The organism is Agrobacterium sp. CG160-95 (assembly GCF_053521725.1).
The window spans coordinates 455,109-511,734 of the sequence record NZ_JBNWDU010000004.1 but is presented as its reverse complement, the minus strand read 5'-3'; the positions used below and the strand labels follow the sequence as shown (position 1 = coordinate 511,734).

Here is a 56,626-nt window from a genome sequence, read left to right as displayed (position 1 = left end):
CAGCCGCCGAAACTCTGGGCTAGCGCACTCGGCATTCTGCTGATTCTCGCCGGCATGGTGCTGACCCAGCGACGCGGCCGCTAGGGCATTTCTCCGGTAAAAATGTGCAGCGGTTTTAAGTCCCGAAAAGCGTAAATCAGGTATCGCTATCGCGTGAGAACATGCTGAGCAGGGTCTTGCCGCCACTCTTGCCACCGCTGCTTGCGAGCGTCGGGCGACCACCATTCAGCTTCGGCACCACGACCATGCGTTTGACTTCACCGCGTTTGAAGGCCGCAAGGAACCGGGAGTAATCCCGGAACACAACGCAGCCATTCGATTCACCGCGTTTCGCCAGCATGTAGGTGTGGGCGAGAAGACCGTCGCGGCCATGCGGATTGACGCCATTTTCCGGCGTCAGACGGATTGCTTCGACGCCATGGAACCGCGCCTCGCGCATCGTCAGACGATAGCTGGAGGGCGGCGTCGAGCCGCGCATTCTCACATGAACATAGTCGGGGTTGTCGCGCATCTTGCCGATGCCCGAATGTGCCTCGAGCTTTTCGCCGTTCGGCATATGAACCAGGCCGGAGGAAATATCGTAGATCGCCGTGCCGTTGCCGCGATCCGGCCACGGAACCGCATCCATCTTGCTCGGCTCGCGCACCGGATTATCAGGTTTTGCAAAGGCGAGCATGCCGGCCGTGCCCTGCCGCGGCTGCTGGGGTGCACGCGCAGGCACCGGCGCATCGAAAGCAGGTGCGGAAGCAACGGCTGCCGGGTGTTCATCGGTCTTCGCTAGAACGGCGGGGCGGGGTGATGGCTCCACCGTTTCGGCAGCCGCAACCTCGGGCCGGAAGCTTGGCAAAGGGACGTCGTCCGGAAGCAGGCTGCTCGCCTCTTCCTCGATCTGCGGGCGCCCTAATGCCACTTCAAATGCCGGATGTTGCGATGCGGCGCTCTGATAGGCGACTTCTGTGGTGCGTCCAAGCGCTGAATCGACGATGGCGGAGGGCCGCAGCGCTGCAAGTTCCTTGACTGTCGCCTGCCCCTTCGCGTTCGCAGCCGCGCCAAAACGCTCGCGGAACTCCTTCTCGCCGATTTCGGGCATGATGCCGGCAAGGCGAACCGCCTTCTGCGGGCCATGGCTGTGGTCGCTCAGACGGGAAAATTTGCGGACGTGAATATCGCGTGCGGCTGCGCCGGAAATCGCAGCCTCGCCAGACTCCAGCCTCGCCACCAGCGTCTTCTCAAACTGCCCGACACCATGCGATGCGGCCGCCATCGTGTGAAGCGAGGCAAAGGCAGCGAAGGCGAACAGACCGGCAAAGGCACCGCCGCCAAGCAGAGCGGACATTCGGCCAAGAGAAAAGGATTTGCCTCTCTTGAGGCAAGACGAACCGGCAAGACCGGCGCCATTATAAGCCGCAGCAGAATACGCCATGATACTCGTTACTCGAACCGTTCACGCACACCCGGGCAAAGCCGGAGGGATTTTGGGGCATCCGAACAGCGGGTGGACACCCGGCCGATTTCGGAACTGACTGGTTCGAAGCATGACGAATTATGGTAACCAAAGTGTTTACGAGTCCCTGCAAAAATAATTCGTTAAGGTCTGCGCATTGTCGGGCGAAGGCAAAACAATGACTTGCGCGGGCTGGCCATGCGTCTGCATCGCCTTTTCCCGGAAAATGCCCCGCAGGGCGTCATCGGCCTTTAAAGTTTACGTCGCCGCATCGTCAGGTAAATTCCGACTTTGCCGGAAATTTGCTGTAAATGCGGCAGGACTGCGACGGAGCAAATCTATGCCATCAGCCGTCAAGCACATACAAAGCTGGTAAGGGCACTTGATCCGTTGCTGCCGGCTTGGCATCCTGCCGGAAATAAGGGAGGCAAATCATGAAGGCGCTGCTGCTCATCGATATCCAGAACGGCTTTTGTCCGGGCGGCAATCTGGCTGTCGCCGATGGCGACCGGATCGTGCCCGTCGCCAATGCCCTGATCGACAATGGCGGTTACGATCTGATCGTCGCCTCGCAGGATTGGCACCCGGAAAATCACGGCAGCTTTGCCTCGCAGCATGTCGGCAAGAAGCCGTTCGATATGGGTGAACTCTCCGGCAAACCGCAGATGATGTGGCCCGACCATTGCGTGCAGGGCACGCCGGATGCGGAATTCCATCCCGACCTCAAGACGGAGGCTTTCGACTATATCCAGCAGAAAGGCGAAAATCCCGCCGTCGACAGCTATTCCGCCTTTCGCGACAATGATCAGGGGGCAACGACAGGTCTTGCCGATTATCTGACGCGCCAAGGCGTAACCCAGCTCGACATATGCGGGCTCGCCACCGATTATTGCGTCAGTTTCTCGGTGCTCGATGCCCTCGACATGCTGCCTGGCGTCAAGGTTCGTTTCATCGAGGATGCCAGCCGCGGCATCGATCCCCAAGGTATACAGGCGTCGATTGCGGCCATGCGGGAAAAAGGCGCCACCATCCTCAGAAGCCGCGACATTTTGCGCGACTGAGGGCCGGTCATCGCAGCCTCGGCTTCTCCAGCACGTCGATATCGCCTGCTGCATCCTCCAAACGCCGCAGGATAGCGGCATGCGCATCCTTGAGCCCCTGATTGTAGAAGACATATCCGACTTCTTCGGCCAGAAAGTCGACGAAGATTTCCGCCTGAAGCAAGCCGATCTCGGTTTCGGTCTCCCGGGCCAGATACTCCCGAACACGCGCGGCCAGCACGGCCCTGTCCTGCTTCTCCAGCATTGATCCTCCATTATTCAATCGTTTGGGCGGGGAGCAAAAACCGGGTGAGGCCTTCCGTCCGACGTTGCGTATCGGCGTTACCGTAACGGAAGCTTCAAGGGAATCAATCGATCCATTCATGCAATTTGTTTGCCAGCCGGCCGGGACGGCGATAGAGCGGCCGGCAAGGAGTTCCTGAACAATGTCCAATGCAGATTTCCGCGAAGGCCTCAAAAGCGGCTTTCCGATCGCCCTTTCCGCCGCTCCCTTCGGCGCGCTGTTCGGCGCGGTCGCGGTCGATAACGGGCTGAGCGTCGCCGAAGCGACGATCATGAGCGGCACCGTCTATGCCGGTGCCAGCCAGCTGGTCGGCATCGAATTATTCGGCCAGAAAGTAGCCCCCTGGCTGATCGTTCTATCGGTCTTTGCCGTCAATTTTCGCCATATTCTCTATTCGGCCGCCATTGCCAGAATGATCACCAACTGGACTTTCCTGCAAAAGGCCATCGGGTTCTTCGTGCTGGTGGATCCACAATTCGCCGAGTCGGTCAGGAAATACGAAAACACTGGCGTGGTCGGTTTTGCCTGGTACATGGGCTTCGCCACGCCGATCTATATTCTGTGGCTGATGATGACCATTGTCGGCGCATCGCTCGGCAATCTCGTCGGCGACCCGAAAGCCATCGGCCTTGATGTCCTTTTGCCGATCTATTTCATGGGCATGGTTTTGAGCTTCCGCCAGCGGGAGAATTTTTACCCGGTGATGCTGGCAAGCGCTCTTGGCGCAACTGTTGCCTATCACATCGTCGGCTCGCCCTGGCATGTCAGCCTCGGCGCGCTTGCCGGCATTCTCGTCGCAGTCGTCTATCCGCCGAAACCAACCGGCGAGGCCAATTCTGAAAGCAAGGTGGAAACGCCATGAGCGATCTGCTGCACGCCGACACGCTGATCCTGATCGCGCTCGCTACCGTCGCCACCTATCTTACCCGCATCGGCGGTTATGTTCTGATGACGCGGATGAAATCCATCCCGCCGCGCATGGAGGCGGGATTGAACGCCGTTCCCGTGGCGGTTTTGACGACCCTTGTCGCACCCGCCTTTTTTGAAGGCGGATACGAGGTGAAGATCGCCATGGTGGCCGCTCTTCTGGTCTGCCTGCGTTTCCCCGGCCTGACGATGCTGGCCATTGGCTGGGCCATCGTCGTCGCCATCAGGCACTTTTCTATCCTTTAAGCGTTCCGCGCCAGAGGCTGCGTGGCCGCAACAAGCCACACCTTCACCTCTTCATCCGCGATCAAAGGCGAGAGCTTTTCCAGAACGCCGGCGTGATAGGCATTCAGCCAGTCCAGTTCGTCGTCGGTCAAAAGTGCCGTGACGACCAGCCTGCGATCGATAGGGCACCAGGTCAGGGTCTCGAAGGACAACATCGGCTGATCGCCGCCCGCGACTTCCGCCGCCTCGCGCACATAGATCAGGTTTTCGATGCGGATGCCAAAAGCGCCGGGGCGGTAATAACCGGGCTCATTCGACAGAATCATGCCCGGCAGAAGTTCCTGCGTCGAAAGCCGAGAGATACGCTGCGGCCCCTCATGCACCGAAAGATAGGAGCCGACGCCGTGGCCGGTGCCATGAGCATAATCCGCACCGGCCTTCCACAGCGCGATACGTGCCAGGGGATCGAGATCGCAACCGCGCGTTCCCTTGGGAAACCGTGCGTCGCTGATGGCGATCACGCCCTTCAGCACCAGCGTGAAGAAACGCCGCTGATCTTCCGGGACATTGCCGATTGCCACGGTGCGGGTGATGTCAGTGGTGCCGTTGACATATTGCGCGCCGGAATCGACGAGGAACATCTCACCATCGCCAAGTGTCCGGTCCGTATCGGTGGTGACGCGATAATGGATGATGGCGGCATGTTCGCCCGCGCCTGAAATCGTATCGAAAGACACGTCCTTCAGAGGATTCTGGAGAGACTGCCCCACTTTGGCGCGCGCAGCCTCCAGCGCCTTCACGGCCGCGATTTCGGTAACGCTGCCCGGTTGCTGACGATCCAGCCAGCACAGATATTCAACCATAGCCGCGCCGTCCTGCACATGTGCCGCTGCCGAGCCGGCAAGCTCCGCCGCGTTCTTGCACGCGCGCGGCAAGCGGACGGGATCGGCCTCCTCGATCAAGGTGCCACCCGCCGCCGTAATCGCCCCTGTCAGCGCCACAGGCGTCAGATCGGCGTCCACCATGACGCGGCCCTTGGCGCTGGCAATGGCGTGCAGACGATCAGCGATATTCGATGGCGGCAATTGCGTCGCCAGCTGTGCCAGATAGGCCTCGGCCTCGATACCGGTCTTGCGTTTGTCGAGAAAAATATCAGCCTTGCCATCCGCATAGATGATGGCGCGGGCAAGCGGATGCGGCGTGTGCGGCACATCGTTGCCGCGAATATTGAAAATCCAGGCAATGGAAGACGGATCTGTCACCAGCAGGGCATCGGCTCCCTTGGCCGACACCGTCTCTGCCAGCGAGGCGATCTTTTCCTTCGCCAGCTTGCCGGTGAAGGCTTCCGGCTGGATGACGACAGGCTCCAGCGGTTCGGACGGGCGGTCGTGCCACAGGGCATCGAGTGGGTTGTTTTCGAGCAGGACGACGGAACCGCCCTTCCCGGCAAGCGCCTTTTCCAGCCGCTTCAATTCAGCGCCGGTATGCAGCCATGGATCGATCCCGAGCCGAAAGCCCACAGCCCCGTGCTCCGACAACCAGACGGAAGGCGGGGCACCGACCAGATCACCACCGCTGAACACCGATTGATCGACCTGCGACTTCAACTGCGTGGTATAGCGACCATCGACAAACACCACCGCCTCTGCGCGCATTACCAGCGCAATGCCGGCAGAGCCGGTAAATCCGGTCAGCCATGACAGACGCTCAGATGATTCAGGTACATATTCGCCCTGATATTCATCGGCACGCGGCACCAGGAAACCATCGATACCAAGGGCGTCGAAACTGGCACGCAGCGCCTCGACGCGGGCCTTGCCGAATTGCGGCGCGGATTTGTTTTCGAAGGTCTGGAACATGGGCATCTTTCGGGAACTGTCATGAGGAAAGCGGTCGGTAACGCCGTCAAATCATTGGCGCGCAACGACAATGCCATGCCGGCAAACCCGGTTTCAAGCCATATGTGCCATCAACCATTACGACAGGCACGTGCGCTGCCATTTACCCCAAAGGCCGAGAAAAGACGCCGCTAAATTGAGCAATTTTCCCTAAATAAGTAATATTGAAAAGCCGAAGACATGTGAAAAACGCATACCTACCTTGAAGCAAGACCCCTAACCAAACAAAAACACATCGCTTATCTTCAAGCCAACACAGCGAGAGACACACTCTCCTGGCAAACAAGGATTTGAAGCAATGGCAAAATCTTTCCTCCGCACCGCTTTCGATCGCGTCATTGAAGCACGCGAGCGTCAGGTCAGCCGTCATGTCAACGCAGCCCTGCTTAACCTCGACGACAAGTCGCTCGAAGCGCTCGGCATGAACCGCGCCGAACTTCGCCGCACCGCAAAGTCCAGCTACGTATTCTGATCACTTCGGGCGCGGCGATCCTCCCTCCACCGCGCAGGAACAGGAATACGTCGACCCGCTTGAGCGATTCTCCTCCAATATGCTCGCGGGTTTTCAGGCGGCGCGAAAGCGCCGCCTTTTCTTTGTCCGGAAACGGATGCTGCTAAAGCGTCAGTCCTTGCGCAGATGCAGCGTGACCCAGCCATTGCGCCATATGGTGCGGACGTGGGAGAGCCGCGCGCCATTATAGGCCGCAAGCACCTTCCAGCGCTGCGATGCGAGAATTCCCGACAGGATGACGGTGCCGCCGGGCGCCAGATGCGTGACAAGCTGCGGCGCCATCTTGATGAGCGGCCGCGCCAGAATATTGGCGATGATGAGATCGAACGGGCCGTATTTGCGGAAAGCGTCGGAGTGGAAACCCGGAGCGGTTTCAAGCGCCAGCCCGGAGACGATGCCGTTCAGCCGCACATTCTCCCTGGCCACGCGCACCGCGATGGGATCAATGTCCGTTGCGAGTACCGGAATATGGCGCATCTTGCGCACGGCAATTGCCAATACACCGCTGCCGGTGCCGAGATCGAGCGCATTGCGCACGGTCCGCGCCCGCAGAACATCCTCGATCATCTCAAGGCAGCCCGCTGTCGTGCCATGATGGCCGGTGCCGAAAGCCTGACCGGCCTCGATCTCGATGGCCAGATCGTTGGGCTTGATCTTATCGCGATCATGCGCGCCGTGAACGATGAAGCGCCCTGCCCGTACCGGTTTCAGCCCCTCGAGCGACTTGGCGATCCAGTCGATGTCGGGAACGATCTCCTTTTCGATGGCGAGGCCGGGAAAGGCCGGTGCCAGCAAGGTGTCGATGCGCTCGCGGAATTCGTCTTCCTGCTCGGCCATCAGGTAAACCGAAGCTTCCCAGATGTCGCGTTTCTCATCCACCTCGGTGGTGGCGATCGCGACATCCTCCTCGCCGAAATAGTCCGACATGAGATCGAGGATTTCACCGGCCTTGATTTCGGTCGTGGTGACGTAAAGTCGGATTTCGCTCACGGCAGGCTGCTTTCTCTAGCTAAGGTTCTTAAGGCTTGCATTTGCCACAAAACCTCCGCCAGTCCAATAAGCCAGGCACAATTATGCCGTCTCGTTCACCCCTTCAGCAGATTCTGGAGCTTCTGCTCGGCAACATCCGGGTTTTCGCCATAGGCGATGGTGCCGGAAAAACGACCATTGGCGTCAAGCAGGATCACGGAAGCCGTGTGATCCATGGTGTAGTCACCATTCGGATCCTTGTCATCGACCGGCACCTTCTTGGCATAGATGCGATAGCCTTTCAGCGTTTCGGCAATCTTGTCGGCCGGACCGGTGATGCCGGTGATCCGCTTCGAGACGTTGGAGACATATTGCTGCATGAGCTCAGGCGTATCGCGCTCGGGGTCTACGGATACGAAATAGGCCTGCAGCTTGTCGCCGGCCGGGTCTACCTTCTCCATCCAGCCGTTCAGCTCGAACAACGTCGTTGGGCAGACTTCCGGGCAATGGGTGAAACCGAAAAAGAGCGCTGTGGGCTTGCCCTGAAACGCCTTTTCGGTGATCGGCTGACCGTTCTGCGCCGTGAGTTCGAACGGCACGCCATAGGCCGTTTCCACCATTTCCTCACGGGTCTTGGTCATTTCGAGCGTCAACCAGCTGACGACACCGACAAGAACGACAACCACGGCCCACAATACGATGCGAATATTTCTCATTGTCCTAATCCTACCCCCGAAGCCCGGCCGCATGACGTGGGCCTCCATCGTCTGATAACGAACAGCGGTGGCGACGGCAAATCAACTGGGCGTATTTGCGTAAACCGCGCTGATTTGTCACAAAGCCGGGACGGGACGGCAGATTACAGACACCAGGCGATGCCGCTTTGCACGGCGGAGAGGAAAATATCCGTGCCGTGTCGCACCCAGCCATCAAAGGCAAGAAGCACGACGGCAAGCGAGGCCGCTACCGCAAGGCTTGCAAGAATAAACTTCAGCGGATTGGCAACGATTGCGTTCATGCGTCTGTTATAACCTGTTTGCACCGGCACGAAAACCGCCAAAATACTGGGTTTTGCGAGCGCGGCACCGCCAATTGTTAGGGAAAGTTTAAAATCTTGCTGTGCAATATGGCCATAGCGGTTTTTAAGTTCCGACATGATGTCTCCCGGTCCACTCCGGCCACCGCATAAAGCTCAATCATGCATGGGCCTGCCTAAGAGCCGCCAGAGGAAACCTGCCGTCATGTCCAACGCCATCAAGCAATCCGGCGCATATCTCGAAATCGTTTCCTTCCATCTCGGCGGTCAGGAATTCTGCATCGACATCATGGCGATCCGCGAAATCCGCGGCTGGGCGCCGGTTACCCCGATGCCGCACACGCCGCCTTATGTTCTCGGCCTCATCAACCTGCGCGGCGCCGTCATCCCCGTCATCGACATGGCAGGCCGCCTCGGCATGAAAATGACCGAACCCTCCGAGCGCTCCGCCATCATCGTCACCGATATCGGCGGCAAGCTGGTGGGACTTCTGGTGGAACAGGTCTCCGACATGATGACCATCCGCTCCGAAGACCTGCAGCCGGCGCCCGACATCATTCCCGAAGAACAGCGCAACTTCTGCCGCGGCATCGTGGCGCTGGAAAAGAGCATGGTGTGCTTCCTCAACCTCGACACCGTGATTGCCGACGAGCTGGCGCGCGAAGCGGCTTAATAGAGCCGGTGAGGTTTTGATAAAATAACGCGCAGGTTCCACAGCTTGCCCTGAGGGGTACGGCAGGGTCGGAAACCTCTCCTCCGTCATGCTCGGGCCTGTTCCGAGCATCTAAAACCTATCGATTTTACGATACGTGATTTAATCCTCGGGACAGGCCCGAGGATGACGTCGCGGGTGAATTATGGTGTCAGCAGTACCAAGGGCAAAGCCTCAAGGCTTGCCCTTTTCCCACGTCACCTGCTGGTTATAGAGAGGCACCGTCGAAATCGCCATCTTGGCCGAGCCATCCTTCAGCTCGCGCGCATGGACCAGATAGATCAGCGTGTCATTCGCCTTGTCGTAAACGCGACTGACGACCAGCTTCTTCCACACCAGCGACATGCCCTGCCGGAAAACCTCTTCACCGCCCTTCGACAGATCGATATCACCGATTTCGACCGGTCCCGTCTGGCTGCACGAAATGGCGTTGTTGGAAGGGTCCTCAAACCAATTGCCATTTTTCAGCCGGTCGATGACGCCACGATCGAAATAAGTGACATGGCAGGTCACGCCCTTGATCTTGGGATCGGCAATCGCCTCGATGACGATATCGTTGCCGATCCAATCGACACCGACCTTACCGACGACCTCCGAATGCGCAACCGTCACCGGAAACAACACCAGAAAGCCTGCAAACAAACCCGAGAGCGTTTTCATCGTCATCGCATGTTCTCCGTTATGCTACTTCAGACATAGGTGTGGGGAACGGTTACGCAACCCGCGAGACAACACGTTTTTTCATGCTGCAAGGCTGATAGCCCGTGGAAGTGAGACGGCCGGCAACCATGCCGATCTTTTCCGGCAGGTCACGGATATGGTCAACGCGCAACGCCCTGGCCGCCGCAATCGATGCCGCAGCGCAGACGACAGCATCTTCGGCGGCGTTATGGTGCACGAAACGCAGCTGGAGGTGATGGGCAATCACATTCAGCTTGTGCGACGCCAGCTGCGGCCAGACATGGCGGGCAATCTTGACGCTGCACAGATAGGAAAGATCAGGATAGGACTGCCGGTATTTGTCGAAGGATGCCCGCATGACGCTGAAATCGAAGGCGGCATTGTGGGCAATCATCGTGGCGCCGTGGAAATCGTCGATGAATTCTTCCATCACATCAGGGAATTCCGGCGCATCCTCTACATCGGCAGGGCGAATACCGTGCACGGCAATATTGAAGGGCGAGAACCGCATGTCCTTCGGCCGGATGAGCCGTTCCTCGACGCGAACGATCTCACCGTCTTCTATCCACGCAAGCCCGATGGAGCAGGCGCTACCCCGTTCCTCATTGGCGGTCTCGAAATCGATGGCAATGGTTTTCAAGAGTGATTCCCGTTGTTTCATTCCGGCATAGACCGGATTGGCGTCAAAGAGAACCGGCTTCGGTAGACCCCGCTTCCGCAAGCATCCAGTCAAGCAACCTCACAAGATCGGGATTATCAAGCATGCGCCGCGGATAAACCAGGAAATAGGCAAGCGTGCTGGCAATGTCCGTGCCGAAGGGAGCTATCAGCGCTCCCTCGGCAAGTTCGCGGGAAACAAGCGAGCGTCGCGTCAGCGCAACACCATGCCCGGCCTTGGCCGCGTCCAGCGCGCCGTTGCTGTCGATGAACACGGTGCCCCCGGAAGCATCGACCTCTGTAGCCCCCGCCGTTTCCAGCCAGCGCCGCCACTCGTTGCGGTTTTCATCGTGCAGAAGCGGCACGCATTTCAGATCACCGGCCACCCGAAGCGGGCCATATTTTTCAAAAAGTTGTGGTGAGCAGACCGGCAAGGTGCTGTCGTCTATGAATCGGATGCTTTCCAGCCCTTCATAGCGACCAAAACCGTGACGCACGGCCAGATCGACATCGTCCCTTGAGAAATCCACCAGCCGGTTCGTCACGCTGATACGAACATCGACTTGCGGATGTTGTTGCTGAAAGCCGGGCAATCTCGGCATCAGCCATTGCACCGCAAAAGTTGGCGTGCAGCTTAACGTCAAGACCGTAATCTCTGATCGCGCCGTCAGTTCCGCCGTCGCCTCGCGCATCATTCGGAATGCGGTGCGAAGGGAACCGTAATACCGCTCCCCTTCCCTCGTCAGCTGGATGCTGCGCGGCTTGCGGACAAACAGCTGCACGCCAAGGCGGGCTTCCAGCTCCCGGATTTGCAGGCTGACCGCGCCGGGGGTGACGTTCAACTCGTTGGAGGCAAGCGTGACACTGCGGTAGCGCGCCGCAGCCTCAAAGGCCTGCAATCCTTTCAAGGAAGGGAGTTCTGCAACCATGGTTTAGCTGAGCTCAATTATCCGACGAGAAACTATCGTTTGAAAACAGCATAATATGAGGAGTAAATAGATGCAACGGGCACGGACGGAACCAAGATTGCCAGACGACTGATTGAGCTAAACTCAACCGATATCGGGTGGCTGAACGTGGCGTTCTCTGTGACTATTTCAATTTTCCAGCGGTGGGAGAGACGAAGGTGGCAATACAAAAACAGATGGATGCCAGCGAATGGGGGATGCTTGTGGCGCTCTCGCTGCTGTGGGGCGGATCGTTCTTTTTCATCGGCATTGCCGTCAAGGAACTGCCGCCCGTCACCATCGTCACGCTGCGTGTCAGCCTCGCTGCCACGGCACTGCTGATCGTCTGCCGCATCATGGGCCTTCATCTGCCACGGCAATGGGCCGTATGGCGCGCCTTTTTCGGCATGGGCCTGCTCAACAACATCATTCCCTTCTGCCTGATCGTCTGGGGCCAGACCCATATTGCCAGCGGGTTGGCCTCGATCCTCAATGCGACGACGCCGCTCTTTACCGTCATCGTCGCCCATTTCCTCACAGCCGACGAGAAGATGACCGGCAACAAGCTGGCGGGTGTTCTCATCGGTTTTGCCGGCGTGGCGACGATGATCGGCCCGGCAGCCTTTGGCGGTGCGATCTCCGGCCTCTGGGGTCAGATTGCCATTCTCGGCGCAGCGATCTCCTATTCTTTCGCGGGCATATTCGGCCGCCGCTTCAAGGCCATGGGCGTGCCGCCACTGATGACCGCCACCGGCCAGATATCGTCTTCGACACTGATGCTGATCCCCGCCGCGCTCCTCATTGACAAGCCTTGGACGCTTGCCATGCCGAGCCTCGGCACCTGGGGCGCACTCATCGGTATCGCGCTCTTGTCCACGGCCCTGGCCTACCTCATCTTCTTTCGCATCCTTGCAACTGCCGGCGCCACCAATCTCGCGCTCGTCACCTTCCTCATTCCCGTCAGCGCCATCCTTCTCGGTTCGCTCATTCTCGGAGAACAGCTGGAAATCAAGCACTTCGCTGGAATGGCGATGATTGCCGCCGGCCTTGCCGCGATTGACGGCAGGCTGCCGGCGAAACTAAGAGATTTCCTGCGCAAGGCCCCCGCTTGACAGTGACAGTTCGTAAAAGCATTCTCGCCATCATGATCGCTATCAAAACGACGACCACCCGCCATATGACGATGACCGGTCAACCGGCAGGGAAAGGCATGTCCGCGCACTGAGCGATCAACATCCACCCCTGCCGATAAGAGCAGGGGTGTCACGCCTGCTCCGAACGCGCCACAAGGAGACAGGCATGAACATGAAACCAGCGGATATTACAAACAAGCCATTTGATCTAAAGGACGTTGTCCTGCGCGCCACCCGGCTTGAAGACGTCGAAGCCTTGACGGAAATGCTCAACCTTCCCGGCGTCCGGCACGGCACCCTTCGGCAGCCTTTCCAGACGATTGAAAAGACGAGGAAATCGATAGAAAACCGAGCCCCTACCGACATCGTCATCGTCGCGGAGTGGCACGGAAAACTCGTTGGTAACGCCGGATTATACCGCAGAGCGGGCAGACAGTACCATGTCGCCGATCTTGCGATGTCCGTTCACGACGATTTTGCCGGAAAGGGCGTCGGTTCAAGGCTTCTGACGGCGCTCATCGACGCGGCCGATAACTGGCATGATATCCGCCGCATCGAACTGAATGTCTTCACCGACAATCTCGCCGCCCTCCGGCTCTATGAGAAACTCGGTTTCGAACGCGAGGGCACCTTGCGCAACGACGCCTATCGCGACGGCAAATATGTCGACGCCTACGTCATGGCGCGTCTGCGCTGATGTTTCAGGCGGACAAATGATCGGCCATCACTTCCCGAATGGTCCGACGTGACCATTCGGCCAGTTTCTCATCACGTCCACGTTGAGCCTTAAGCGTGATCAACGCCTTCCACAGCGCCCAGCCGCGCCCGCGCTGCCATGTGGCATTGTCGAGATCCATCGCCAGGCGAAAGACGTTCCGGCTTTCGGCGTCGAGCACGTTCCATGCCAGAATGAGATCGGAAGATGGGTCTCCGACGCCGGAACTGCCGAAGTCTATGACGGCTGAGAGGCGGCCATCTCTCACCAGCAGATTGCCTTCGGCAATATCGCCATGCACCCAAACGCCCTGGCCCTGCCAGCTGCTCGAAAGAGCAAGCTGCCATATTTCCATGGCCAGCCTCTGATCGACCTCATCGGCAAGGCGCAACGTCGCCGCCCTCGCCTCGACGTCATAGACCGCAAGCGACCCACCGCGGTGGAAATTGTGCTCGCCCGCAAGCGGACCATCCGTCGCATCGATGCCCTGCAGGGATTTCAAAAACGCTGCTACGTCGACGGCTATTGTTGCGAGATCTATATGCCCAAGATGCCGGGCGAGAGGCTCGCCTTCAAGCCAGCCATAAACGGACCATGGAAACGGATAATCTTGTCCCGGCTCACCAATCGCCAATGGCTTTGGGATCGGAAAAGGCAAAAGAGGCGCAAGCTTCGGCAGCCAGCGATGCTCCTTCTCCACCTGTGCCACATAGCGGCCAGCGCTCGGCAGGCGAACGAGCATATCATCACCAAGGCGAAAGCTGCGATTATCCCAGCCGCTCAGTTCCACCGGCCTGACATCAAGCCCCGCCCATTGCGGAAACTGGCTTGCGATCAGCGTTCGAACCTGCTGCGTAGAGATGACGATGCGGTCATCCATGTCCCGTTCCCCGTTTAAGGATGAGACCCATAGCGGCGCAAAACAACGTGGCGATGACGGTGCTTCAGCCACCGATCAGCGCCAGCCACTCGTCCTCGTCCATGGTCTGAACGCCCAGCTCCGCCGCCTTGGCAAGCTTGGAACCTGCCCCCGGCCCGGCCACCAGAATATCCGTCTTCTTCGATACGGAACCGGCCACCTTCGCGCCCAGACTTTCCGCACGGGCCTTGGCCTCGTCGCGCGTGAATTTTTCCAGAGACCCCGTAAAGACCACCGTCTTGCCCGCTACCGGGCTGCCTTCGGTCGAGGGCTTCTCGGCCTCCTTCGGCCGCAGCTCTCGTATCAGCCGGTCGATGACATCGAGATTGCGCGGTTCCTTGTAGAATTCGATGATGGCGCGCGCCACGACCTCGCCGATGCCATCGATACTGTTGAGTTCGGCCCAGGCATCGCTCGCCGGGTCGGCTGCCGCCTTCATGGCTTCCTCGAAATGCTCATAGGTGCCATAGGAACGCGCCAGAAGCTTCGCCGTGGTTTCACCGACATGACGAATGCCGAGAGCGAAGATAAGCCGATGCAGATCGATCTCGCGGCGGGCATCGATGGCATCGAACAGTTTCTTGACGCTGACCTTGCCGAAGCCATCTATGTTTTCGAGCTTGGTAAGATGCGATGCCTCCTGACGCGCCTTCAGCGTGAAAATATCAGGCGCGGTCTTGATGGAGAGGGCCGGATCCTCGCTTTCGAAGAAGAAATCGATCTGCTTGGTACCCAACCCCTCGATATCGAAGGCATTGCGCGAAACGAAATGTTTCAGATGCTCGACCGCCTGCGCCCTGCAGACGAAACCGCCGGTGCAGCGCGTGACCGAATCGAGCTTACCGGTCTTTTCGTTGCGCTCCCGCACCGCATGGCTGCCGCACACAGGACATTTCTCTGGAAACGCATATTTCACCGCCTCAGCCGGGCGCTTCTCCAGAAGCACATCCAGCACCTGCGGAATGACATCGCCTGCACGCTGCACGATGACAGTATCGCCAACGCGGATATCATGATCCTCGGGCCGAATGCGCTCGCCGCTATTGCCGATACCCTCGATGTAATCGGCATTGTGTAGCGTCGCATTGGTGACGACGACGCCGCCGACGGTAATCGGGGTGAGACGCGCAACCGGTGTCAGCGCGCCGGTGCGCCCTACCTGGATTTCAATGTTCTCGACCGTGGTGAAGGCCTGTTCTGCCGGAAACTTGTGTGCGGTGGCCCAGCGCGGGCTGCGCGAACGGAAACCCAGCCGTTCCTGAAGGTCAAGCCGGTCGACCTTGTAGACCACGCCGTCGATATCATAATCGAGATCGGGTCGCGCGACGCCGATTTCATTATAATGTTCAAGCAATTGTTCGGCAGAGGTGAATCGCTTCATCAGCGGATTGACCGGGAAACCCCATTCCCGGAATTTCTCGACGATACCATATTGCGTGTCGGCAATCCGCGTCGGCTGGCCGCCATTGGAGACCTCGCCAAGCGCATAGGCAAAGAACCGCAGCTTGCGTTTCGCCGTCACATTGGCGTCAAGCTGGCGCAGCGAACCGGAGGCCGTGTTGCGCGGGTTCACATAGGTCTGCTTGCCATCGGCCTCCATCTGGGCATTGAGCGCCATGAAGTCGCTCTTGGCCATATAGACCTCGCCGCGCACCTCCACCACATCGGGTACATCGGCAGGCAGCTCGTTCGGAATTTCCTTGATGGTCTTGATATTGGCGGTGACGTTCTCGCCCGTCGTGCCGTCGCCGCGTGTTGCCGCCGTCTTCAGCTTGCCGTTCTCGTAGCGGATGGACATGGAAAGTCCGTCGATCTTCGGCTCGGCGGTAAAGGCAATCGAATCATCCGGCAGGTGCCCGAGGAAGCGGTAAACCGAACTGACGAAATCGCGCAGATCACCTTCAGAAAACGTATTGTCGAGTGAAAGCATCGGCCGCGCATGCACGATGGGCGCGAAGGTGGGAAGCGGCGTGAAGCCGACTTTCTTCGAAGGGCTGTCGGCCCGCACCAGCGCCGGGAAAGCCGCCTCTATGGCATCGTTGCGCCGCTTCAGCGCATCGTAGTCCGCGTCCGAAATTTCCGGCGCGTCCTTGCCATGATAAAGCGCATCGTGGCGGGAAAGCTCGGCTGCCAGAAATGCCAGCTCGGAAGAGGCCTCAAGCTCGGTCAGGGTTTCGACGGGAATCTGGTCTTTCGACATGGAAGAAGCCTCACGGATGAATCTGCAATGCTTTTAGCGAATTATTGGCAAACGCAAAACCATCCTCGCTTTTCAACAGGCGGGAATCCGCTATTCTGAGCATCCGGATGAAACGGAAGCCGGAGCCCCCATGGAACTCACCACCCTCATTGCCTTTGCAGCAGCCTTCTTCGTGTTCGCGGCCAGCCCCGGCCCGGACAATATGACGATCGTCGCCCGCACCATCACTCATGGTGCCGCCTCCGGCCTCGCCTATGGGGCCGGAACCGTGGCAGGAATATTGATATTCCTCACGCTTGCAGCCTTCGGCCTGTCGATCCTCGCCGCCGAAATGGGAACGGTGATGGCGGTGCTGCGCTATGGCGGCGCGGCCTATCTCATCTGGATGGGCTTCAAACTCTGGACAGCGGAACCTGTGGTTCCCGATCTGCAACCCATGAATGGCCGCCATAGCCTTCTTTCGATATTCGCCACGGGAACCGCGCTCAATCTCGGAAATCCGAAAATGCCGCTCTTTTACGTGGCATTGTTACCGAACGTTGTCGGCGCCTCGCTGACGGTCGATCACCTTCTGGCGCTGGCATCCGTCATCGTCGTGGTGGAGGCGGTTGTGATCGGCGCTCATGTGGTTCTGGCTGTGCGGGCAAGAAAGCTGCTGCGTGAGCCAAGAATCGTCCGCAGGGTGAACCGGGCGGCGGGCGGGGTCATGATCGGCTCCGGCGTGGCGGTGGCCGTCAGCCGTTAATCCTTGGCGGCAAGCAGGCGGGCGGCGGCAGCCCTCGCCTCATCGGTCACCGAGGCACCGGCAAGCATGCGGGCGATTTCTTCGGTGCGATGTTTCGGCTCCATGGTAGCGACACGCGTGGCGATGCGCTCGGTACCGTCGCCGGAGGGGCCTTTGGAAATGAGAAGATGTGTGGCCGCCCGCGCGGCCACTTGGGGCGCGTGGGTGACGGACAGAACCTGCACGGTTTTCGACAGACGACGCAGCCTCTGGCCAATCGCATCTGCCACAGCGCCGCCAACGCCCGTGTCGATTTCGTCGAACACCAGTGTCGGTGCCGAACCACGATCAGCCAGCGCGACTTTAAGCGCCAGCAGGAAACGGGACAATTCGCCGCCAGAAGCGACTTTCATGATCGGGCCGGGCCGCGTTCCAGGATTGGTCTGAACGTGGAATTCCACGATGTCGATACCGTCAGCCGTCGCTTGCTCTGGGTCGGAGCTGACTTCGACGGTAAAACGTGCCCGCTCCAGCTTGAGCGCTGGAAGCTCAGCCATGACAGCTTCGGAAAGCGCGTTCGCCGCATTGTGGCGTTTTTCGGAAAGCGATTTGGCCGCGTGGTCGAAATCGGCTTTCACAACGCCGAGATTGGCTTCAAGTTTGCCGAGCTTTTCTTCGCCCGCATCGAGGTCGGCGAGATCCGCGACCATTTTTTCCGCAAGCGCAGGCAGATCAGGCACCGCGACATTATATTTGCGTCCGGCGGCGCGTAGCGCAAACAGCCGTTCCTCCACCCGCTCCAGCTCGCGTGGATCGAACTCGGTGCGGCGAAGTGCGGCCTCCACTTCCATCTGCGCGTTGGAAAGGCTGTCGAGCGCGGCATCCAGCAATTGCACGGTGTCTTCCAGCAATCCCGGCGCCTCGTGGCTCTTGCGTTCCAGGCGCCGCATCATGGATGCGATCATGGGCACTGGCGAGGAGTTGCCGTTCAGGAACTCGCTCGCTTCGGCGATATCACCGGCAATACGTTCGGATTTCTGCATCACCGCCCGACGTTCGGCAAGCTCCTCCTCCTCGCCGTCGCGCGGCGAGAGCACCTCAAGCTCCTCGACGGAGGAACGCAGATAGTCCGCCTCTCGGGCAGCAGCCTCAACCTTGGCACGATGGGTTTTCAATGCCCGCTCGGCGTCCTTCCATGTGCGGTAGAAACCCTGAACGGCACGGGCATCTTCGCTCAGCCCGGCAAAAGCATCCAGCAGCGTGCGGTGGGCATCGGTATCAACAAGAGCGCGGTCGTCGTGCTGGCCGTGAATTTCGACCAGTAGCTGCCCCAGCTGACGCATCATCTGCACGCTGATGGCCTGATCGTTGATATAGGCCTTTGTGCGTCCGTCTGCGGATTGCACGCGGCGGAAAATCAGGTCGCCATCGTCATCGAGGCCGTTTTCGCGCAGGAGATGCCGTGTGGGGTGGCTATTCGGAACTTCGAAAGTGGCAGTGACCTGCCCCTTCTCTTCCCCGTGGCGCACCAGACCGCCATCGCCGCGGCCGCCGAGGGCCAGCGACAGGCTGTCAAGCAGAATGGATTTGCCCGCACCCGTCTCACCCGTCAACACGGAAAGGCCCGCCTCAAAGCCGAGGTCGAGCCTTTCAATCAGAACGATGTCACGAATCGAGAGCTGGACCAGCATGGCCTATGCCCTGTCTCAGGCGCCGATAAGCTTCTTGCCGGCGCGCGAAATCCAGGACCCCTTGTTTTCACGCGGCTCCAACCCACCGCCCTTCAGCAGCTTGTAGGAATCCGCATACCATTGGCTGTCGGGATAGTTGTTGCCGAGAACGGCGGCAGCAGTCTGCGCCTCGTCGGAAAGACCCATCGCATAATAGGATTCCGTCAGACGGGCCAGCGCTTCCTCGATCTGGTTGGTGTTCTGGTATTGCTCGACGACGATACGGAAACGCGAAACGGCGGCGAGATATTCCTTGCGCTCAAGGTAATAACGGCCGACCTGCATTTCGCGGCCAGCGAGCTGGTCGCGGGCGAAACGGATCTTGGCCTGCGCGTCAGCGACATATTCCGAATCAGGGTAGTCGTTGACCACCTTGCTCATCGCCTCGACCGTGCGCTGCGCGGCGCGCTGGTCCTGCGTCACGTCGGAAATCTGCTTCGAATAGGCAAGACCGATCATGTACTGAACGTAGGCGGCATCCTTGGAGCGCGGATATTGGCGCAGGAAGCGGCTGCCCGACGCGATGGCCACGTCGTTCTTGTTGGTGCGCGTGGCGATGAAGGTCTGCATCACAAGCGCCTTCTGGCCCCATTCGGTGAAGGGATATTGCTTGTCGATCGCCTCGAACTTGCGCGAGGCTTCCGTCATGTTGCCGGCGTTCATGTTGGCAAGCCCCTGCTTGTACAGAACGTCTGGCGGATCGGTCTCGACGCCGAGCTTGGTAATGTCGATATCCGGATCGGACTGGCAGGCCGTGACGGCAACACTCGCACCGACCAACATCAACGAAACGGCGATCCCCCGCATCGTACCCTTCATTGCACCAGACCCTACATGCTTCATTCGACAGTTCCCACTTCCCGCGCAAATACATAAGCATCGGCTTTGCACTGGCGTTTCTAGCCATAAAAGCATCTGCAGGGCAACGCAATGATGATGCATTAACGCATTTTTATGGCATCGGCCCATGCAATCGCATGAATATCAGGCGGTATGACGAAACATCCTGCCCCTCATCGTGAAAAAGCCGCCCCGAAACGGAGCGGCTTTTCCTGTCAATCAATAGCCTGCAACAAACTCAAGCGGACCAGGGTGCAAATTCCGGCATGTTGACCGGAACGAATTCGCGGGCACGTACCTGGTTGCGGGCGGCCGGAGCCTCCACGATCTCATAGGCCGAGCGGTCGCTCAGCAAAGCCTTCAGCGCGTTGGCATTGACCTTGTGGCCGCCGCGATAGGAGCGATAGCAACCGATGAACTGCGCACCGGCAAGTGCCAGGTCGCCCACGGCGTCCAGCGTCTTATGGCGAACGAATTCGTCCTTGGCATAACGCAGGCCTTCCATGTTGATGACGCTGTTGTCGTCGGAAATGACAACAGAGTTTTCAAGCGAGGAGCCGAGTGCGTAACCGGCAGCCCACAGGCGCTCCACGTCACGCATGAAGCCGAAGGTGCGGGCGCGCGAAAGCTCGTTCTTGAACGTATCCGCCGTCAGGTCGCCCTTCCAGGACTGCTTGCCGATTAGCGGCGTGTCGAAATCGATATCGACCTCGAACCGCGTGCCGTCGTAAGGGCGGAATTCCGCCCAGGACGCACCCGAATCGATGCGCACCGGCTTGATGACGCGGATATAGCGGCGCTTCACACCAAGGTTCTTGATGCCAACCGATTCGATCGCATCGATAAATGGCGCAGAGCTGCCGTCCATGATCGGCACTTCCGGACCGTCGACCTCAACGACGAGGTTATCGAGGCCCATGGCGTAGATGGCGGCCATGACGTGCTCGACCGTTGCCACTGACTGGGATAGCGAGCGGCCGAGCACGGTGCACAGATCGGTATTGCCGACATTGGAAGACACCGCCTTCAACTCGGTTACGCTGCCATTTTCATGAAGGCGCTGAAACACGATGCCCGTTCCTGCTTCTGCGGGCTGGAACGTCATCGAAGCCGGATTGCCGGAATGCACGCCAATGCCCTTGAGCTGAACAGCATTTGCGATAGTCGTCTGAAATCCGAGCAGTCCGATAGTCATGCGTATATGCCTTGTTTTGAAAACCGCGCCGTATGTTCAGCGCCGTTCAAGTTTTTCAAGCCGGTTTCAACAACCGGCGAGGTCAATGTTTTCCCTTACCCAGCCTCATACATACGCACATGAAAGTGCCAGGACAAATCACTGTTCGTTTCGGATTGTTACACGCACAAGCCATTGAAAAGATGAATTAATTTACTGTTAATAACGCACAATAAAACAAAACGCCCGGGTCGTGTGACCCGGGCGTTTGGAGAGGCGAACGGAATCGCTGTTAGTTGGACTGGCGACGCAGGAACGCCGGAATTTCCAGCTGGTCGTCGTCATGGTGGCTTGCCGAAGAAGGCGTCGCACGACCGTGATCGTCAAGCTGGCCACGACGCGGAGCGTAGAGGCTGGCTTCCGGCGAAAGTGCGCGGCGCTGCTGCGGCGCCATGCTCGGCGCATCCATCATTTCGGAAGGAACTTCTTCCTCTTCGCGTCGGCCAAGCGAGTTGGTGATGCGCTTCAGAAGACCCATCGGGCCACGCTCTTCCTGGGCTGCAGGAGCTGCGTGGGCACGGTGATCCATCTCGGCCTTCACGACCGGCGGAAAGTCTTCAACCTTCGGCATGCGGACAGGCTCGGGCTGGCGGGCAACAGGAGCCTGCTCCTGATAAACCGGAGCCTGCGGCTGCTGCAGACGCGGAGCGGCAACCTGTTCCGGCGCGTGATAGACCGGTGCCGGGGCAACAGGTGCCGGAGCAGCCTGCTGAACCGGCTGGGCCGGACGGAGAGCTGCCGGTGCTTCAGCCGGAGCGGATGCAAACAGCTTGCTCTGCGGACGGAAATCCTGAGAGGGCTGCTGGTGTGCTGCGAAACCAAGTTCACGTTCCATTTCGGCTTCCGCCGAACGGATGGTCTGGGCGATCTGGTCTACGGTCTTTGGTGCCTGCGATACTGCTTGTGCAGGCTGAACTGCGGCCGGAGCGGGAGCAACGGCCGCGGAAGGACGGATAAGCGGCTTGGCGGCTGCGGCGCGCATATCGGCAACGTTCTGTTCGCCAACGCCCGCAACGCGGTCGATGCCGGTCGCGACGACGGAGACGCGGATGAGACCTTCAAGTGCCTCGTCGAAGGTTGCGCCGAGGATGATGTTCGCATCCGGATCGACTTCTTCGCGAATACGGGTAGCCGCTTCGTCGACTTCGAACAGGGTAAGATCGCGACCGCCGGTGATGGAGATCAGGAGGCCCTGTGCGCCCTTCATCGAGGTTTCGTCGAGCAGCGGGTTGGCGATTGCCGCTTCCGCAGCCTGCATCGCACGGCCCGGACCGGAAGCTTCGCCAGTACCCATCATTGCGCGGCCCATTTCACGCATGACCGAGCGAACGTCAGCGAAGTCGAGGTTGATGAGACCTTCCTTCACCATCAGATCGGTAATGCAGGCAACGCCGGAATAGAGAACCTGGTCAGCCATAGCGAAGGCATCGGCAAAGGTCGTCTTGTCGTTGGCAATGCGGAAGAGGTTCTGGTTCGGAATGACGATCAGCGTATCGACGGACTTCTGCAGTTCCTCGATGCCCTGTTCGGCAAGACGCATGCGGCGACCGCCTTCGAAATGGAAAGGCTTGGTAACGACGCCGACCGTCAGGATACCCTTGTTGCGGGCAGCCTGTGCGACGACAGGTGCAGCACCCGTGCCGGTACCACCACCCATGCCGGCAGTGACGAAGCACATGTGGGTGCCGTTCAGGTGATCGATGATCTCATCGATGCATTCTTCAGCGGCGGCGCGTCCGACTTCCGGCTGGGAACCGGCACCGAGACCCTCGGTGACGTTGACGCCGAGCTGGATGACCCGGTCTGCCTTCGTCATGGTCAGAGCCTGTGCATCCGTGTTGGCGACGACGAAATCGACACCCTGGAGGCCAGCCGTGATCATGTTGTTGACAGCGTTACCGCCACCGCCGCCCACACCGAAAACAGTGATGCGTGGCTTCAGCTCGGTGATATCAGGCTTTTGCAGCTGTATCGTCATTTTACCATTCCTTCTTTCTCTGGCCGCATCGCCCCGCTGGCCGATTCTTGAAAACTCAACTTGGAAACCTCAGGCTCACGCCACGAGGCTACTCAGAAACTCTCTTTCAGCCATTGCCCTACCCGGGCTATCCGGCCGCTACCCGTACCAAACGGCGAGAACATTCCGCCTTGCGCCGCATGAATTTCGATGTCCGCCACCTGCGGATAGATCATCAGTCCGCATGCGGTTGAAAATGCCGGTCCCTTTGCCGCAACCGGAAGACCCGCAACCCCCATCGGGCGGCCGATACGAACGTTGCGGGCAAGAATGCGCCGTGCCGTTTCCGGCAGCCCCGTCAGCTGGCTCGCGCCGCCCGTCAGGACAACACGTTTGCCGACGATGGGGCTGAAGCCGGACTTCTGGATACGATCACGGATCAATTCCAGCGTCTCTTCGATACGCGCCCGCACGATGCGGGTAACAAGTGCCCTTGAAACTTGCGATGGTTGATCGCGATCATCTTCGCCAATCGGCGGGATCGAAATCATGTCGCGCTCATCCGCGCCATTCAGCAAAGCCGAACCATGCACCACCTTCAGTCTCTCCGCATCTTCGATTCGTGTCGAGAGGCCTCGTGCAAGATCTGTCGTAACGTGATGGCCGCCAAGGCCGATCGCGTCGGTATGAATGAGACGGCCTTCGGCGAAAACCGAGATCGTCGTGGTGCCGCCGCCCATGTCGATGGCTGCACAGCCAAGCTCGACCTCGTCATCGACCAATGCCGCAAGACCGCTGGCATAGGGCGTTGCCACCATGCCCTCGACCGAGAGATGCGCGCGATTGACGCAAAGCTCGAGGTTCTTCAGCGCCGTGCGTTCGACAGTCACCACATGCATGTCGACACCGAGAAGATCGCCATACATCGACAGCGGATCACGAATGCCGCGCTCGCCATCCAGCGAATAGCCTGTTGGCAGCGAATGCAGGATCGCCCGGTCCTGACGCATGGACTGCTGGCTCGCCGCCACCAGAACCTTGCGCAGGTCGCTTGCTTCCACTTCCTGTCCGCCGAGATCGATGCTCGCGGTATAGATGTCGCTTGCCAGCCTGCCGGCGGAAACATTGACGATCAGGCTGTCGACGGTCAGGCCCGCCATGCGCTCGGCCGCATCCACCGAAAGACGGATCACGCCTTCGAGCGCGTCAAGATCGGCGATCACGCCGGATTTCACACCGCGCGAGCGCTGGTGACCAATGCCGATGATTTCCACCTTGTGGGTGCGACCCGGCAGGATTTCGCTTTCCTGGCGCGGCGTCAGCCGTCCGATCATGCAAACGACCTTGGTCGAGCCGATGTCGAGCACCGAAACGATGTGGCTGCGCTTGGAAGACAGCGGCTTCAGACGAGGCAGACCGAAATGGGAAGAACCAAAAAAGCTCATGTGTTCTTCTCCGCTTTCTTGAGTGCCTTCGTGCGTGCATCTACCGCCGTCTGGCGGCGCTCTGCTGCACCTTCGGTCAACTGGATCGTTGTGCGGTCCGTCAGACGCAGATCGACGGCAGCGACATCACGCGACAGAACCTTTTCCTCTAGATCGAGCCGTGCCAGCAATTGCAGTGCCTGCGGCAGGTTCTCTTCCGGCAGCTTGACGACGATGCCGTTGTCGAGATGCAGATCCCAGCGGCGGCCGGCAATGCGAACATAGGCGCGAACGCGGTTGCGAATTTCCGGCCAATCGGCCAGTTGCGCGACGAAACCGGCAGCACCCGTTTCCGCGTCACGTCCGACGAAAAGCGGCAGGGCGGCAAATTTATTGTCACGCAGCGGCGCGATCACGCTGCCGCTTTTTTCGATCAGCGACAGTTCCGTGCCATGCTGCCAGATGCCGAAAGCTTCACGCTCCTTCAGGCGAACCTCAACCGTCTTCGGATAGACCTTGCGGATATCGACATCTTCGACCCAGGGAAGCTGGACGAGCTTGCGGCGTGCCGCATCGATATCAAGCGCAATCAGGGAGGTGCTGCCGTCAAGGCCGAGAAGCTGGAAGACTTCGATTTCCGATGTCTGCAAATTGCCGGATACCTTGACGTCCTCAACCGCAAAACCGGCGGCCGAGGTCGTGGTCTGGGTGACGATATTCGTATGTCCGCCAAGCGACATGCCGTAAAGCCCGATCATGGCGTAAAAGGCAACAGCCGAAATCGTGCCGGTATGGGCAGGAATGTGGATGCGTCCGGTCGCAAGGCTGACACCGAAACGCACGAAACGACGCAGCGGACGCGGCAGCACCCTGCGATCGTCGGCATTTGCCGTCGCCACGAATTGCTCGCGCTTTTTTGCCGTCGACTTTTTGCCGGTCACCGCAAACACGAAGCGTCCTCCACCATCCAGCTGACAAGGTTACCAAAGGAGCGGCCAGCATGGGCCGCCATTTCCGGCACCAGGGAGGTCGGCGTCATGCCCGGCTGCGTATTCACTTCAAGCCAGATAACTTCGCCATCTTCTGAGAAGCGGTCGTCGTAACGAAAGTCTGAACGGCTTACGCCACGGCACCCGATCGCCCGATGCGCCATAACCGCCAGTGTTTGAATTTTTTGGTAAATTTTTGGTGAAATTTCTGCCGGAATGACATGCTTTGAGCCACCGGCTGCGTATTTAGCGTCATAATCATAGAAATTGTGACCCAGCGGCACCACTTCCGTCACTCCTAGCGCCTCGCCGTCGAGCACGCCGCAGGTCAGTTCGCGACCATGGATGTAACGCTCGACCATGACGTGATCGCCGTAACGCCATTCGGACGAGGTAAGGATTTGCGGCGGATGCGACTGGTCTTCCTTGACGATCACCACACCGAAGCTCGAGCCTTCGCGCACCGGCTTCACGACGTAGGGCGGCGCAAGCGGATGTTCGCTGGTGAATTCGAACCGGTTCATGACGCGTTCGTCAGCCACCGGAATGCCAGCAGCCGCAGCCACTTTCTTGGCCTGCGCCTTGTCCATGGCAAGTGCAGAAGCGAGCACGCCGGAATGGGTATAGGGAATGGCGAGATATTCGAGAATGCCCTGAATGGTGCCGTCTTCACCGAAGGGGCCATGCAGCGCATTGAAGGCGACATCCGGGCGCAGCTCGCCGAGTACGGCGGCGATATCGCGCCCCACATCGACCCGGGTGACCTTGTACCCCTCGCCCTCAAGGGCGAGCGCGCAAGCGTTCCCGGACGAGAGGCTGACCGGCCGCTCCGACGAAAACCCACCCAAAAGAACAGCTACGTGCTTGCCGCCCATCGATACCTCTGACACCAAATCTCCGCTACGATCCGCACCGGAACCAACCGAATTTGACGAACGGTGATTCTGGCACATGATCCTTGAGATCAGTTAAACGCCATTAAGGTTAATGAATCGTTTACTTTCGTTAACCGCCGCGCCCAACATGCCAGTTCCATTAAAGAATCAGCATCGATCCGAATTACCTCCTTGGAATCAGAGAGTTGGACGGATTGCAACATGCAGGTTTTCAATGATCGGAAATAGAACGAGGGTGCCGCACACTTCTATCCCTGATAAAGACAAGGCGAAAACGTTAACAGATGACGCTTTTCCCCAGCGAAAATTATCTGACGTTTCAGCGTTTTAAATCCGTCGCCTGAATCAGTCTCTCAATCTTGAGACTACGTCCTCGCACACGCTGCGGTCCCTGTCGCACCAGCCGATCACATTGTCCGCATTATTTCTTTTTTAGCATTCCAAAAGAACAAAAATTGCGTTAACGCAGTCAATGCCTCCCAAGGCATGACATGCAATCATCCAAAAATGGGACCAAAACCATGACTGACGCGATATCTCCGGTATCGCCGACAGCTGGCAATTCGAACGTTGTAAAGACAAATTCGCCTGCACGAGTTCTCACTGCCAGCCTGGTCGGCACGACCATCGAGTTTTTCGATTTTTACGTTTACGCCACGGCCGCAGTGCTCGTGTTTCCGACATTGTTCTTCCCGAACAATGATCCGATGACGGCACTTCTGGCATCCTTCGCCACCTTCTCCATCGCCTTTTTCGCCCGCCCGCTCGGCGCCGTCGTTTTCGGCCATTATGGTGACCGCGTCGGCCGTAAAGCTACGCTTGTCGCCGCTCTGCTGACCATGGGCGTATCGACGGTCGTGATCGGCCTTCTGCCGTCCTATGAGACAGCCGGTGTTCTGGCACCTCTGTTGCTGGCGCTTTGCCGCTTCGGTCAGGGCTTCGGTCTTGGCGGAGAATGGGGTGGCGCGGTCCTGCTGGCCACGGAAAACGCTCCTCCCGGCAAGCGCAGCTGGTACGGGATGTTTCCGCAGCTCGGCGCGCCCGTCGGTCTGTTCCTCTCCTCCGGCGTCTTCTGGATCTTGCTGCACTTCATGTCGCAGGAAGCGCTTCTGAGCTGGGGCTGGCGCATTCCCTTCGTCGCTTCGATCATCCTGATCGCGGTTGGCATGTGGGTTCGTCTGTCGATCACCGAAACGCCTGCCTTCCAGAAGGCGATCGAAAAGGAAGAACGTGTTGCAGTGCCGGTCGTGGAACTGTTCCGCAACCACAAGCGCAGCCTCGCGCTCGGCACTTTCGTGGCGCTGGCTACCTTCGTGCTGTTCTATATCGGTACCGCCTACCTGCTGTCCTACAACGTCAAGGTTCTGAAAATCCCGTTCCTCGACGCACTTGAAGTGCAGATCATGGGCTCCATCGTTTTCGGCATCTTCATCCCGATCGCCGGCAAGCTCGCTGAGCGCTTCGGCCGTCGCGAAATCCTGATCCTGACGACAGTGCTGATCGGCCTGTTCTCGTTCCTGCTGCCTACCCTTATGACATGCGGCGAAGGCTCGATCTTCATCTTCGCGGCCCTTGCGATGACGCTGATGGGCATGACCTACGGCCTGATTGGAACGGCGCTTGCCGCCCCCTTCCCGACAAGGGTGCGCTACACCGGCTCGTCCATCACCTTCAACATGGCCGGCATCTTCGGCGCATCGCTGGCGCCCTACATCGCCACATGGCTGCAGGTAAATTACGGCATGGGATATGTCGGATATTACCTCTGCGTATCCGCCCTCATCACGCTCGCCTGCATTCTTCTGTCCCGCAAGGATGAAGTCTGAGCGACAGGCCACTAAAAGATCGAGGCCGCGAAATCACCTTTCGCGGCCTTTTTTTGTCTGTGATGATCCTCAGGCGATAATTTGACGGCCACCTTTCGCGCCCGACGAACAGATGCGATTACGCCCGCTACGTTTCGCCTCGTAGAGCGCCATATCCGCATTGTGCATGACCTTCTCGAAAATCTCCCTGTTCCCGCGCAAGGCCACACCTATCGAGATGGTGGTATTGATCTGCAAATCCTGAAAATGAACCGTTGTCGTCGCGATCTTCTCACGGACGCCTTCGCACTGTTCCAGGAACCGGTCCGGGGCAAGGGTGTGGACGACGACAAACTCTTCACCGCCCATCCGCGCCACATGAGCGGCTTCATCGAAACCTTCCCGAATTGTCTTAGCGACACTGGAGATAACCATGTCACCAGCCAAATGGCCGTAGCTGTCATTCACGGACTTAAAATGATCAATGTCGATAAATGCGACGCAATATGGCGTGCTCAGGTGAACGCAATTCGAATAAAGACCTAGCCGGTTATGAAGACCTGTCAGAGCATCAGTCTGGCTGAGCTGCGCAAAGCGCTCGTGTGACTGGATCAGTAACTGCATCTGCCTCGCATTGAGCCAGCAAATTAAAAAACCGACGGTGAAAGAGATTGTCGTACTAAGGACCAGGCCGATTGTGAGCCCATTACTCAAGTCCGAGACCAGGTCCAACTGCGCCATCGTCAGGATCGCAACGACACAGATAACGGCGGCTATGGAAGCGATCAGGCAAGCCAATCGAAATGATGACTGTACCGGGTCAAGCCGACGCCATCCATCCGGTGTCGCCACGGTGAAAGTCGTTATCGCGACGAGTTCGCTTAAAAAACGTGACAGCTGTCCGCTTACGCGATCGGCAATGAAAATGCTCATAAATATCACCCAAGCAGTAGAGTGGCGCAACGCTGCCTCTCCCGTAATCTAAATACTGCTTATAGATAAAAACTATTGATCGACCGTTACCCGTCGCCAAGGGTGATATGAAACAAAAACTCCTGGCCGCTTGGTGCTGCCAGGAGAGATATAAAACGGCTAACGCAGTTGCTCATGGCAATCGCGAGGCATCGCAATTTTCAGGCGCCGAGGAAGGGCTCCACTTCACGACCCGGCATGAATAGGCCAAGCCGTTTGATTTCCCATTCCAGCCGAATGCCCGACTTCTCGAACACGCGCTTGCGAATGGTCTCGCCCAGATATTCCAGATCGTAACCGGTCGCATGGCCGGTATTGATCATGAAATTGCAATGCAGCGATGACATCTGCGCACCGCCGATGACCAGACCGCGACCGCCCGCTTCGTCGATCAGCTCCCAGGCGGAATGACCTTCGGGGTTCTTGAAGGTTGATCCACCGGTCTGTTCACGGATCGGCTGCACGGTTTCGCGGTGGTGACGCACGGCGTCCATATCGGCGCGGATCTTCGCGCGGTCTTCCGGATAACCCTCAAACAGGGCGCCGGTGAAGATAAGACCAGCATCGGCGCCGGAGTGGCGATAGCTGTAATCCATATCCGCATTGGAGAGCACATGCTGGTTGCCCTGACGGTCCACCGCATAAACCTCCACGACACGCTCACGCGTTTCACCGCCGTTGGCGCCCGCATTCATGCGCAGAGCGCCGCCGATGGAGCCGGGAATACCGTAATAGAAATGGAAACCGCCAATGCCATTATCCATGGCCATCGCGGCAATATGCTTGTCCGGGCAGATCGCGCCGGCCTTGATGCGGTTTTCACCCGAAAGCTCCACCGAGCCGAAACCCTTGGCGGAAAGACGGACGACGACACCTGGAATGCCGCCATCGCGCACCAGAAGGTTCGAGCCGACACCGACCACGGTCAACGGCACGTCCTCCGGCAGGATTTTCAGGAATGTAACCAGATCGTCGGTATCGTGCGGCTGGAACATGACTTCCGCAAGACCGCCCGCTCTGAACCACGTCACGCGGTCCATGGGCGCATCCGGTGTCAGACGTCCCCGCAATTCCTTTACCCCGTCGCCGAGCCTCCCCAGCAATTTAACCCCATCGACCTGTCTCATTCAGACTTTCCTGATATGCTCTTCAATTCCGAAGGCAGCACTGCCGCCCATTGCGTGATATTTCCGGCCCCCAAGAGAACCACGAAATCGCCCGGATTCGCAATGCCTGCAACCAATGACGCGAGATCTTCCCGTTTTTCGAGAAAACGGGCATCGCGATGGCCGGCAGCCTTGATTGCGGAGACCAGCGCTTCCGAGCTTGCGCCCTCGATCGGATCTTCGCCCGCTGCATAGACCGGAGCAAGAATAATCGTATCGGCATCGTTAAAACAATGCGCGAAATCATCGAACAGGCTGGAAAGGCGGCTGTAGCGGTGCGGCTGGTGCACGGCGACGATGCGGCCCTTGCAGGCTTCGCGCGCAGCCGCGAGCACAGCCTTGATCTCAACCGGATGGTGGCCGTAATCGTCGAAGACCTGCACGCCATTGGCTTCGCCCGTCAGCGTGAAACGACGCTTGACGCCAGCAAAGGAGGCAAGGCCCTTCTTGATGTCCGCTTCCGAAATACCGAGACGATTGGCGACGGCAATCGCAGCCGTTGCGTTCGAAACATTGTGGCGACCAGGCATCGGCAGGACGAGATCGGTGAAGGAGAATATCTTGCCGGTGCGGCGCCGGCGAATTTCCACATCGAAGATAGACCGCGTGCCATCGATGCGCACATTCGAAAACCGCACGTCGGCCTGTGGGTTCTCACCATAGGTGATGACCTTACGGTCTTCGATACGCCCAACCAGAGCCTGCACCTCGGGATGGTCGAGACACATGACGCCGAAGCCGTAGAACGGAACATTCTCCACGAATTGCCGGAAAGCAGCGCGCACGGCGTCGAAATTGCCGTAGTGGTCAAGATGTTCCGGGTCGATATTGGTGATCACGGCCACATCGGCCGGAAGCTTCAGGAATGTGCCATCGGATTCATCGGCCTCCACCACCATCCACTCGCCCTCGCCCATGCGGGCGTTGGTGCCATAGGCGTTGATGATGCCGCCGTTGATCACGGTCGGGTCGAGATTGCCGGCTTCCAGCAGGGTCGCGACCATCGAAGTTGTGGTGGTCTTGCCGTGCGTGCCACCGATGGCAATGGCGTTGCGGAAACGCATCAACTCGGCCAGCATTTCGGCACGGCGGACGATCGGCAGGTGTTTTTCCCGCGCGGCGATCAGCTCCGGATTGTTCTTCTTGATCGCGGTGGAAACGACCACGACCTCGGCATCACCGAGATTATCCGCCGTGTGGCCGACGAAGACCTCGATACCCTTGTCGCGCAGACGCTGCACATTGGCGCTGTCGGCCTGGTCGGAGCCCTGTACGCGATGACCGAGATTGTGAAGCACTTCGGCAATGCCGCTCATGCCGATCCCGCCTATGCCGATGAAATGGACAAGGCCTATGGCTTTCGGCATCTTCATGCCTCAACTCCTTCAATGTTCTTCTTGAATTCCTGTACGGACTTTCCGCTCGCAATCGCCTCGACCAGATCGGCCAGTACATCTGCCGCGTGCGGTTTTCCTGTCGCCTTGGCCGCCGCCGCCGTTGCGGACAACCGATCCGGCTCGGACAGCGCCGAGGACAGAAGGCCGGAGAGCTTCTGCGGCGACAGTTCCGACTGCTTGATAACGCTTGCACCGCCGGCTGCCGAAAGCGCTGCCGCATTGGCCGCCTGATCGTGATCCAGCGCATGCGGATAAGGCACGAGGATCGAGGGTCGGCCGATGACCGAAAGCTCCGATACCGTCGATGCACCCGAACGGCTGATGACCAGATCGGCCTCACCGATGCGCGAGGCCATGTCGCCGAAGAAAGGCGAGACATCCGCCTTCACGCCCAGCTTCTGATACGAGGAGATCACACTGTCCTTGTCTTCTGGGCGCGCCTGCTGGGTCACGACGATGCGCTTGCGCTGCTCGTCCTTCAACAGGCAGATCGCCGCCGGAACGGCGCTGGAAAAGAACTGCGCTCCCTGGCTGCCGCCGAAAACCACGAGCTGGAACGTCTCGCCGGTCTGTGAAGGCGTATAGGGTATCTCTGACGCCGCCAGCACCGCCGGGCGCACGGGATTGCCGGTCGCAACCGTCTTGTCGGAATATTGGCCGTTGGCGGGCGGCAGAAAACCGCCGGCAATCGCCTTCACACGGGCCGCCAGCGCCTTGTTGGCACGACCCATCACCGCATTCTGCTCGTGAATGATCGATGGCACGCCAAGCCCGGTCGAGGCAAGCAGCGGCGGCACGGTGGGATAACCGCCAAAGCCGACGACCGCAACCGGCTTCAGCTTCGTGATCAGCCGGCGCGCTGAACGCAGCCCTGTCCACAGCTTCCACAGCGAACGCGCCACGGAAATCGGGTTTTTCGAACCAATGGTGGCGGATGGAACGACGTGAATTTCTTCCGCCGGAAACTTTCCCGCATAACGCTCGGCACGGCTGTCGGTGACCAGATGCACCTGATAACCGCGCGCTTTCAGCGTGTGCGCCAAGGCCTCGGCTGGAAAGACATGGCCGCCGGTACCCCCGGCGGCGAGCAGAACAATACCCTTGCTCATGATCATTTACTCCGCAGGAACGCCGGAACCGACGCGGAAGAAGCTGCGCTCCTGCGCCCTCTTTTCCGGCCTGTGGCGTGTCAGCGCCAGAAGGAAGCCTGCCGTGACGCAGATCGCCATCATCGACGAACCACCATAGGAAATCAGCGGCAGCGTCATGCCCTTGGCGGGCATAAGCTCCAGATTAACGCCGATATTGATCATCGACTGCATGCCGATCTGCAGGACCAGACCGGCCACGGCAAAGCGGCAGAAATCGTCTTTTTCCCTGAAGGCGTGCGAGAGGCCGCGCAACACGATGAAGGCGAAGATCGCCACAAGGAACATGCAGAAAACAATCCCGAATTCTTCCGCCGCCACCGAGAAGATGAAGTCGGTATGGCTGTCGGGAATGATACGCTTGACGATGCCCTCACCCGGGCCGCGACCGAACCAGTCGCCACGAATGATCGCCTCGCGCGCCGTATCCACCTGGAAGGTATCACCCTCACCGGTCCAGAAACGGTCGATACGGCCGGCGACGTGCGGCAGGAGCAGATAGGCGGAGACGATGCCGAGAACGCCGAGGCCGCCGAGCACGATGATCCAGAACCAGGGAACACCGGCCATGAAGAACATGCCGCCCCACACCACCGATGTCAGGATGGTCTGGCCAAAGTCGGGCTGGGCAATCAGAAGTGCCGCCACGATACCGAAGGTGATGATAGCAAAGAGGTTACCGGGAATTTCGGGGTGGCGCGCGCGTTCGGCAAACAGCCAGGCGCAGACAATGACGAAGGCGGGTTTCATGAATTCCGATGGCTGGATCGAGAAGCTGCCGATGGAAATCCAGCGCCGTGCGCCCTTGACCTCGATACCGAAGAACAGCGCGAAAATCATCATCAGCAGCGACGCGATCAGCATCATCACCGCCACGCGTCGGACCTGACGCGGCGACAGGAAGGAAAGACCGATCATGATCGCCAGCGAAGGCACCATGAACATCGCCTGACGTTCCACGAAGAAGAAGCTGTTGAGACCGATGCGTTCGGCAACCGCCGGCGATGCCGCAAATGACAGCATCAGGCCGATGCCCATCAGCGCGATGAACGCCGCCAGAAAGAAACGGTCGATGGTCCAGAACCATTCCGCGACCGGACCGCGATCAACTCGGCTTACCATGGCCTCAGCCCCCTTTTCCAGAGTGAACGAGCATCGTCACGCCATCGAGCGCCGCAACCTGCGCGACGAACGAATCACCTCTGATTTCAAAGTTCTTATATTGGTCGAAGCTTGCGCAAGCCGGGGATAACATCACGATACTGCCGGCCGTCGCATCTTTTTCCGCATCCGCCGCCGCATGCTGCACCGCCTTGTCCAGCGTGCCGGATATTTCGTAAGGCACGGCTTCGCCGAGCGTCGCTGCAAATTCCGCCGCCGCCTCGCCGATCAGATAAGCCTTGGCGATGCGCGGAAACAGGGGCGCAAGGCTGGCAATGCCGCCGGCCTTTGGCAGACCGCCCGCGATCCAATAGATCCGCTCATAGCTCGACAAGGCCGGTGCTGCTGCATCGGCATTGGTAGCCTTGCTGTCATTGACGAAAGTGACATTGCCGCGCCGACCGACCGGCTGCATGCGATGTTTTAGGCCGGGGAAGGACTTGAGACCTGCGCGAACGTCCGCTTCGGAAACGCCGACGGCAAGGCATGCGGCAATTGCAGCCGCTGCATTCTGGGCATTGTGGCTGCCGCGAAGCGTCTGGATGCCGTCGAGATCGACCAGCAGCGAGGACTTGCCCCCATGCGCCCGCAGGATGCGGCTGCCTTCGGCATAAAGACCTTCGGAAACGACATTGCGCTTGGAAATGCGTTCCACCTTCACGCCGGCACGCTCGATGCGGTCGGCGATCAGCGTGGAATAGCTGTCATCAACGCCGACAATTGCCGTGCCACTGCCGGCCACAAGCCGTTCCTTGACATCGGCATAATGCTGCATGGTGCCGTGCCGGTCGAGATGGTCGGGCGTCAGATTGAGCAGAATGCCGGCCGTCGGATTGATCGTCGGCGCCAGATCGATCTGGTAGGACGAGCATTCAACGACATAGAAACGTTGCGCTTTCGGCGGATCGAGGCTCAGCACCGCAGTGCCGATATTGCCGCCGAGTTGTGTATCGCGGCCCGAAGCCTTGAGGATATGGGCAATCAGTGCGGTCGTCGTGGATTTGCCGTTCGTGCCGGTGATGGCGATGAAGGGGCAATCCGGCGCATGCGCCCGGCGCTCGCGAATGAAAAGCTCGATATCGCCGATAATCTCGACGCCGGCCGCCCGGGCAAGATCGACCGACCAGTGCGGCTTCGGATGCGTTAGCGGCACGCCGGGTGCGAGCACGAAAGACGAAAAGGAATGCCAGTCTATCGTTCGAAGATCAGCCGTCGTTATCCCTTCGGCCTCAGCCTTGGCGACGCTGTCGGGATTATCGTCGAAAGCAACAACATCCGCCCCGCCGGCAACCAGTGCCCGGGCCGTGACGAGGCCCGAACCGCCAAGCCCGAAAAGCGCGACCTTCTTACCTCTGAACGACGAGACCGGGATCATCGCTCACCTCAGCTTCAGCGTAGCGAGGCCGAGCAGCGCCAGACCGACGGAAATGATCCAGAAACGGATGACCACCTGGCTTTCCGTCCAGCCTTTTTTCTCGAAATGATGGTGGATGGGCGCCATCAGAAAAACGCGCCTGCCGGTGCGCTTGAACCAGAAAACCTGGATGATGACCGAGAGCGTTTCCATCACGAACAGGCCGCCGACGATGACCATGACGATCTCGTGCTTGGTGGCGACAGCGATGGAGCCGATGAGGCCGCCGAGCGCCAGCGAACCCGTGTCACCCATGAAGATGGCGGCGGGCGGCGCGTTGAACCACAGGAAGCCGAGGCCAGCCCCGACCACCGCGCCGACGATGACAGCGAGCTCACCCGTTCCGGGCACGAAGTTGATCTGCAGATAATTGGCGAAAACCGCGTTACCGGCGAGATAAGCAATCACGCCGAAGGTGGCGGCTGCAATCATGACAGGCACGATGGCGAGACCATCGAGACCGTCGGTCAGGTTAACCGCATTGCCGGCGCCGACAATCACGAAAGCACCGAACAGCACGAAGAAATAGCCGAGATTGATCACGAGTTCCTTGAAGAACGGAAAGGCGATGGAGCTTCCGAGCGTGCCGCCATGCGGTGCGGAAGCAAGCGCCACCTTCATCATGAAGAACACGGCAATCGCGGCAATCAGGAATTCGATGCCGAGACGGGCTTTGCCGGAAAAGCCCTTGTCGCTCTGCTTCGTCACCTTGAGATAGTCGTCATAAAAGCCGATAGCCCCGAAGCCGAGCGTCACCATCAGAACGGCGACGACGTAGACGTTCGACAGGTCACCCCAGAGCAGCGAACCGCCGAGAATACCGGCAAGGATCATCAGCCCGCCCATGGTCGGCGTGCCAGCCTTCTTGAAATGCGTCTGCGGCCCGTCGGCGCGGATTGGCTGGCCCTTGCCCTGGCGCACGCGCAGCGAATTGATGATCGCCGGTCCGAAAAGGAAGACGATCAACGCAGAGGTGAACATCGCCGCACCCGCCCGGAAGGTGATGTACCGGAAGAGGTTGAAGACTTGAATTTTATCCGACAGTTCGACGAGCCAGATCAGCATAATTGCCCTTTCAAAAGGCTATTTCAGACTTGGCGTTCCGTCTCGGGGAATGCCGGATACTTGTCAAGCAGTGCCGCGACAATCTTGCCGAAACCCAGCCCAAGTGACGATTTTACCATCAGCGCATCGCCCGGTTGCACCCATTGCAGGGCAAAATCGGCAAGTTCAGCTGTCGTCGGGAACCAGATGACAGTTACACTGTCCGGAAGCGCATCGCGAAGGGCGGCCATCGCCTCCCCAGCCAGCCAGACATGTTCGATACCACCCGCCAGCAGCGGTCCGGCCAGTTCCTCGTGTAGCTGGGCTGAGAATTCGCCCATCTCCAGCATGTCGCCGAGAACGGCAACGCGACGGCCATAACCCTGCGTTTCTGTTTCCGCAAGCACGGCAATCGCCGCCCGCATGGAGGCGGGGTTGGCGTTGTAGCTCTCATCGATCAGCAGGAAGGAACCGCTTTCAATCGTCAGGCGATGGCGCTGTCCGCGCCCCTTGACTGCCTCGAGCGTTCCGAGCACCTCGAAAGCGCGGTCGAGATTGGCGCCGGTAACGGCAACAGCACCAAGCACCGCCATGGCGTTATCGGCAATATGCCTGCCGGGAATGTTCAGGTGCAATTCGCTCGTTTCGCCGTTCAAAATCGCCCAGATGGTCGAGCCTGTGGACGTGCTTTCGAAATCGGCCAGCCGGAAATCGGCCTTGGCATGCTGCCCGAAGGTCAGGATATGCTCGATACCCTGGTCCTGCGCCGCTTCTTCAAGTTGCTCGAACTGGGCGTTGTCACGGTTGAGGATGACGAAGCCGCCCTCCTCCAACCCTTCGAATATCTCCGCCTTGGCGCTCGCGATCTCTTCTATGTTCTTGAAATTGCCCAAATGAGCTGGCGCGATGGTGGTAATGATCGCGACATGCGGACGTACCATCTTGACCAGCGGACGGATTTCGCCGGAGTGGTTCATACCGATTTCAAAAACGCCGAATTCGGTATCGGCGGGCATGCGCGCCAACGTCAGCGGCACACCCCAGTGATTGTTGAAGGACGCCACAGCCGCATGAACCCGGCCCGAAGGCGCCAGAGCCTGCCGCAACATTTCCTTCGTCGTCGTCTTGCCGACAGAACCAGTCACCGCGATGATCCGCGCCGTGGTCCTTTCACGCGCCGCAATGGCGAGCTTGCCAAGCGCCGCGAGGACATCCTCCACGACGATCATGGGCACGGTCAGGCGGCCGAGGGCCGGCAGCTTACCTTCGGCGACGACCAGCAGGCCCGCACCATTGGCGACAGCAAAACTGGTATAGTCATGGCCGTCGACCCTATCGCCCTTGATGGCGAAAAATGCTTCACCAGCCTTCACAGTCCGGCTGTCGATGGAAATGCCGGTGATACCGGTCGGCAGGTTCCCGACGGGACGCCCTGCCGTGATGGCGATCATGTCGGCGACTGTCCATAACCAATTCAAATCTTCAATCCTTCCAGCGCGGTACGCACCTGTTCATGATCGGAAAACGGCAGCGTCACGGAACCGACGATCTGCCCCTCTTCATGCCCCTTGCCCGCGACGATCAGCGTATCGCCGTTCGAAAGCAGCGACACCGCATGACGGATCGCCTCTGCCCTATCGCCAATTTCCAACGCACCCGGCGCAGCCGCCATGACTTCGGAACGGATCGTTGCAGCGTCTTCCGAGCGCGGATTGTCGTCGGTAACGATAACGATGTCGGAAAGACGTGTCGCCACTTCGCCCATGATCGGGCGCTTGCCCTTGTCACGGTCGCCGCCGCAGCCGAAGACGGTGATGATGCGGCCGGAGGTGAAGGGCCTGACCGAGGTCAGAACATTTTCAAGCGCATCCGGCTTGTGGGCATAGTCCACATAGGCAAGCGCGCCGTTCTTCGTCTGGCCCACAAGTTCCAGGCGACCGGCAGCACCGATCAGCTTTTCAAGCGCCTTCATGGCCGTTGGGGCGGAAACGCCGGTGGACATGGCAAGACCGGCGGCGACGAGAGCATTGGCTACCTGAAAATCGCCGGCCAGCGGAATGTCGACTTCGTGGATCACGCCGTCATGGTGCACTTCGATCAGCTGCTTGTGACGGAAATGCTCTACACGCTTCAGCGTCAGATAATCGCCCTTCCGGCCAACAGTGCGCACATTGAGGCCTGCATCCGCGGCGGCGCGAATGGCCTTATCCGACCAAGGGTCGTCGGCAAAAATGACGGCTGGCGCGCCCTTTTCCATCAGCGTGTCAAACAGCCGCATCTTCGCGGCCATGTAGTCCTCGATGGTCGGGTGATAATCCATGTGATCACGGCCGAGATTGGTGAAACCGGCCGCAGCGAGCTTCACGCCATCAATGCGACGCTGGTCGAGGCCGTGGCTCGAAGCTTCCATGGCCGCATGGGTCACGCCTTCGGCAGCAAGCTCGGCGAGAAGCGCATGCAGCGTCACCGGATCCGGTGTGGTAAGCGCGCCATAATCTTCGCGGCCGGGAGCGATGACACCCGTCGTGCCGATCTGGGCGGCGGCATGGCCAGCGAAAGCCCAGATTTGCCGCACGAAGGAGGCAACGGAGGTCTTTCCCGCGGTGCCGGTAACGGCGACCATGGTTTCCGGCTGTTTTCCATAAAAACGGGAAGCGGCGAGCGAAAGGTAGAGGCGCGGGTCAGTGACAGCGAGGACCGGCACATCGGCATCCACCGCATGCCCGGAAACGACGGCGACCGCACCCTTGGCGACCGCGTCCTTCACATAGGCCGCGCCATCCGCCTTGGTTCCCGCAACCGCCACGAACAGGCTGCCGGGCGCAGCCTTGCGGCTGTCTGCGGTAATTCCCCCGATTTCGATTGCCCCTATCTCAGACAGGAGCAATTCATTCAATTCCGGAAACGCCGTCCCGGATATATCTCGCAAATTCATCGACTGTGTCCGTCTTGTCCCCCCGGCGCGATTCGCCGGAACACCATAAGCTCTAACAATCAATAAGACACGAGCAAGGCCGAGCCATCCTTGCCGAACTTCGGCTTCACGCCCAGCACTGCCGCTGTGCGGCTGATGATATCGTGCACCATCGGCGCAGCCGAGGTGCCTGCAAGTGCCGCGCCATTGCCCTTGTCCGTCTTCGGTTCGTCGATGAAAGAGAGCACCACATATTGCGGGTCGTCCATCGGGAATGCCGAAAGGAAGGCATTGAAGTTCTTGTCATGCACATAACGGCCATTGACGACCTTGTCAGCCGTACCGGTCTTGCCGCCGACATTGAAACCGTCGACGCGCGCATTACGGCCAGAACCGTTGACACCGTTCCATTCGAACAGGAAGCGCATATCCTTGCTGGCGCCGGGCTTCAGCACCTGTTTTGCGACCTGATCCGCCTGTTCGCGCGTGCGCGGCAGGAATGTCGGCTCGATCAACTTCCCACCATTGACGAGCGCGGCACCGGCAACTGCTGTCTGCAACGGCGTTGTTGAAACGCCGTGGCCGAATGAAATGGTGATCGAGTTGATCTTCTTCCATTCGCGGGGCTGCGAAGGCAGCGCCACTTCAGGCAGTTCGGTCTGCATGCGCGTCAGAAGGCCAAGCCGCGTCAGGAATTCCTTGTGTCCTTCGGTCCCCACGGTGTCGGCGATTTTTGCCGTACCGATGTTCGACGAATACTGGAAGATTTCCGGCACCGAGAGCATGCGGCCCTTGCCGTGGAAGTCCTTGATGGTGAAGCCACCGATGCGGATCGGATAACGCGCGTCGAACATATCGCCCAGGCGGACGCGACCCGAATCGAGACCCATGGCAATGGTGAAGGATTTAAAGGTGGAGCCCATTTCGAACGTGCCGTTCGACATGCGGTTGAGCCATCCTTCCTTGGCACCTTCTGCCGGGTTGTTCGGATCATAATCCGGCACGGAGGCCATAGCGAGCACTTCGCCGGTATGCACATCCAGAACCACAGCCCCCGCGCCGATCGCCTGGAACTTGGTAATGGCCGAGGTCACGACTTCACGCACGATGGACTGGACGCGTAGATCGATGGAAAGCTTTACCGGCTCCAGCGGCTGATCGCTGGTCATGCCAAGCGCCGTCAGATCGGCCAGTCCCTGGCTGTCGACGTAACGTTCCATTCCGGCAACACCGCGATTGTCGATATTGACGTGACCGACAACATGGGCAGCTGTTGGCCCGCCAGGGTAGAAGCGGCGCTTTTCCGGGCGGAAACCGACACCGGGAATGCCGAGCGCCAGGATCTGGCTCTGCTGCTTCGGCGTCAACTGACGGCGCAGCCACTGAAAGCGCGAATTGGAGGAAAGCTTCTGATAGGTGCCGCGCTGGTCGAGATCTGGCAATACAGTGCGCAGCTTCTCGATGGCTTCGTCGATATCGACGATGCGATGCGGCTCCGCAAACAGCGACACGGTGCGGATATCAGTCGCCAGAACCTCGCCGTTACGATCAAGAAGATCGGGACGCGACGCCATCAGCCGGTCGGCAGGGGCAATGCTCGAAACCGTCTCCTGCTCGGCAAGGCCATATTGCACCAGACGGCCGCCCACGACGCCGTAAAAGGCGACGAAGCCGAAAATGATGAGACCGACGCGGCTTTTCGCCTGGGCCGCCCTCTTCTTGCGAGCGCCCTCGAAAGCTGCATGGTCAGTATGAATGCCGGTGGTGCTGGCGGAAAAGTGAGCCTTGCTCTTCAGAACCATGACGCGGGAGAGAAAAGACATCAGCGGTCCACCGATCCAGTTATGGTTTCATCCATTTCGCCATCTTCATCGCCTGCGACAGCGGCGACGGCAGGAGCCGGCGCCGCCGTGGGACGGGAAACACGCGCCCGCGGTGTTGGAACAGGAGCGCCATTGGCGGCAATCTGGCCGGCGGGCGGTGATTTCTTCTTGGCAGTTCCGCCAAGCGTAGCGCCCGGCTTGGAGCCGTTGACGGCAGCGGCGATGACATCCGCAACGCTCATGCCTTCCGGCTCGGGCGGCTGCGGCAATTGCGAGCGCAGCATCGGCAATTCGCGCGGCTGCGCCAATTGTGTCGGCAGCGTCGGCGAAAGGCCAAGCTCGTCCTGATAGGCATTCACGAGACGATGAAGGCGGTTCGGCTGCGTCAGCAGTGCCCAGTCGGCCCGCAAAAGATCGATCGTGTCTTTTTCGAGCTTGATTTCGGTCTCGAGCTTGCGGACCTGTTCCAGCTTGAGATCGGTCTTGTGCTTGATCGAATAGGTCACCACCGCCGCAGCGACCATGACCCCCATCAACACGACATCGAATGTGCGCAGCATATCAGCCTCCCATCTTTTCAAGGCTGGCGAGATCGGGAAGTTCGAAAATCGAAAAATCTGCCGCCCGGGCAGGTGCCGCCGTGCGCAGGCCGGCGCGCAGCTTGGCCGAACGGGCCCGCGGATTGATCTCCGCCTCCTCGTCGCTTGCAGCGACCATCGGCTTGCCGATATTTTCGAAAATGGCGGGCTTGTCTTCCACCATCGGCAGATGGCGGGAACCCGCCGCCTTTCCGGAACGTTCCGAGAAGAATTTCTTGACGATGCGGTCTTCGAGCGAATGGAACGTGACGACAACCAGCCGGCCGCCGGGCTTCAAAGCCCGCTCGGCAGCAAACAGGGCTTGCGCCAATTCGCCGAGTTCGTCATTGACGAAAACGCGAAGCGCCTGAAACACCCGTGTTGCGGGATGGATCTTGTCTTTAGCCTTGCGCGGCGTAACGATTTCAATGAGGCCCGCCAGATCACGCGTCGTGCGGAAGGGCTCTTCCGCCCTCCTCTTTTCAATCGCGCGGGCGATGCGGCCCGGCTGCTTTTCCTCGCCGAGAAAACCGAAGATGCGGATGAGATCGCCGACCTTGGCGCGATTGACGACATCCGCCGCCGAAACGCCAGAGCTGGACATGCGCATGTCGAGAGGACCGTTCTTCTGGAAGGAAAAACCGCGCTCGGCCTCGTCTATCTGCATGGAGGAAACGCCGATATCGAGAACCACGCCGTCAAGACCGCCTTCCGGCGCGTGCCTTGCCAGATCGGAAAATTGCGATTGAATGAGGGTAAGCCTGCCGCCATTTGCAGCAACCATGGCCTGGCCGCCGGCGATCGCGTTCGGATCGCGGTCAAGCGCGATGACATTGGCACCTTGATCGAGAATTGCCTGGGTGTAGCCACCGGCGCCGAAAGTGCCGTCGAGGATGACCTTGCCAGATGCGGGTTCGAGCGCAGCGATCACTTCGCGAAGCAGGACCGGGATGTGACGCTGAGGTCCCTCACCGGCATCAGAAGATCGCCCGCCAGAATTCGCCGCCATTCCGTGTCCCCGTCCTATGCGGGGCGTGCAGCCGAAAAACCGCGCCCCGCTCTTGCTGCCGCCTGCGCCGCCAAAAACGCCTGCGGTTGCCAAAGCTGAAAATGATCCGCTCGTCCAACGAAGGTGACATCCGTGGATATGCCGGTAAATTCCCGGACGAAATCCGTCACCATCAACCGACCTTCCTGATCGAGCTTCATGAAAACGCCGCCGCCGTGTACCAGCAGCGACATTGCGTTCGCCTCCGGCGAGAAGGCATCCATGGACGCGATCTGCCGCTCGTAGCGCCCCAGCAAATCCGGACCGCCGACACTGATTGCCGGAAACGCGAAATCCTGAAGACAATAAAGCTCCTGAATCCCACGCTGTGCCAGCACCGAACGAAACGGAGACGGAACCGAAACGCGCCCCTTGGCGTCGATCCTGTTCGTTACGTTCGATAAAAAGCGGTCCATTACTCAACTCGCCAAAACCGCATTCCGCAAAGCGAATCATCCGCCCCACAGACAACACCGGTACGCACGACACATCGCCAAGCGTCAGGGCGACATGCCCTGCAGCAGCCCGTTGCAGGCTCCTCACTCGTTTCAGCGATTGCGGGTCAAAAACACGACCCAGTGTGGTGTGCATTTGGGATACCATGGGACACTATGGGCGTCAATGGGAGAAGCCGGCACGATACCGACTCCGCATCGGAAATTCATAAGCCGTTAAGTTTAACGAATGGTTTACTTCGCGAACTCATGTGCCAGCGGAAACAAATAAAACTTGGGTCGATATGCCCATTTTTTGCTTGCGAAACAGATACTTGGCGACCCTCGCCGAACACGCGCCAGTTAAATCGCAAAAGGCGCTCTGATGCTGCCGTGGGAATGCCAGCTTGGTTGGCGTTACGGCTATCTGTGTGATTTAGCGATAGACCAGTTGCAGAGGTTCGATTTGACGCCGAAGCAATGCGCATGTTGCGCTCAGCCAGAACCGTCACTCTCAACAAACAACAACGCCGCGACGCTTGACTTTTGAAACTTTCAATTGATTTTGATTTCTGAAGTTGTGTTTTTCATTGTGAGACAATAATGCCGAATTACGTGGCAGGCTTACCTGCCTTCTTAAGTTATTTTCTGATCGGCCTGCTCTGCCTGGCAACCTTTTCCGCTATTTACACCCGCCTTACTCCCCACCGCGAGGGGGAGTTGATCAAGGCCGGCAACTTTGCCGCCGTCGTCGCTTTTTTGGGGGCACTGATCGGCTTCAGCCTGCCGCTCGCCTCGGCGGCGGCTAATTCCGTCAGCCTCCCCGACTATATCGTCTGGGCAGTGATCGGCCTGCTGGTACAGGTTCTCGCATTCTACATCGCCAAACTCTCCATGACCGACCTGCACCTGAAAATCACCGAGGATAACGTTGCGGCCGGGCTCTGGAGCGGCGGCATCGCTGTGGTCATCGGGATTTTAAACGCCGCCTGCATGGCCTATTGAGGAACAGACATGTATTTGGACGTGACAGAACACCCGCGTCTCGCCCTAGGTACGATTGCCGCAATAGGCCTTTTTATGGCTTTTTCATCGGAGGAAGAGGTTCTTTATACCTCAGTTGAAAAATGCGTTGCCTCCGGTGTCTATCCCAAGGCTTGCCAAGCGGCATCCGAAGACGCCGGCCAACATCATCTCGCCACTGCACCTAAATTTCTCAATATGGTCGCATGTGAAATGGAATACGGCGCGGGAAACTGCTTTGAGCTGAAACAAAATCTCAATTCCACTAACCCCACCGGCATAGGTGTCTTCACACCCTCACCCGCCGGTTTTGTTATGCCTCGGTCCATCGAGAACTTTGCCGACTACAGCAACTATCGCCGCAGGCAGAAAAACAGCGAGTCGGGTTCCAACGGTGCGATGTCGGCCTATCGAAAACGCAACGGCGACCTCGTCATACCGGATGTGACGGCCAGTGAACAGGACCAAGGCGGCGGGGGAATCACGTCAGGAGGAGGCGCGCTAGCGAATGACGTGAAGACTTCCAACGCCAAAACGAACGTCAAGGGCCGTGGTGGATTCGGCGGCTACTCCTTTTCAGGAAGCTGACATGCGCCGCATCACAGTCCCGCCGCGCCCGGATTGGCGCGAGAAAGCCAATGCTGTCGGTTTCTCCTTCCATGAAATGCATGGCGAGCCTTACTGGGTGGACGATGCAGCCTATTGCTTTGGACTGGCTGAAATCGAGCGCGACATCGAAGAACCGAGCCAGATCCTGCACGACATGTGCATGGATCTTGTCGCCGACATCGTACACAGTGAGGAGGCTTTAACCCGTCTTGCCATCCCCCGCGATCACCATGATGTCATTCGAAATTCTTGGCGGCGGTGCGACCGCCACCTGTATGGCCGCTTCGATCTTGCCTATGACGGGCATGGCCCTGCAAAGCTGCTGGAATACAACGCCGACACGCCCACTTCCGTATTCGAAACGGCATATTTCCAATATAACTGGCTGACCGATCAGGTCGCCCTTGGAACGCTCCCGCCGCAAACCGACCAGTTCAACTCGGTTCAGGAAGCCTTGATTGAGGCCTTCGGGCAATTCTCGCGAGACAGGATTTTCCATTTCGCGGCGGTGAGCGACAACGCCGAGGATTGCGGTACGACGATTTATCTCATGGACTGCGCCATTCAGGCGGGCCACCGTGCCCAATTCCTCGATATCAGAGACATCGGCATCGATGCGTGCGGGCGTTATGCTGACCTTCAAAGTCGCGTCATCGAACGCTGCTTCAAGCTTTATCCCTGGGAATACATGTTACGAGAATCCTTTGCCACGCATCTGCCTGCACAAGGCGATATTTTCATCGAGCCGGCCTGGAAAGCCGTGCTGTCGAACAAAGGCCTGCTGCCTTTGCTCTGGCAGCGGCATCCCAATCACCCGAATCTGCTCCCGAGTTTCTTCCCGGACGATCCTGAAATATATGAATTGCAGGATTACGTGGTGAAGCCGCTTCTTTCGCGTGAAGGCGAAAATGTCAGCCTTTATCGAAACCGACGCGAAATTTTATCGGCCCCCGGCAATTATGGCCAAGAGGGGTATGTTTTTCAGGCCTACGCACCATTGTTCAAGAGCGATTTCGGATACGCCGTGTTAGGAAGCTGGATCGTCGCCGATCGGCCCTGCGGGCTCGGGATTCGCGAGGACGCGTCACCTATCACCGCAAATCTCTCCCGCTACGTTCCCCATATCATCGAGGGCTGATCGCCACCGAAAAAAGCGGCAGGAAAATCGCCAGTTGGCCTGTAAGCCGGGTTCTGTATGGCCCCGGTTTGACCCGGAACGTGGCAGCCATTCATCTGGGACGGCATTTGCATGCCGCCTCTCGCAACCCACCCGGATGACGGGCCCGGAAACCGGCTGTAGACGAAGGCTTTCGCCCGCGCCCCGTGTCATCCCTATTCGGTCTTGCTCCCGGTGGGGTTTACCTTGCCACCACTGTCACCAGCGGCGCGGTGGGCTCTTACCCCACCCTTTCACCCTTACCATGCCAGGCATGGCGGTTTGCTCTCTGTGGCACTTTCCCTGGGGTCGCCCCCGCCGGACGTTATCCGGCACCGTATTTCCGTGGAGCCCGGACTTTCCTCACCTTACCGTCTTTCGACATTGGTAAAGCGCGGCTGCCCAGCCAACTGGCATGGCGTCAATACCCATGTTCTTTGGCGAAAGCCACCGAAAAGCGTAACGGAAGATCAAAGAAATGCAGGCTTGAAATCCGTTGCATAGGCGTCGTCTCCAATTTTTCCATCCCGCAGCAACAGGGCGCCTAACCGCCCGATCTCGTCGGAACTCTTGGCCGCCGTACCGTTGCCGCCAGTCAGAACCGCAATGCGTGGTGACGTCGTAAAGCCGATGGCCGGATAACCGCCCGGCGTTTTGGACACCACGCAGGCGGCCATGGAAATGCGCGACCGGTCGATGGATGGCACCAAGGTCCCGACGATGGCGGAGAGATGGTCGCGAACGCTTTCGCGCCCGCCGGAACGGAACCATGCGCGAATTTCGGGATCGCTATCGAGCTTCTTATCATCGGGATCGCCGCCTATTTTCAGATAGAACCTGCCATCGGGATAACGGACGGGCGGCAGGAGATAGATATGTTTCGTCGTGTCGCGCGGCTCGTAAATCAGCGACGGCATGCCCGCATATTGTCCCAGCTCCGCCTCGTCTACCTCGAAGAAGGCGACGGTGCGCGCATAGACATTGAGAGCTACGGGCTGCGGCAACAAATCCTTCGTGATCGAGAAGCCACCCGCAGCGACCAGCACCCGGTCTGCCGTATAAACCGAACCCGAGGCCGTCTCGACGCGTGCACGGCCAGCCTCTTCCCGCGTCGAGACGACTATATCGTCGATGAGCGTAACGCCGGCTTTGTCTGCCAGAACGCTCTGCGCCTTCACCAGCGCGCGCGGATTGACGTAACCGGCATTGTCCTTTTCGAACACGCCCTCGCAGCCCGGCTCGAAGGAGAAATAGGGAAAGGCGCTTTTCAGACCTGCGTCGTCAAGCATTTCCGTGGAAACCCGCAGACGCGCCGCTGCCTCACAGACGTTGTCGACAAAGGGATTGTCGCCACCGCGTTCAGGCCCAACCATCAGACAGCTGACGGGAGCGTAAAATTCCACGCCGCTCCTTGCCGCGATGTCGGTGTAGCGCGCGATCGAGCGGTTGGCGAGCAGTGCCCAGTCCGCATCGCCATCAATGGTGCGGGTAATGCGCGCCTCGTCATAATGGCTGGCGAAAACACCCGGATGTGACTTGATGTCGGCAGGTTCACCGGGCCCGATCAGGGCCACACCTTCGGTGTTTTCCGCCAGATGGCGGGCGGCGGCAGCACCCATCATGCCACGACCGACAACGATATATTTGAAATGTCCCGACATGCCGCCTCTTCGCCTCAACCCGCTCTAGTACAGCTGCGATTTTGTAGCCGCTTCGCTGCTGAATGTCAGATAAAAACCGGCGACATTTCGGCGGCAAAATCACTCTCGGTCAGCTGGCCATCCAGAAGCAGCACTGCGCCTAGCCGCCCGATTTCGTCGGAAGACTTGGCGGAAACGAAATTGCCACCGGTCAGAACCGCGATATTGGAAGATTGCGTATAGCCGATATATGGATAACCGCTACGAGTAATGGATGCGACGCAGGAACCAGAGGTCACGGGGCAGCCCGCAAGTTCCGGCATGAGCGATAGCGCCCGTTTCGTCAGGAATTCCACTTCGCCCGGCGTGCCGTCGGAATGAAACCAGCCGACTGCTTCGGCCAGCGTTTCCAGCCTGCCCTTTTCGCTCTCACCGCCGATCTTCAGATAGACCTTGCCGTCGGGGTAACGCACAGGGGGCAGAATATAGACGATATCGTCCTCGGTCTCCGCCAGCACGATGGTAGAGGGCATGGAGCCGAAGAGGGCCTGCCTTGCTTCGTCCAGTTCGAAAAACACGATGGTGCGGCCCGTTGCCGCCATATCGACCGGGGAAGGCAGAAGATCAGCCATGTTGGTGAAACCGCCAGCCGCCACTATGACCTTTTCGGCCGTGTGTACGGCCCCTTCCCTGGTGGAAACTTCCACACCTTGGGAGGTATCGCGAACATGCGCCGCCGTCTCGCGGAACAGTCGCGCGCCCTGCGCAGCAGCAATCGTGCATTGCGCCCTCACAAGCGCACGCGGATTGACGTGGCCGGCATTCTGCGCCTCGAAGTAACCGTCGTGATCCGACGGCAGGGAAAACATCGGGAACCGGGGAGCCAGCGCATCGCTTCCGATCGTTTCCACGCCAAGACCAAGGCGGTCAGTCGAGACCAAGGCTCGCGAAACGTAGTCTCCAGCAAGCCCCTTGCCGTTTCCGGTAAACAGACAGCCCGCTTCGGTGAAGAAACGGATGCCGCTTTTTGCTTCGATCTCGGCATAGCGCCGGATGGAGCGTTGCGCCAGCTCCGCCCAGACGGGATCGCCATCGAAACCACGGGTGATGCGCGCCTCGTCATAGTGACTTGAAAACACACCGTTATGGGTCTTGCGATCGGCGGGTTCATCCGGCCCGATCAGCGCCACGCCATCCGTTTGCGCTGAAAGGTGTCTCGCTGCCGCCGCACCCATCATTCCGGCACCGACCACGATATATTTGAAATCCGGCATGTCATGCTCCGCATCAGGTTTGCTCCTGACTACAGCATGCACGCAAAAACCGGAATCGATTTTCGTGACGTCCGAAACACATCGCGCAAGAGCGTGCAGCGTTTTTGCAATAACGAGATGCGATAAAACAAGGACTTAAAGCTTATCGCCAATCTGAGACATCACGACACGCTTGAGCAAAGGATCTCAGCTGGCCAGAAGCGCCTGGACCTTGCCGCAATAACGCTTGGACACCGGGTTCATGCGGGTGGCGCCGTGGCCGGCATTGTAACGCAGGATCGTGCTGCAAACCTCACCGCCGCCAAGCTGGTGGGCGGTTGCCAGATATTGCATGCCCCAGCGAATATTGGTCTCGGGGTCGAAGAGGGCTTTGGTCGTGCCGCGAAAGCCCATCATGCGCGCCGTTGCCGGCTTGATCTGCATCAGCCCGACCTCGCCTGCGCTGCCGCGAGCCCTAGGGTTGAATTTGCTTTCTACAGAAACGACGGCATGGGCCAGATTGGTGGGGACGCCGTAACGCTTGGCATATTTGACGATCAGATCGGAATAGTCGTTCTTGAGCGACGAAGGCAGGCTCTTTTCGGGAACGGGATAACCGGGCGTACGGAAGAAGGTCCCCAGCGTCACGGTTTTGGTCTTGACGTCCTCGTCTTTGGCAAAAGCAATCCCCGCCTGCGAAACGAGCATAGCAACGCCCGCTGCGACAGCAACAAAAACTCTGTTCATCTGTTGAAATAGTCTCCAGATCGGATAACCGGAACAATGAAACGATAAAAACGTCCAGCGCGCGGAAAGTCGATTACGACCTTCTACCGTCCAGTCTCCTTGATTGATATTGACGGCAAGCTCCCCTGAAGAACAGCACCGCGTCCACTGCGGCTCTTAGACTTCCTCAATGCGGATTAACTGTGGCACAACAAAAAAATCGACTTGCGCGACCGGGAAACGGGGAAGGCTTTTCCAGAGACGGCGTTCAAACGGCCGAAAATTTCGGAAGGCTGGCAATCAGCCGATGCAGCGTGTCAATCGTGGAAAAATCCGCGATACCATCCACCAGCGCCGGGCGGAAATGCCGCTGAAAGGCGGCCACGGCACCTTCTGTTTTTTCGCAATATGCGCCTGTTATTTCAACGCCATATCCGTAAATGGATAGCATGGACTGGAGCGCTTCCACCGGCTGGCCGTGATCGCCGCGCTGAAAAAAACGTCCGCCGCGGATCGGCGCAGGCTCCACCCAATGACCGACACCGTGCCGCGACAGGATGTCCCATGGGAATTTTTCACCCGGATCAACCTTGCGGATCGGCGCCACATCGGAATGCGCAAGCACCCTTTCAGGGGCGATAGACCACCGCTGGCCGCAATCGCGACACAATTCGATGACGGCAGCCACCTGTTTTTCCGGAAATTCCGGCAGGCCGCCCGGATGGCCCTGATTGGCGATTTCAATCCCGATGGAGCGGGAATTGATGTCCGCCTCCCCCGCCCAGCTGCTTTTGCCCGCATGCCAGGCGCGGCGAGTTTCCGCAACAAGCTGCATGACACGCCCGTCTTCAAAAACGAAATAGTGGCTGGAGACCTGGCTTTCGGGATTGCAGAGCCACGAAAGGGCGCCATCGGCTGTTGTCATGCCGGTATAGTGCAGGAGAATGATATCCGGGCCTTCCACGCCCTGTCTTTCGCCATGGTTGGGAGAAGGCGCAACGGTTGCGCCCCCGAAATCCGGGTTGAAATCCGGCAGAAATTCACTCATGCGACGCGGCGTTCTTTCTCGATGGCCTCATAGGCGGCATTGAGAGCCGCCATACGCTCATTCGCGGCAGCGTGCAATTCCATCGGCACACCGCGCGCGATGAGCTTGTCCGGATGGTGCTCGGCAACCAGCGAACGGTAACGCTTGCGAATATCCAGAAAGTCGTCCGAGGGCGAAACGCCAAGCACGCGATAGGGATCGCGCCCATCCATATGAACGTGCCGTGCCATGATCGTTTCGAAATGATCTTCGGTAATATGGAAGATTTCCGCGATACGGCCGAGGAACGCCAGTTCCCGCTCGTGGATCAAGCCGTCTGCCTTGGCGATGTGGAACAGGCCATCGATGACGCTTTCCAGCATCTCGCAATTGTCATGGCCGGAGCCGCAAAGACCGGCAAGACGCTCGGCATAGGCCTCGTATCCCGCAACGTCCTGGCGTGCGAGATTATAAAGGCGGGCAACGTTTCTGGCTTCTTCTTCAGGAAAATCGAAAATCTGCCGGAAGGCGCGCACTTCGGCATCGTTCACGACACCGTCGGCCTTTGCCATCTTTGCCGACAGCGCGATAATGGCCACGGAAAAAGAAACCTTGCGGCGGGTCTCCGGATCTCCCTCGAAAAGGGTGCGGATCGCCTCCACCACGCGACCGAGCGTGCTGCCTGCCGCGTCACCGATCGCGCCGAGCAGCCGTTCCCACAGGGATGAAATATGCAAACAGGCGAAATCGAACATCATGACGCCAAGCATGACGGCATATCGCCGTGAATGCAATATGCGCGGCGCCGCTGCGGCATTAACTTTTATTCATTTTTGCGACAGTTTTTCTTCAGGAGCAAGGGGGCGGCAAACGGGAGAGCAACGGTTTTCCACAGACGGCGAAGCCTGGTGCAAGGTTGGAGGCGATTGAAACGATTATATTCGGCTTCTTTGCCCAAGCTGCTGAAAAACCGCGAGAAATCGGCATTTTTCGTGATAAATTCACTTTACACCTACACGTGGCTGTCGCATCCATTTGCCAGACATATCTTTCTATCCAAGCAAAGGAGAGCCACGATGGCCAAACAGAAAGTCGCAATGCTGACCGCGGGTGGCCTTGCTCCCTGTCTCTCTTCAGCCGTTGGCGGCCTGATCGAGCGTTATAGCGACGTCGCGCCTGATATTGACATTGTGGCCTATCGTTCCGGCTATCAGGGCGTGCTTCTGGGCGACCGGATCGAGATCAACAAGGACATGCGCGAAAAGGCGCATCTGCTGCACCGTTATGGCGGATCGCCGATCGGCAACAGCCGCGTAAAGCTCACCAACGCTGCCGATTGCGCCAAGCGCGGGCTGGTGAAAGAGGGTGAAAATCCGCTGCGCGTTGCCGCCGAACGGCTGGCTGCCGACGGCATCACCATTCTCCACACCATCGGCGGCGACGACACCAACACGACGGCCGCCGACCTTGCCGCCTATCTCGGCGCCAACGGTTACGATCTGACCGTCGTCGGGCTGCCGAAGACCGTGGATAACGACGTGGTTCCGATCAGGCAGTCGCTCGGCGCATGGACCGCGGCCGAAGTGGGCGCTTCCTTCTTCGACAATGTCAGCAACGAGCAGAGTGCTGCGCCGAAGACCTTTGTCATCCACGAAGTCATGGGCCGCCATTGCGGCTGGCTGACGGCTGCGACCGCCCGCGCCTACATCCAGAAGACCAACGGCAATGAATATGTCGAAGGACTGATGATGAACACGCAGATGAAGAACATAGACGGCATCTACCTGCCGGAAATGGCGTTTGACATCGAAGCGGAAGCCGAACGGCTGAAGGCGATCATGGACAAACACGGCTACGTCACGTTGTTCGTTTCCGAAGGTGCGGGGCTCGATTCCATCGTTGCCGAACGCGAAGCCGCCGGTGAGGCCGTCAAGCGCGATGCCTTCGGCCATGTGAAGATCGACACCATCAATGTCGGCGGCTGGTTCCAGAAGCAATTCGCCGGCCTCATCGGCGCCGAACGCTCCATGGTCCAGAAATCCGGTTACTTCGCCCGCTCCGCTCCCGCCAATGGCGATGATCTGCGCCTCATCCAGGGCATGGTCGATCTTGCCGTCGAAAGCGCGCTGAACAAGGTCTCGGGCGTCACCGGCCACGACGAAGACCAAAAGGGTAAATTGCGGACCATCGAGTTTCCGCGTATCAAGGGCGGAAAGCATTTCGACCTGTCTGCAAAATGGTTCACCGAAGTGATGGAACACGTCGGTCAACCGTTCACAGCGGCCTAATTTTACGATAGGCTGGATAAAGCGGCGACAGGGAGGGCAAGGAGGAAGAGAATGTCTGGACAGGCGTGGCTGGTTTTTTGTGCAGCATGTGCCGTTGTGTTCGCACTTCCCTCTCCCCTTGTATTCTCTGTCGCCTCGTATGCCGCTATCCGCGGCAGAAAAACGGTGTTTACCTCCGTCACTGGCGGCGCGCTTGGCATCGTCACAGCCATGACGATATCCGCGATTCCAGCGGCTGGCCTTGCCTATCTGCCGCATGCCTTTGTGGAAATCGTTCAGTGGACGGGTATCGGCTGGCTGATTCTTTTCCTGTTATGGACCTTTGCCACCCCCGCCGCCCAGGCAGCCAATGCAGACAATGACAATCTGCCCGGCAAATCATCCAGCGGCATTTTCCGTGATTGCTACGCCATTGCAGCGTTGCGTCCGCGCTATTTCATGTTCTTCCTGGCACTGTTGCCGCAATTCGTTTCCACCTCCGGCAATGCGGTCGAAACGCTGGCCGTAGCGCAGGCCGCAATCCTGTTGCTGGCACTTGGCATTCTGGCAGCGCAGGCACTCTTTGCCGGCTCCACGCTGGCACTGGTGCGCCGCATGTCCGGCAACAAAAAAATCCGGCCGAAATACCGCACTCACTTCATTTCTGGCCGTGCCGTCAGCGCCGGATACCGCCGCATCGCCGCCTGAAAAACCGCGATGCCACGTCCCGGCTTGCCGCTATCCTTACAATAGGTTAATGAAGGCTCGACGGGACACTGCCTGCTTCGCTCGACGCGGGGGTATCGACAGACAGGCATAACGAAGGCGGCAACATGCGAAATTCGGCAAAATTCCGCGGAAGAAGCGCACTTCTTCTGTCTTCCACGGTGGGCCTTGCACTGGCTTTGGCCGGATGCACCAGCGTCGAATATGCCGCAAAGGAAGGGCCGAACGGCCCGAAAATAGCCGCAGTCAACCAGACCGCACCGGCACAAGCCTCCGCACAGTCGGAAACGGCTGGTACCCCGGCTGATACCGCCGCACCGGCAGTACATGCCACTGACGTGGCAGCCTCTTCCCAGCCCGAATCGCTTCCAACCGTCGCTGCCGTCAAGGGTGGCCGCGTGGCGCTGCCGCCGGCAGCCGAAATTGCAGCGGCAGTGGCGAGCCCAACCCAAATGCAGCCACAGCAACAACAGACAGAGGTCGCGCAGGCAACGGTAACGACAGCCGCGCCGACGACGGCTGCGGCTCTTGCACCGCACGCCACAACGCCGGCAGCCGCAGCGATCGAAACCGCAAGTGCCGCCGCGAAACCGGCGGCCCACAACTCTGCCGCCGACCTGCCGCAGGTGGTTGCCGTCAAGGGCAGCTTCCCGCCCGCACCGCCGCCGCCCGGAACACCGTCGATCGGTACCGAACTGACCGCGGAGCGCAAAGTCATTCCACTGCCGAAGCCGGACAGCACGGTTCTGGCCTATGCGGCCGGCCCGACCAACGCCGCCCTTGCCGCTATCCGGCAGAACGAAACGATGACGGCGCCGTACAAATCCGCGCCGGCCGGACGTGAAAAGCTGAGCGGGCTTATTTCGAAATACGCTGTCATGTATAATGTGCCGGAAGATCTGGTGCATCGCGTGGTGCAGCGTGAAAGCAGATACAATCCCGGCGCCTATAATGGCGGCCACTTCGGCCTGATGCAGATCAAGCACGCCACGGCCCGCTCCATGGGCTTTGATGGCCCCGCCTCTGGCCTGTTCGATGCCGAAACCAACCTCAAATATGCCGTCAAATATCTGAGCGGCGCCTGGCTTGTTGCCGACAACAACCAGGACAATGCTGTCAGGCTTTATGCACGCGGTTATTATTACGACGCCAAGCGCAAGGGCATGCTGCACGTTCTGCGCAAGTAAGCCTTTGAGCAGCATCGGGACTGCAATGCAGCAAAGCAGCTTTTCTTAAAAACGTCGAGCACGTCACTTTTGTCATCCTCGGGCTTGTCCCTGGGATCTGCAAGCTTTTGATTTTACGATATGTGCTTAGATCCTCGGTACAAGCCCGAGGATGACGTCGCATCCAAATCTAAGCTTGAGACCCAAGTTGGTTTCATACCGCCTTTTCGATTCGTTACGTCGGCCCACAACCCCTGTCATCAAACTGTAGCGTCGTGACTGTAGACGCCTCTCAATCTATTGAGAGGTGAACATATGACGAGTGCGGCACCCAAGACCGGCTTCAGCAAGAATACGAAACTGAAGTCCGCATTGCTCCAGCACAAGGCGCTCTCGAAAAGCGGTTTTTCCGAACGGTTCTTCGGGGTTCTCTTTTCCGGTCTGGTTTATCCGCAAATCTGGGAAGACCCGGAAATCGATATGGAAGCGATGGAGCTTGCTGAAGGCCACCGTATCGTCACCATCGGCTCGGGCGGCTGCAACATGCTGGCCTACCTCTCCCGCAACCCTGCCAGCATCGATGTGGTGGATCTTAACCCGCATCACATCGCTCTCAACAAGCTGAAGCTTGCCGCCTTCCGCCATCTCCCGGCCCATCAGGATGTGGTTCGCCAGTTCGGCCGCGCCAATACGCGCAGCAATAGTCATGGCTACGACCGATTCATCGCCGACCATCTCGACGACACGACCAAGGCCTACTGGTCGAAACGCACCCTGTCCGGCCGTCGCCGCATCTCGGTATTCGACAGGAACATATACCGCACCGGTCTGCTCGGCCGTTTCATCGGCGCCGGCCACCTTATGGCGCGCCTGCACGGCGTCAGGCTGACTGAAATGGCCAATAGCCGCACGCTGGATGAACAGCGTCGGTTCTTCGACAGCAAGGTCGCACCGCTGTTCGACAAGCCGGTGGTGCGCTGGCTGACGAAGCGAAAAAGTTCGCTGTTCGGCCTTGGCATTCCGCCCCGCCAATATGACGAGCTGGCAAGCCTTTCCAACGACGGCACAGTCGCCTCCGTCCTCAAGGAGCGACTTGAAAAGCTTGCCTGCAACTTTCCACTCAGCGACAATTATTTCGCCTGGCAGGCCTTCGCGCGCCGTTATCCCGAGCCGCATGAGGGTGCCCTGCCCGCTTATCTCAAGCGGGAATATTACGAGACGATCCGCGACAACACCGCCCGCGTTGCCGTGCACCACGCCACCTATACCGAGCTGCTTTCCAAAAAACCGGCAAACGGCGTCGATCGCTACATTCTGCTCGATGCGCAGGACTGGATGACGGACGTGCAGCTCAACGAATTGTGGTCGCAGATCAGCCGCACCGCCGCTCCCGGCGCCCGCGTCATTTTCCGCACCGCTGCCGAAAAGAGCGTGATCGAAGGCCGTCTCTCGGCCGATATCCGCAACCAGTGGATCTATCTAGAGGAACGCTCCAATGAGCTCAACGCCATGGACCGTTCGGCCATCTATGGCGGCTTCCATATCTATCAGAGGGCTCTGGCATGAAAACCATCGGCGAGAATGTCGGCCTTGCGGATGAGGCGCATGCGAGCCTGATGGACCGCATGTATCGCCACCAGCGGCATATCTACGATATTACCCGCAAATATTACCTTCTGGGCCGCGACAGGACCATTTCCGGCCTCGACGTGCCCAAGGGTGGCACGCTGCTTGAAGTCGGCTGCGGTACCGGCCGCAACCTGCTGCTGGCCAGCCGCAAGTTTCCTGAAGCAAGACTGTTCGGTCTCGATATCTCCGCCGAAATGCTGCTGACCGCATCCGAGAATTTTACCGGAAAGACGGAACGCCCCGTTCTGCGCGTGGCCGACGCCACCGCTTTCCGCGCCGTAGAATTCGGTCAGCCGGACGGTTTCGACCGAGTCATGATCCCCTATGCGCTTTCGATGATACCGGACTGGGAAAAGGCGATCGAACAGGCGCTGACAGCTCTCAAGCC

The 56,626-nt window shown here is 59.0% G+C and carries 54 protein-coding genes and 1 other RNA gene (2 of these 55 only partly in view); 18 read left to right on the top strand and 37 right to left on the bottom strand.

Features of this window, described 5'->3' with window-relative positions; genetic code table 11:
- Positions 1 to 84, top strand: the 3' end of a protein-coding gene (locus tag ACQZ63_RS16785) for a DMT family transporter (protein WP_003513163.1). Its footprint begins 342 nt before the window's first position; 84 of the gene's 426 nt are visible here — the last part of the coding sequence; its start codon lies off the left edge, out of view; the stop codon is at positions 82 to 84.
- Between the two features lie 52 nt (positions 85 to 136).
- Here the strand turns inward: ACQZ63_RS16785 and ACQZ63_RS16780 are convergent, their stop codons facing one another.
- Entirely contained in the window at positions 137 to 1,423 is a 1,287-nt protein-coding gene (locus tag ACQZ63_RS16780) for a DUF2778 domain-containing protein (protein ID WP_013636492.1), read from the bottom strand.
- 455 nt (positions 1,424 to 1,878) lie between these two features.
- On the opposite strand from ACQZ63_RS16780, the gene pncA reads away from it, so the two are divergent.
- Positions 1,879 to 2,505, top strand: coding sequence for a bifunctional nicotinamidase/pyrazinamidase (gene pncA, locus ACQZ63_RS16775; protein WP_113556375.1), 627 nt, complete (start codon positions 1,879 to 1,881; stop codon positions 2,503 to 2,505).
- A 7-nt stretch (positions 2,506 to 2,512) separates the two neighbouring features.
- Here the strand turns inward: pncA and ACQZ63_RS16770 are convergent, their stop codons facing one another.
- Positions 2,513 to 2,749 (bottom strand): DUF2164 domain-containing protein, encoded by a 237-nt coding sequence (locus ACQZ63_RS16770; protein WP_003513169.1) that lies wholly within the window; start codon positions 2,747 to 2,749, stop codon positions 2,513 to 2,515.
- Between the two features lie 181 nt (positions 2,750 to 2,930).
- Between ACQZ63_RS16770 and ACQZ63_RS16765 the strand changes: the two genes are divergently transcribed.
- Both ACQZ63_RS16765 and ACQZ63_RS16760 read left to right on the top strand, forming a co-directional pair.
- Positions 2,931 to 3,650 (top strand): AzlC family ABC transporter permease, encoded by a 720-nt coding sequence (locus ACQZ63_RS16765; protein WP_003513170.1) that lies wholly within the window; start codon positions 2,931 to 2,933, stop codon positions 3,648 to 3,650.
- Positions 3,647 to 3,961 (top strand): AzlD family protein, encoded by a 315-nt coding sequence (locus tag ACQZ63_RS16760; RefSeq protein WP_003513172.1) that lies wholly within the window; start codon positions 3,647 to 3,649, stop codon positions 3,959 to 3,961. The genes ACQZ63_RS16765 and ACQZ63_RS16760 overlap by 4 nt, the downstream gene beginning before the upstream one ends.
- Here the strand turns inward: ACQZ63_RS16760 and ACQZ63_RS16755 are convergent.
- A complete protein-coding gene (locus tag ACQZ63_RS16755; RefSeq protein ID WP_113556376.1) occupies positions 3,958 to 5,799 on the bottom strand; it encodes an aminopeptidase P family protein in 1,842 nt (613 codons plus the stop codon). The two genes, ACQZ63_RS16760 and ACQZ63_RS16755, sit on opposite strands and share 4 nt — an antisense overlap.
- Before the next feature lie 337 nt (positions 5,800 to 6,136).
- Here ACQZ63_RS16755 and ACQZ63_RS16750 point away from each other — a divergent pair, with 337 nt between their 5' ends.
- Entirely contained in the window at positions 6,137 to 6,310 is a 174-nt protein-coding gene (locus tag ACQZ63_RS16750; RefSeq protein ID WP_003513176.1) for a hypothetical protein, read from the top strand.
- Positions 6,311 to 6,460: 150 nt separating this feature from the next.
- Here the strand turns inward: ACQZ63_RS16750 and ACQZ63_RS16745 are convergent, their stop codons facing one another.
- The 3 genes from ACQZ63_RS16745 to ACQZ63_RS16735 form a co-directional block, all read right to left on the bottom strand.
- A complete protein-coding gene (locus ACQZ63_RS16745) occupies positions 6,461 to 7,339 on the bottom strand; it encodes a 50S ribosomal protein L11 methyltransferase (RefSeq protein WP_003513177.1) in 879 nt (292 codons plus the stop codon).
- 95 nt (positions 7,340 to 7,434) lie between these two features.
- The gene (gene sco, locus ACQZ63_RS16740) at positions 7,435 to 8,034 is read right to left on the bottom strand and encodes a cytochrome oxidase assembly protein Sco (protein ID WP_003513179.1); all 600 of its coding nucleotides are present in this window, start codon (positions 8,032 to 8,034) and stop codon (positions 7,435 to 7,437) included.
- A gap of 143 nt (positions 8,035 to 8,177) precedes the next feature.
- A complete protein-coding gene (locus ACQZ63_RS16735; protein WP_019565294.1) occupies positions 8,178 to 8,474 on the bottom strand; it encodes a hypothetical protein in 297 nt (98 codons plus the stop codon).
- An 85-nt stretch (positions 8,475 to 8,559) separates the two neighbouring features.
- On the opposite strand from ACQZ63_RS16735, the gene ACQZ63_RS16730 reads away from it, so the two are divergent.
- A complete protein-coding gene (locus tag ACQZ63_RS16730; RefSeq protein WP_003513183.1) occupies positions 8,560 to 9,027 on the top strand; it encodes a chemotaxis protein CheW in 468 nt (155 codons plus the stop codon).
- 213 nt (positions 9,028 to 9,240) lie between these two features.
- On the opposite strand, the gene ACQZ63_RS16725 is transcribed toward ACQZ63_RS16730, so the two are convergent.
- Genes ACQZ63_RS16725 through gcvA form a run of 3 tightly spaced genes read right to left on the bottom strand, consistent with a single transcriptional unit; the run spans position 9,241 to position 11,333 of the window.
- Positions 9,241 to 9,732 (bottom strand): CreA family protein, encoded by a 492-nt coding sequence (locus ACQZ63_RS16725; RefSeq protein ID WP_003513184.1) that lies wholly within the window; start codon positions 9,730 to 9,732, stop codon positions 9,241 to 9,243.
- 46 nt (positions 9,733 to 9,778) lie between these two features.
- Complete coding sequence (locus ACQZ63_RS16720; RefSeq protein ID WP_013636498.1) at positions 9,779 to 10,387, bottom strand: 3'-5' exonuclease; 609 nt, start codon at positions 10,385 to 10,387, stop codon at positions 9,779 to 9,781.
- 43 nt (positions 10,388 to 10,430) lie between these two features.
- Positions 10,431 to 11,333, bottom strand: a complete 903-nt coding sequence (gene gcvA / locus ACQZ63_RS16715) for a transcriptional regulator GcvA (RefSeq protein ID WP_003513188.1) — start codon at positions 11,331 to 11,333, stop codon at positions 10,431 to 10,433.
- Positions 11,334 to 11,530: 197 nt separating this feature from the next.
- On the opposite strand from gcvA, the gene ACQZ63_RS16710 reads away from it, so the two are divergent.
- Both ACQZ63_RS16710 and ACQZ63_RS16705 read left to right on the top strand, forming a co-directional pair.
- A complete protein-coding gene (locus ACQZ63_RS16710; RefSeq protein WP_025594031.1) occupies positions 11,531 to 12,463 on the top strand; it encodes a DMT family transporter in 933 nt (310 codons plus the stop codon).
- A gap of 187 nt (positions 12,464 to 12,650) precedes the next feature.
- Entirely contained in the window at positions 12,651 to 13,181 is a 531-nt protein-coding gene (locus ACQZ63_RS16705; protein ID WP_013636501.1) for a GNAT family N-acetyltransferase, read from the top strand.
- A gap of 4 nt (positions 13,182 to 13,185) precedes the next feature.
- On the opposite strand, the gene ACQZ63_RS16700 is transcribed toward ACQZ63_RS16705, so the two are convergent.
- Positions 13,186 to 14,079 carry an aminoglycoside phosphotransferase family protein gene (locus ACQZ63_RS16700; RefSeq protein WP_113556377.1) on the bottom strand — a complete coding sequence of 298 codons (894 nt, stop codon included), beginning with the start codon at positions 14,077 to 14,079 and terminating at the stop codon, positions 13,186 to 13,188.
- A 64-nt stretch (positions 14,080 to 14,143) separates the two neighbouring features.
- Entirely contained in the window at positions 14,144 to 16,318 is a 2,175-nt protein-coding gene (gene ligA / locus ACQZ63_RS16695; RefSeq protein ID WP_113556378.1) for an NAD-dependent DNA ligase LigA, read from the bottom strand.
- A 130-nt stretch (positions 16,319 to 16,448) separates the two neighbouring features.
- Here ligA and ACQZ63_RS16690 point away from each other — a divergent pair, with 130 nt between their 5' ends.
- On the top strand, positions 16,449 to 17,063 hold the full coding sequence (locus ACQZ63_RS16690; RefSeq protein WP_113556379.1) for a LysE family translocator: 615 nt from the start codon (positions 16,449 to 16,451) through the stop codon (positions 17,061 to 17,063).
- On the opposite strand, the gene recN is transcribed toward ACQZ63_RS16690, so the two are convergent.
- From recN to ACQZ63_RS16655, 7 genes are all read right to left on the bottom strand, one after another.
- On the bottom strand, positions 17,060 to 18,733 hold the full coding sequence (gene recN, locus ACQZ63_RS16685; protein WP_111803746.1) for a DNA repair protein RecN: 1,674 nt from the start codon (positions 18,731 to 18,733) through the stop codon (positions 17,060 to 17,062). The genes ACQZ63_RS16690 and recN overlap by 4 nt on opposite strands.
- Before the next feature lie 15 nt (positions 18,734 to 18,748).
- A complete protein-coding gene (locus tag ACQZ63_RS16680; protein ID WP_003513201.1) occupies positions 18,749 to 19,615 on the bottom strand; it encodes an outer membrane protein assembly factor BamD in 867 nt (288 codons plus the stop codon).
- 235 nt (positions 19,616 to 19,850) lie between these two features.
- Complete coding sequence (gene lpxC / locus ACQZ63_RS16675; RefSeq protein ID WP_113556380.1) at positions 19,851 to 20,807, bottom strand: UDP-3-O-acyl-N-acetylglucosamine deacetylase; 957 nt, start codon at positions 20,805 to 20,807, stop codon at positions 19,851 to 19,853.
- 271 nt (positions 20,808 to 21,078) lie between these two features.
- Positions 21,079 to 22,824 (bottom strand): cell division protein FtsZ, encoded by a 1,746-nt coding sequence (gene ftsZ, locus ACQZ63_RS16670; protein WP_003513206.1) that lies wholly within the window; start codon positions 22,822 to 22,824, stop codon positions 21,079 to 21,081.
- Positions 22,825 to 22,916: 92 nt separating this feature from the next.
- Complete coding sequence (gene ftsA, locus ACQZ63_RS16665) at positions 22,917 to 24,248, bottom strand: cell division protein FtsA (RefSeq protein ID WP_003513208.1); 1,332 nt, start codon at positions 24,246 to 24,248, stop codon at positions 22,917 to 22,919.
- Positions 24,245 to 25,177 (bottom strand): cell division protein FtsQ/DivIB, encoded by a 933-nt coding sequence (locus tag ACQZ63_RS16660; protein ID WP_162763672.1) that lies wholly within the window; start codon positions 25,175 to 25,177, stop codon positions 24,245 to 24,247. Before ACQZ63_RS16660 ends, ftsA begins: the two co-directional genes overlap by 4 nt.
- On the bottom strand, positions 25,165 to 26,091 hold the full coding sequence (locus ACQZ63_RS16655) for a D-alanine--D-alanine ligase (RefSeq protein ID WP_003513211.1): 927 nt from the start codon (positions 26,089 to 26,091) through the stop codon (positions 25,165 to 25,167). The genes ACQZ63_RS16660 and ACQZ63_RS16655 overlap by 13 nt, the downstream gene beginning before the upstream one ends.
- A 542-nt stretch (positions 26,092 to 26,633) precedes the next feature.
- Between ACQZ63_RS16655 and ACQZ63_RS16650 the strand changes: the two genes are divergently transcribed.
- Positions 26,634 to 27,938, top strand: coding sequence for an MFS transporter (locus tag ACQZ63_RS16650; RefSeq protein ID WP_448799324.1), 1,305 nt, complete (start codon positions 26,634 to 26,636; stop codon positions 27,936 to 27,938).
- Positions 27,939 to 28,007: 69 nt separating this feature from the next.
- Here the strand turns inward: ACQZ63_RS16650 and ACQZ63_RS16645 are convergent, their stop codons facing one another.
- The 13 genes from ACQZ63_RS16645 to mraZ all read right to left on the bottom strand — a co-directional run bounded on the left by ACQZ63_RS16645 (position 28,008) and on the right by mraZ (position 42,998).
- Positions 28,008 to 28,850 carry a GGDEF domain-containing protein gene (locus ACQZ63_RS16645; protein ID WP_236735629.1) on the bottom strand — a complete coding sequence of 281 codons (843 nt, stop codon included), beginning with the start codon at positions 28,848 to 28,850 and terminating at the stop codon, positions 28,008 to 28,010.
- A 200-nt stretch (positions 28,851 to 29,050) separates the two neighbouring features.
- Entirely contained in the window at positions 29,051 to 30,016 is a 966-nt protein-coding gene (gene murB, locus ACQZ63_RS16640; RefSeq protein WP_003513214.1) for a UDP-N-acetylmuramate dehydrogenase, read from the bottom strand.
- The gene (gene murC, locus ACQZ63_RS16635) at positions 30,013 to 31,428 is read right to left on the bottom strand and encodes a UDP-N-acetylmuramate--L-alanine ligase (protein WP_113556382.1); all 1,416 of its coding nucleotides are present in this window, start codon (positions 31,426 to 31,428) and stop codon (positions 30,013 to 30,015) included. The genes murB and murC overlap by 4 nt, the downstream gene beginning before the upstream one ends.
- Positions 31,425 to 32,561: an undecaprenyldiphospho-muramoylpentapeptide beta-N-acetylglucosaminyltransferase gene (murG, locus tag ACQZ63_RS16630; RefSeq protein ID WP_013636510.1), complete on the bottom strand. Its 1,137-nt coding sequence runs from the start codon at positions 32,559 to 32,561 to the stop codon at positions 31,425 to 31,427. Before murG ends, murC begins: the two co-directional genes overlap by 4 nt.
- Positions 32,562 to 32,567: 6 nt before the next feature.
- Complete coding sequence (gene ftsW, locus ACQZ63_RS16625) at positions 32,568 to 33,722, bottom strand: putative lipid II flippase FtsW (RefSeq protein WP_003513223.1); 1,155 nt, start codon at positions 33,720 to 33,722, stop codon at positions 32,568 to 32,570.
- A 4-nt stretch (positions 33,723 to 33,726) separates the two neighbouring features.
- On the bottom strand, positions 33,727 to 35,136 hold the full coding sequence (gene murD / locus ACQZ63_RS16620) for a UDP-N-acetylmuramoyl-L-alanine--D-glutamate ligase (RefSeq protein ID WP_113556383.1): 1,410 nt from the start codon (positions 35,134 to 35,136) through the stop codon (positions 33,727 to 33,729).
- A 3-nt stretch (positions 35,137 to 35,139) separates the two neighbouring features.
- A complete protein-coding gene (mraY, locus tag ACQZ63_RS16615) occupies positions 35,140 to 36,240 on the bottom strand; it encodes a phospho-N-acetylmuramoyl-pentapeptide-transferase (protein ID WP_003513226.1) in 1,101 nt (366 codons plus the stop codon).
- A 23-nt stretch (positions 36,241 to 36,263) separates the two neighbouring features.
- On the bottom strand, positions 36,264 to 37,697 hold the full coding sequence (locus ACQZ63_RS16610) for a UDP-N-acetylmuramoylalanyl-D-glutamyl-2,6-diaminopimelate--D-alanyl-D-alanine ligase (RefSeq protein ID WP_026330779.1): 1,434 nt from the start codon (positions 37,695 to 37,697) through the stop codon (positions 36,264 to 36,266).
- Entirely contained in the window at positions 37,694 to 39,154 is a 1,461-nt protein-coding gene (locus tag ACQZ63_RS16605) for a UDP-N-acetylmuramoyl-L-alanyl-D-glutamate--2,6-diaminopimelate ligase (RefSeq protein ID WP_113556384.1), read from the bottom strand. The genes ACQZ63_RS16610 and ACQZ63_RS16605 overlap by 4 nt, the downstream gene beginning before the upstream one ends.
- 59 nt (positions 39,155 to 39,213) lie before the next feature.
- Positions 39,214 to 40,956, bottom strand: coding sequence for a peptidoglycan D,D-transpeptidase FtsI family protein (locus tag ACQZ63_RS16600; RefSeq protein WP_113556385.1), 1,743 nt, complete (start codon positions 40,954 to 40,956; stop codon positions 39,214 to 39,216).
- Positions 40,956 to 41,516: a cell division protein FtsL gene (gene ftsL / locus ACQZ63_RS16595; protein ID WP_019565277.1), complete on the bottom strand. Its 561-nt coding sequence runs from the start codon at positions 41,514 to 41,516 to the stop codon at positions 40,956 to 40,958. Before ftsL ends, ACQZ63_RS16600 begins: the two co-directional genes overlap by 1 nt.
- Before the next feature lies 1 nt (position 41,517).
- A complete protein-coding gene (rsmH, locus tag ACQZ63_RS16590; RefSeq protein ID WP_013636514.1) occupies positions 41,518 to 42,543 on the bottom strand; it encodes a 16S rRNA (cytosine(1402)-N(4))-methyltransferase RsmH in 1,026 nt (341 codons plus the stop codon).
- Between the two features lie 14 nt (positions 42,544 to 42,557).
- Positions 42,558 to 42,998 carry a division/cell wall cluster transcriptional repressor MraZ gene (gene mraZ / locus ACQZ63_RS16585; RefSeq protein WP_113556386.1) on the bottom strand — a complete coding sequence of 147 codons (441 nt, stop codon included), beginning with the start codon at positions 42,996 to 42,998 and terminating at the stop codon, positions 42,558 to 42,560.
- A 621-nt stretch (positions 42,999 to 43,619) separates the two neighbouring features.
- Between mraZ and ACQZ63_RS16580 the strand changes: the two genes are divergently transcribed.
- Genes ACQZ63_RS16580 through ACQZ63_RS16570 form a run of 3 tightly spaced genes read left to right on the top strand, consistent with a single transcriptional unit; the run spans position 43,620 to position 45,786 of the window.
- Entirely contained in the window at positions 43,620 to 44,021 is a 402-nt protein-coding gene (locus ACQZ63_RS16580) for a DUF350 domain-containing protein (protein ID WP_003513245.1), read from the top strand.
- Positions 44,022 to 44,030: 9 nt separating this feature from the next.
- Entirely contained in the window at positions 44,031 to 44,627 is a 597-nt protein-coding gene (locus ACQZ63_RS16575) for a DUF1190 domain-containing protein (RefSeq protein WP_113556387.1), read from the top strand.
- A gap of 1 nt (position 44,628) precedes the next feature.
- A complete protein-coding gene (locus tag ACQZ63_RS16570) occupies positions 44,629 to 45,786 on the top strand; it encodes a glutathionylspermidine synthase family protein (protein WP_038491630.1) in 1,158 nt (385 codons plus the stop codon).
- A gap of 26 nt (positions 45,787 to 45,812) precedes the next feature.
- Here ACQZ63_RS16570 and rnpB read toward each other — a convergent pair.
- From rnpB to ACQZ63_RS16540, 6 genes are all read right to left on the bottom strand, one after another.
- Positions 45,813 to 46,218, bottom strand: an RNA gene (gene rnpB, locus ACQZ63_RS16565) — RNase P RNA component class A.
- A gap of 56 nt (positions 46,219 to 46,274) precedes the next feature.
- A complete protein-coding gene (locus ACQZ63_RS16560; RefSeq protein ID WP_113556388.1) occupies positions 46,275 to 47,465 on the bottom strand; it encodes an NAD(P)/FAD-dependent oxidoreductase in 1,191 nt (396 codons plus the stop codon).
- Positions 47,466 to 47,530: 65 nt separating this feature from the next.
- Positions 47,531 to 48,718, bottom strand: coding sequence for an FAD-dependent oxidoreductase (locus ACQZ63_RS16555; protein WP_113556389.1), 1,188 nt, complete (start codon positions 48,716 to 48,718; stop codon positions 47,531 to 47,533).
- Between the two features lie 186 nt (positions 48,719 to 48,904).
- Positions 48,905 to 49,444 carry a lytic transglycosylase domain-containing protein gene (locus ACQZ63_RS16550; protein ID WP_003513258.1) on the bottom strand — a complete coding sequence of 180 codons (540 nt, stop codon included), beginning with the start codon at positions 49,442 to 49,444 and terminating at the stop codon, positions 48,905 to 48,907.
- A gap of 247 nt (positions 49,445 to 49,691) precedes the next feature.
- Positions 49,692 to 50,471: an N-acetylmuramoyl-L-alanine amidase gene (locus tag ACQZ63_RS16545; RefSeq protein WP_111790695.1), complete on the bottom strand. Its 780-nt coding sequence runs from the start codon at positions 50,469 to 50,471 to the stop codon at positions 49,692 to 49,694.
- Complete coding sequence (locus ACQZ63_RS16540; RefSeq protein ID WP_013636520.1) at positions 50,468 to 51,208, bottom strand: J domain-containing protein; 741 nt, start codon at positions 51,206 to 51,208, stop codon at positions 50,468 to 50,470. Before ACQZ63_RS16540 ends, ACQZ63_RS16545 begins: the two co-directional genes overlap by 4 nt.
- 318 nt (positions 51,209 to 51,526) lie before the next feature.
- On the opposite strand from ACQZ63_RS16540, the gene ACQZ63_RS16535 reads away from it, so the two are divergent.
- The 5 genes from ACQZ63_RS16535 to ACQZ63_RS16515 all read left to right on the top strand — a co-directional run.
- Complete coding sequence (locus ACQZ63_RS16535; protein WP_003513264.1) at positions 51,527 to 52,738, top strand: pyrophosphate--fructose-6-phosphate 1-phosphotransferase; 1,212 nt, start codon at positions 51,527 to 51,529, stop codon at positions 52,736 to 52,738.
- Positions 52,739 to 52,789: 51 nt separating this feature from the next.
- Positions 52,790 to 53,425, top strand: coding sequence for a LysE family translocator (locus ACQZ63_RS16530; RefSeq protein WP_113556390.1), 636 nt, complete (start codon positions 52,790 to 52,792; stop codon positions 53,423 to 53,425).
- 125 nt (positions 53,426 to 53,550) lie between these two features.
- The gene (locus tag ACQZ63_RS16525) at positions 53,551 to 54,630 is read left to right on the top strand and encodes a lytic transglycosylase domain-containing protein (RefSeq protein WP_113556391.1); all 1,080 of its coding nucleotides are present in this window, start codon (positions 53,551 to 53,553) and stop codon (positions 54,628 to 54,630) included.
- Positions 54,631 to 54,924: 294 nt separating this feature from the next.
- Positions 54,925 to 56,175, top strand: coding sequence for a BtaA family protein (locus ACQZ63_RS16520; protein ID WP_111783566.1), 1,251 nt, complete (start codon positions 54,925 to 54,927; stop codon positions 56,173 to 56,175).
- Positions 56,172 to 56,626 carry the 5' portion of a class I SAM-dependent methyltransferase gene (locus ACQZ63_RS16515; RefSeq protein WP_162686693.1) on the top strand. The gene runs 262 nt beyond the window's last position, so 455 of the gene's 717 nt are visible here — the first part of the coding sequence; its start codon is at positions 56,172 to 56,174; its stop codon lies off the right edge, out of view. Before ACQZ63_RS16520 ends, ACQZ63_RS16515 begins: the two co-directional genes overlap by 4 nt.

Bases quoted from the DNA above. Each gene is read 5' to 3' on its own strand.
- mraY (WP_003513226.1), bottom strand. From the start codon at position 36,240: ATGCTGATCTGGCTCGTCGAACTGTCGGATAAAATTCAAGTCTTCAAC.
- ACQZ63_RS16725 (WP_003513184.1), bottom strand. From the start codon at position 9,732: ATGACGATGAAAACGCTCTCGGGTTTGTTTGCAGGCTTTCTGGTGTTG.
- ftsA (WP_003513208.1), bottom strand. From the start codon at position 24,248: ATGAGCTTTTTTGGTTCTTCCCATTTCGGTCTGCCTCGTCTGAAGCCG.
- ftsW (WP_003513223.1), bottom strand. From the start codon at position 33,722: ATGGTAAGCCGAGTTGATCGCGGTCCGGTCGCGGAATGGTTCTGGACC.
- ACQZ63_RS16645 (WP_236735629.1), bottom strand. From the start codon at position 28,850: ATGAGCATTTTCATTGCCGATCGCGTAAGCGGACAGCTGTCACGTTTT.
- ACQZ63_RS16780 (WP_013636492.1), bottom strand. From the start codon at position 1,423: ATGGCGTATTCTGCTGCGGCTTATAATGGCGCCGGTCTTGCCGGTTCG.
- ACQZ63_RS16520 (WP_111783566.1), top strand. From the start codon at position 54,925: ATGACGAGTGCGGCACCCAAGACCGGCTTCAGCAAGAATACGAAACTG.
- ACQZ63_RS16580 (WP_003513245.1), top strand. From the start codon at position 43,620: ATGCCGAATTACGTGGCAGGCTTACCTGCCTTCTTAAGTTATTTTCTG.
- ACQZ63_RS16540 (WP_013636520.1), bottom strand. From the start codon at position 51,208: ATGATGTTCGATTTCGCCTGTTTGCATATTTCATCCCTGTGGGAACGG.
- pncA (WP_113556375.1), top strand. From the start codon at position 1,879: ATGAAGGCGCTGCTGCTCATCGATATCCAGAACGGCTTTTGTCCGGGC.
- ACQZ63_RS16705 (WP_013636501.1), top strand. From the start codon at position 12,651: ATGAACATGAAACCAGCGGATATTACAAACAAGCCATTTGATCTAAAG.
- ACQZ63_RS16680 (WP_003513201.1), bottom strand. From the start codon at position 19,615: ATGAAGCATGTAGGGTCTGGTGCAATGAAGGGTACGATGCGGGGGATC.
- ACQZ63_RS16690 (WP_113556379.1), top strand. From the start codon at position 16,449: ATGGAACTCACCACCCTCATTGCCTTTGCAGCAGCCTTCTTCGTGTTC.
- ACQZ63_RS16750 (WP_003513176.1), top strand. From the start codon at position 6,137: ATGGCAAAATCTTTCCTCCGCACCGCTTTCGATCGCGTCATTGAAGCA.
- murG (WP_013636510.1), bottom strand. From the start codon at position 32,561: ATGAGCAAGGGTATTGTTCTGCTCGCCGCCGGGGGTACCGGCGGCCAT.
- ACQZ63_RS16760 (WP_003513172.1), top strand. From the start codon at position 3,647: ATGAGCGATCTGCTGCACGCCGACACGCTGATCCTGATCGCGCTCGCT.
- ACQZ63_RS16770 (WP_003513169.1), bottom strand. From the start codon at position 2,749: ATGCTGGAGAAGCAGGACAGGGCCGTGCTGGCCGCGCGTGTTCGGGAG.
- ACQZ63_RS16555 (WP_113556389.1), bottom strand. From the start codon at position 48,718: ATGCCGGATTTCAAATATATCGTGGTCGGTGCCGGAATGATGGGTGCG.
- ligA (WP_113556378.1), bottom strand. From the start codon at position 16,318: ATGTCGAAAGACCAGATTCCCGTCGAAACCCTGACCGAGCTTGAGGCC.
- mraZ (WP_113556386.1), bottom strand. From the start codon at position 42,998: ATGGACCGCTTTTTATCGAACGTAACGAACAGGATCGACGCCAAGGGG.
- ACQZ63_RS16765 (WP_003513170.1), top strand. From the start codon at position 2,931: ATGTCCAATGCAGATTTCCGCGAAGGCCTCAAAAGCGGCTTTCCGATC.
- sco (WP_003513179.1), bottom strand. From the start codon at position 8,034: ATGAGAAATATTCGCATCGTATTGTGGGCCGTGGTTGTCGTTCTTGTC.
- ACQZ63_RS16550 (WP_003513258.1), bottom strand. From the start codon at position 49,444: ATGAACAGAGTTTTTGTTGCTGTCGCAGCGGGCGTTGCTATGCTCGTT.
- ftsZ (WP_003513206.1), bottom strand. From the start codon at position 22,824: ATGACGATACAGCTGCAAAAGCCTGATATCACCGAGCTGAAGCCACGC.
- murD (WP_113556383.1), bottom strand. From the start codon at position 35,136: ATGATCCCGGTCTCGTCGTTCAGAGGTAAGAAGGTCGCGCTTTTCGGG.
- ACQZ63_RS16545 (WP_111790695.1), bottom strand. From the start codon at position 50,471: ATGAGTGAATTTCTGCCGGATTTCAACCCGGATTTCGGGGGCGCAACC.
- ACQZ63_RS16560 (WP_113556388.1), bottom strand. From the start codon at position 47,465: ATGTCGGGACATTTCAAATATATCGTTGTCGGTCGTGGCATGATGGGT.
- ACQZ63_RS16650 (WP_448799324.1), top strand. From the start codon at position 26,634: ATGACTGACGCGATATCTCCGGTATCGCCGACAGCTGGCAATTCGAAC.
- recN (WP_111803746.1), bottom strand. From the start codon at position 18,733: ATGCTGGTCCAGCTCTCGATTCGTGACATCGTTCTGATTGAAAGGCTC.
- ACQZ63_RS16535 (WP_003513264.1), top strand. From the start codon at position 51,527: ATGGCCAAACAGAAAGTCGCAATGCTGACCGCGGGTGGCCTTGCTCCC.
- ACQZ63_RS16600 (WP_113556385.1), bottom strand. From the start codon at position 40,956: ATGTCTTTTCTCTCCCGCGTCATGGTTCTGAAGAGCAAGGCTCACTTT.
- murC (WP_113556382.1), bottom strand. From the start codon at position 31,428: ATGAAGATGCCGAAAGCCATAGGCCTTGTCCATTTCATCGGCATAGGC.
- gcvA (WP_003513188.1), bottom strand. From the start codon at position 11,333: ATGGTTGCAGAACTCCCTTCCTTGAAAGGATTGCAGGCCTTTGAGGCT.
- ACQZ63_RS16530 (WP_113556390.1), top strand. From the start codon at position 52,790: ATGTCTGGACAGGCGTGGCTGGTTTTTTGTGCAGCATGTGCCGTTGTG.
- ACQZ63_RS16605 (WP_113556384.1), bottom strand. From the start codon at position 39,154: ATGAATTTGCGAGATATATCCGGGACGGCGTTTCCGGAATTGAATGAA.
- ACQZ63_RS16755 (WP_113556376.1), bottom strand. From the start codon at position 5,799: ATGTTCCAGACCTTCGAAAACAAATCCGCGCCGCAATTCGGCAAGGCC.
- ACQZ63_RS16570 (WP_038491630.1), top strand. From the start codon at position 44,629: ATGCGCCGCATCACAGTCCCGCCGCGCCCGGATTGGCGCGAGAAAGCC.
- ACQZ63_RS16735 (WP_019565294.1), bottom strand. From the start codon at position 8,474: ATGTCGGAACTTAAAAACCGCTATGGCCATATTGCACAGCAAGATTTT.
- murB (WP_003513214.1), bottom strand. From the start codon at position 30,016: ATGAGACAGGTCGATGGGGTTAAATTGCTGGGGAGGCTCGGCGACGGG.
- ACQZ63_RS16700 (WP_113556377.1), bottom strand. From the start codon at position 14,079: ATGGATGACCGCATCGTCATCTCTACGCAGCAGGTTCGAACGCTGATC.
- ACQZ63_RS16730 (WP_003513183.1), top strand. From the start codon at position 8,560: ATGTCCAACGCCATCAAGCAATCCGGCGCATATCTCGAAATCGTTTCC.
- rsmH (WP_013636514.1), bottom strand. From the start codon at position 42,543: ATGGCGGCGAATTCTGGCGGGCGATCTTCTGATGCCGGTGAGGGACCT.
- ACQZ63_RS16525 (WP_113556391.1), top strand. From the start codon at position 53,551: ATGCGAAATTCGGCAAAATTCCGCGGAAGAAGCGCACTTCTTCTGTCT.
- ftsL (WP_019565277.1), bottom strand. From the start codon at position 41,516: ATGCTGCGCACATTCGATGTCGTGTTGATGGGGGTCATGGTCGCTGCG.
- ACQZ63_RS16655 (WP_003513211.1), bottom strand. From the start codon at position 26,091: ATGGGCGGCAAGCACGTAGCTGTTCTTTTGGGTGGGTTTTCGTCGGAG.
- ACQZ63_RS16575 (WP_113556387.1), top strand. From the start codon at position 44,031: ATGTATTTGGACGTGACAGAACACCCGCGTCTCGCCCTAGGTACGATT.
- lpxC (WP_113556380.1), bottom strand. From the start codon at position 20,807: ATGACTATCGGACTGCTCGGATTTCAGACGACTATCGCAAATGCTGTT.